This window comes from Magnetococcales bacterium (assembly GCA_015228935.1).
GTDB lineage: Bacteria > Pseudomonadota > Magnetococcia > Magnetococcales > DC0425bin3 > HA3dbin3.
Genome location: JADGCO010000027.1, coordinates 1 through 46005 on the forward strand (window position 1 = coordinate 1; position 46005 = coordinate 46005).

Here is a 46005-nt window from a genome sequence, read left to right on the forward strand (position 1 = left end):
AATTTTGGGTTTTTGTGTGTTGTCCAACCCCAGATGGCGCTTGCGCCAGGAGGTACCATCAGGACAAGGTATCCCCAACAAATCCCGGGCCAGCATGGTGGCCACCAGCTTGAGAAACGTGGTCTTGCCGGAACCCGGTGCCCCCTCGATAAGCAGACGGGCGTGGTGAGGCAGGAGTTGTTGCAGGAGCAGGGATTCATGGCCCCGATCCATTGTTCCGCGTTCGTCACGGCTTTTCAGGGTGGTGTATAAATCTTCGATGGGATAGACGGGTTTGGCCTCTTTGCCGCGCCCTTTGCCGGTGCCAATGCCACTGATTTTAATGTGCTGGGTGCGGTCCAGGAGGGATTGCAGCCAGGGCGTCATATCAGCGTGTTCAATCCGGCCATCTCCGTCACAAACAGAGACCCCTTTTTCATGTTCTTTGGCGCGGGGATCCCAGGCAAAGGCCCAGTTGCCGCCGCCCCGTCTGGTCTGGAGATAAGGCCAGAGACGTACCTCCCCGGTCTGGTCCAGGCTGCCCCACATGAACCCCATGGAACGGCTTTCATGGGCTGTCTGGTATCCCTCCAACCCAAACAGGGAGGGTGCCATGATGGTGCAACGCCCTCGATCACCAAAATGTCGCCTGAACTCGGCATCCCCGGTATGCGCATGACCACACAGGCAAGCGTGAAAACGTCCCGAAGGATAAATTTTTTCATCATGGAGCTGTCGGGTGGCCCGCGAAAACCATGACACCGGATGGTGCATGAGCATCAGGGCGTTTTCTTTGATCCTTTCCAGGGGATTGCCTGACGCATGGTTCGCCAGGGCGTTTGGCAACTGTCCCGCAAGCAATTCCAGTTTCCCAAGGAAGTTTCCCTCTTTCTGGTAATGCATCCAGGCCGAGTTGAGACCCACCAGGGTGAGCGGAAATTTGCCGGGCAGGTCGAGTTGCAGGGAAAAGTCACCTGGAAAAGGGGAGGGGTGGTAGCCCTTGCCCAGACAGGGAGCAATCCTTCTGTCGAACCACTCCAAATAATTCTGGAAAAGGACATGCAATGGACTGGTGCCTGTTTCTTGCCACACCAATTGTTCCAGAATGGGTAATTGCAACGGCCATGCCTCCGTGCCCAAACTTTTTCCGAAAAGTTGCAGCAAAGGATTGTGATCGACCTGTCTCCTGTCCAAATCATGATTGCCCGGCACGGGAATGACGAGAGGTTTGGAATGTTTGCCGTTATCGGTCAACCATGTCAAAAGTTGGTCAAGAAAGCGATCAAATGAGTCATACTCGGCCTTGGCCCCTGACCAGGCAATATCCCCGGTGATCAAAAGCAGATCCGGCGCTCCCTGCCTGGCCACCATCTCCCGGAGAGTGTCGCCGAACTCCTGGTTGGTCTGCCACCAAAGCTCTTTTCCTGGACAACCCATGTGAATATCGGAAATATGCAACCAGCGCAGGGGTTTGGACATGAATGACATCTCCACCAAAAAAGCGGAAGGTTGGCACGAAAATAACCTTATACTGCATGGGTGATCGTAATAATCAGCCAAAAATGATCAAAGCATGTTAAAGGTGGGCCAGGCACCCGCGCAACTTTTCCGCCAGAATTTCGACATGCGGCTGTTGCATCATGGTGAGGTGGTCCCCCGGAATGACATGTAATTCCACCGGCTTGGCACTGTAGGGACTCCAACCCTGAAAAGGATCCAGGCGGATGGCGGGATCCATCTTTTCCGTTGTCAGATTATCTGGTTGCAAATCACGGGAACTGAACAAAACCATTCTGACTGGCAGATGCTCTTGCGGGGGGGTGTATCTGACCTGAAGGTTGGTCTTGTAGACACGAATGAAGCCTTGGAAATGGGCAATATTGGCATCGGCAGGCAGGATATCGTTCTTTTTCAACCGCTCGAACAGATGGCGCAGCGGTTCTTCCGGATTGAGGGTGGTCATCATGGCCCGGGTGATTTCCAATGGGGTACCGTACATGTGTTCGATGATCTCCGCCAATTGCGACAACCATTGGGCCTGACTCCAATCGAGACCAACCGGATGGTAATGGTGTGGTGCCGGAGAGTCGAGAATGGCGAGCAAGGCAACCGGCTCTCCCCGGGCATGAAGCTGGCGGACCATTTCATAGGCCACGGTGCCACCAAAAGAGTGCCCTCCCAGATAATAGGGGCCATGGGGTTGGACACCCTTGATGGTGGCGATGTAATGGGCGGCCAGATCCTCCACACGTTCATGAGGGGCTGTGGCACCATCCAGCCCGGGAGGTTGCAGGGCATAAAAAGGACGGTCCGCCGCCAGGCAACGTCCAAGTTGATGAAAATAAATGACGTATCCCCCGGCTCCGGCAACGCAGAAAAAGGGAGACTGGTTGCCCCGGCCCTGGATGGCGACCAAAGAAGACCAGGGATCCGTCGCGCTCTGCTTGCGGATGATCCGGGCGAGTTGTTCAATGGTGCTGCCTTGAAACAAGACAGACAGCGGCAGACTTTTCTTGAAATGTTGTTCGATCCGGGCCATCAACCGCACCGCGATCAGGGAGTGTCCGCCCAGATCGAAAAAGTTGTCCCGAATGCCAATCGGACGTATCTGCAAAACATCTTCCCAGATCTGGACCAGTTCGAGTTCCAGAATATCCCGGGAAGAGAGGGCGGCCTGGTCCGGGTTGATCCGCTGGCCGGGGCGCGGTTCGGGCAGGGCACGACGGTTGATCTTGCCGTTGGGGGTCAGGGGGAGGGCATCCAGAATGACAAAGTGGTTGGGAAGCATGTAATCTGGCAGACGTCCCTGGAGAAAACGGCGCAATTCAACAGGGTCGGGAACCTTTTGTCCGGCATGGGGAACAAGATAAGCCACCAGGGACCGCTCCTGGGTAGCGGTGTTTTCATGCACATGGGCCACCCCTTCCCGGATCGCCGGATGTTGAACCAGATGGCTTTCGATTTCGCCCAGTTCGATGCGGAAGCCGCGAATCTTGACCTGATTGTCCAGGCGGCGCACATAGTCGAGGGTGCCATCCGCCAGGTAACGGGCCAGGTCTCCGGTTTTGTAGATGCGCTCCCCAGGCCTGAATGGATCGGGAATGAATTTTTCCGCTGTCAGATCGGGTCGGTTGCGATACCCCCGTGCCACACCGGCACCACCGATGCAGAGTTCTCCGGCGACACCGATGGGAACCATGTCGAGGTGGGCATCCAGAATGTAAATCCGGGTGTTGGCAATGGGATGCCCGATGGGTTCCACCGCCCCGGACTGCCCGGACCGGGGCACCACCCGTTGCACCGTTGACCAGATGGTAGTCTCTGTTGGCCCATACATGTTCCAGAGCGTGCCGCACTTTTCCAGCAACGCAACGGCCATGTGACGGGGGAGGGGTTCGCCGCCACACAGGATGGTGAGGTTGGGCATCGGTTCCCAGTCCTGGTCGAGCAGCAGACGCCAGGTCGCCGGGGTGGCCTGCATCAGGGTGATCTGTTCCTGCCGCAAAGCCTGCAACAGAGAGGCACCACTTCGGACCATCTCCGTGTCGGCGATCACGACCCGCCCGCCGACCGTCAGGGGCAGAAACAGTTCCAGAATGGAAATGTCAAAGGAGATGGTGGTGACGGCCAGGAGAGAGTCCCGGGCCGAGAAGCCCGGGGTCTGTTGCATGCTCCACATGAAATTGACCACCGCCCCATGGGAAATCATCACCCCTTTGGGCCGACCCGTCGAACCCGAGGTGTAGATGACATAAGCCAGATGGCCGGCTTCTGTCTCGGAGCGTGGATTGTCGGTCTGTTCCCGGGCAAACCGGCTGGCATCGGTATCCAGGCAGAGGGTGCTGACGCCGGAAGCGGGTATGTGGCCCAAAAGATTGTTTTGGGTCAACAAAATTTTTACCCCCGCATCTTCCAGAATGTAGGCCAGACGGTCCACCGGATAGGCGGGATCCAGAGGCACGTAAGCCCCGCCTGCCTTGAGAATGGCCAACAGGCCAAGCAGCATGTCCAGGGACCGCTCCAGGCAGACGCCTACCAGGGTATCGGGTTTGACCCCCAGCGTCTGCAAATGGTGGGCCAGTTGATTGGCACGGCGATTCAATTCACCATAGGTCCAGGCCTGTCCGGCACACTGCACGGCTATGGCATCCGGGGATTTGGCGCATTGAATTTCCACCATCTGGTGCAGAGTCGGGAGATCGGGCCAGATCCGGGTGGTGTCGTTCCAGACCTCGCGCAGGGTGTGCCGTTCCGTTGCGGTCAACAAGGGCACCTGCTGGATGGGTTGTTGGGGCATGGCGATGCAACCCGCCAACAGGGTCTTGTAGTGGGTTCCCAGGCGTTCCACGGTTTCCCGGGCGAAAAGATCGCTGTTGTATTCCAGGGTTCCGAGCAGACCTTCGCTGGTTTCCTCGATCTGGAGCGTCAGGTCGAACTTGGAAATGACCAGCTCCTGGGGGAGGTTTTCCAGGATCAGGCCCGGCAGGGTCGGTTTGCCCTCGCTCTTGTTCTGAAAAATGAACATGACCTGGAACAGGGGGGAGTGGCTCAGGTTGCGCTCCACCTTCAGCTCGTCCACCAGTTTTTCAAAGGGGAGATCCTGATGGGTATAGGCGGCCAGGGCCGTTTGCCGGGTTTGTTGGAGAAGCTCTTCCACCGTGGGGTTGGCAGAGAGATCCAGCCGCAACACCAGGGTATTGACAAAAAAGCCGATCAACCCCTCCACCTCCCGCACCGTGCGGTTGGCGGTGGGAAAGCCGATCACCAGATCGGTTTGCTGGCTGTAGCGCGACAACAATGCCCCGAAAGCCCCAAACAGGGTCATGAACAGCGATGCCCCCACCCCTTGACCCAATTCCTGAATCTGGGTGGTTTCCTCCCGGGTGAGGGTAAATCGGACCAGATTGCCCTGGAATCGTTGCATGGCCGGACGGGGATAATCGGTGGGCAGTTCCAGCAGGGCCGGGGCACCGGCCAGTTGTCTGGTCCAGTAGGTCAACTGTTCGGTCAGGACATCCCCGCTCAGCCAGGTTCTTTGCCAGGCTGCAAAATCGACATACTGGATGGGCAGGGGGGGGAGAGGCGAGGTTTCCCCCTGGGCCAGGGCCGCATAGAGCTGACCGCACTCCTGCAACAACACCCCGATGGACCAGCCATCCGAAATGATGTGGTGCATGTTGATCAGCATGACATGGCTGTCGGCACGCAGCAGGATCAGGGTGGCACGAAACAGGGGGCCTGTTGCGATGTTGAAGGGGTGTTCCGCATCGGCGGCAGCGACTTTTTGCACCTGGAGGGTTTGCGCGGAGGTATCCAGATGTTGCAGATCGACCTGCTGCATGACGAACGGATCCTGGACCATGCGCACCATGGCCACGCCATCCACGGTCGGATAGCAACTGCGCAGGATTTCGTGGCGCTCAACGATGATTTGCAGACTTTGGTGCAATGCCTGCCGGTTCAACTGGCCGTGCAGATGCCAGGCCACGGGCATGGAGTAGGTGGGGCTGGCCCCTTCCAACTGGTCGAGAAACCACAACCGTTGCTGGGCGAAGGAGAGGGGCAGAACTCCCTGGCGTGCAATGACCTGGATTGGGGCAAGGTAGCATTCTCCCATACTCCGCACCCCGACAACCGTCTGGCCGCCTTTGGTCAAAAATTCATCGGCGGAGAGTTGTTGCAAATGATCCATGAACAGGGCGATGGTCGGGGCCTCGAACAGGGCCACGACATCGATGGGCACATGCAGGAAAGCCTGCAACTTGTTGACGAAAATCACCCCCTTGATGGAATCGCCACCCAGCTCGAAAAAATTGTCATGGATGCCGATCTGGTGGATCTGCAATATTTCCTGCCACAATTGGACCAGATGTTGTTCGATGGATGTTCGGGGGGGAACATAGGCTGTTTCCAGGTCGCGGCGGTTGACATCCGGCTTGGGGAGTGCCTGGCGATTGACCTTGCCGCTTTCGGTCAATGGCATGCGTTCCAGAGGAATGAAAACAGCCGGTATCATGTGTTCCGCCAGTTTTTCCTTGAGATACTGGCGCAAGGCAGGGATGGAGATTGTGTGTCCCGGGGTGGGGACCAGGTAGGCCACGAGGCGTGCCGCCTGTTCGGGTCCGTCATCCTGTCTGGCCATGACCACGGCTTCGGCCACGGTGGCATGTTGCACGAGGAGTGCCTCGATTTCGCCCAACTCGATCCGGAAGCCGCGTATCTTGACCTGAAAGTCGAGTCGTCCCAGATATTCGATGGGACCGTCCGGGCGATAACGCACCAGATCGCCGGTTTTGTAGAGTCTGGCTTGCGGATCCGGGCTGAAGGGATCGGGAATGAATTTTTCCCGGGTCAGTTCCGGTCGATTCAAATATCCGTCCGCCAGTTGGACGCCGGCAATGTGCAACTCTCCGGGCACGCCAACCGGCAGCAGTTGCAGATTGGGATCCAGGATGTAAATCCGGGTATTGGCGATTGGCCGGCCAATGGGCACCTGTGTCAGGGGATGCTGGCGTCGGCAGGGCCAGTGGGTGACATCGATGGCTGCTTCTGTCGGGCCATACAGGTTGTGCAGTTCCACCGTGGCCGGAAGACGGGCAAACAGCATCTCCTGCAATTCATAACGCAAGGCTTCGCCGCCACTGATCACCCGCCGGATGGAGTGGCATGCATCCACGCCCTTTTCCTGCACGAACAACTGCATCATGGAGGGGACAAATTGCAGGGTGGTGATCTGTTGTTCCTGGATGAAACGCACCAGATAGGCGCTCTCCTTGTGACCGCCTGGTTTGGCCAGCACGGTTTGTGCCCCCACCATCAGGGGCCAGAAAAATTCCCATACCGACACGTCGAAACAAACCGTGGTTTTTTGCAGCACGCGATCCGTGGCATCCAGGGGAAAGGCGCTTTGCATCCACATGATCCGGTTGCAGATGGCCCGGTGCGAAATGATCACGCCCTTGGGACGGCCCGTGGACCCCGAGGTATACATGACGTAGGCCGGGTGGGCCGGTGTGGCCAGAATGACCGGGTTGTGGGTTGGCCACTCCCGGGTCGGGTTGGCAATTTCCTGATCCAGACAGATGACCTGAGCCAGCGTGTTGAACTGCCCGACCAGGGTCGATAAATGGGTCTGGGTCAGCAGGACCGGTGCCTGGGCATCGGTCATCATGAAGGCCAGACGTTCCGATGGATAGTCGGGATCCAGGGGTACGTAGGCCCCGCCTGCCTTGAGGATGGCGACCAGGCCGACCACCATTTCCAGGGACCGTTCCAGGCAGAGACCTACCAAGGATCCAACCCCGATACCCAGACTTTGCAGGTGATGCGCCAACCGGTTGGCCTGGATGTTCAGTTCCCGGTAGCTCAGATGCCGGCCCTCGCAAAACACGGCCCGTGCCTCCGGCGTTTTTTCCACCTGGTCTTCGATCCAGGCATGCAGGCACCGATGCAGGGGAAAATCGGTGGCCGTATGGTTCCATTGCTGGAGCTGCGTCTGTTCTTCCGGTGTCAACAAAGGCACTGTTGCCACGGGTTGCCGGGGTTGATCGAGCAGGCCGGTGAGCAGGGTCCGAAAATGTCCGGCCATGCGCTGGATGGTGGCCTGGCTGAACAGGTCGGTGTTGTAGCGAAACCTGGCTTCGAGACCCTGGGGGGTCTCTTCCATGTCCAGCACCAGATCCACCACGGCGGTCATGTCTTCGGTGGGGAGGGGTGTCAGGGTCAATCCTTCCAGTTTGATCTCCTGCAAGGGGGCATTTTGCAGGACGAACATCACCTGGAAGAGGGGGGTGACATTCAGGCTGCGCTCGACCTTCAGCTCGTCCAGGAGTTTTTCAAACGGTAAATCCTTGTGTTCATAGGCCGCCAGCGCCATCTCCTTGATCCGCTTCAACAGATCAATATATCCCGGATTGCCGTGCAGCCGGACACGCAAGATCAGCGTGTTCAAAAACAGGCCGATCAGGGCTTCGGTCTGGCTGTGCGGTCGATTGGCGATGGGCGAGCCGATGACGACATCTTCCTGCCGGGTGTAGCGATACAACAAGGTCGCAAAGGCCCCCAGCAAGGCCATGAACAGGGTCACCTTGGCCTCGACACAAAATTTTTCGAGTCGTTTGGCAAATTCGGGTGAAAAACAGATCTGCTCCGTGCTGCCATGATAGCGTTGGATGCGTGGACGGGGAAAATCCAGGGGCAGTTCCAGCATGGTGGGCACCTGGGCCAACTGCTCGCGCCAATATTTTTTTCTGGTTTCCAGAAATTCGCCTTGCAGCCTTTGCCGCTCCCAATGTGCAAAGTCGGCATACTGGATGGGCAGAGTGGGAAGCTGAGCCGGTTGGCCGGTATCAAAGGCATGATAAAATACCGACAACTCCTGAATGAACAGATTGATCGACCAGCCGTCGGAAATAATGTGATGCATCGTCAAAATGAAAATATTTTCAAATTCATGAATATTGAGCATGACCACCCGGAACAGCAGATTGCCGGAGGCCAGATTGAATGGGGTCTCCGCCTGTTCGCGGGTGATGCGGGCAATATGCGCTTTTTGTGCATCCGGGGTCAGATGGTGCAGATCGATTTGGGTCAGGGTCAGTCTGGCCTGATGCCTGGTCAACTGGACTGGCTGGTCACCCTCGATCCGGAAGGCACTGTGCAACACTTCGTGACGCTGGATAATGGCATTCAAGGCCTGTTCGAGGGCCGTCATGTTCAAGGTGCCGCGGACCCGGATGACGGAAGGTGGGACATTGTAGGTGGCTGATTTGCCGTGTTCCAATTGATCGAGGAACCACAAACGCTGTTGGGCAAACGAGAGGGGCAGTCCCTGCGTGCGCGGCATGACCGGAATGGGTGTCTCGAAATTTCCGGTTTGCCAGGCGCTCTCCTGTTGTTCCAGCCATGAAATAATCTCTGTTTTGCGTGCGGTGAGCTGTTCCAGAAGGTCGGGCGTCATCACGCCTTTGGGGGATCCGTAACGCAGACGCCCCTGATCGATGGTGAATGTGATGCCCATATTCCTGAGTCGGGAAATAAAATTTTCCATATTTTCCATGATGTTACCTTGTCGATCCGTGTTGGTTCAGCAGGAATCGCGATGGGCTTGAGGCCTTTAACGTCTGGAAATTCATGAATTGTCGGGAGTTCGCTGGTCCTGGTCTGCCCAGACATGCGTATTCCAGGCACATGGAGGAAGTTTGCCACATCCCGCACCCTGGCAAAAGTCGTTTTGGCCTGATCTGTGCTGAAGATCAGATGCAAAATCCTTTGGTACAATATGGATATTGGGGGCGCGGACGACTTTCTGAAGTGTAACGAATTGTTTTCGCAAGCTGCTTTCAAAAATCTTTGCGTGTCATATGCTTGACAAAGAAACCACATATTTCCAGTGTGTTGCGCGGAATTTCTGGCTGGCTGGGGCGAAAAAGCCCCGGGATCTGTATTGAATCATCACCACCATCCGAACCCCTTGGCCATCATGCCGACCAGGGTTCCAGAGAGGCTGATCAAAAAGGCAAACATCAGCCACATGGTACGGCGCACATCGCGGAATTCGGTTCGCAAGTCACGGAACTCGGCCTGGGAATCCGTGAATCTTGAGTTTATTTCTCTTCTGAATTCAATAAATTGAGTGTTCATCTCCGCTCGGAGGGCGTTGGATTCTTCCTTGATTTCCTTGCGGAGAGCGTTGGATTCCTCCTTCATTTCCTTGCGTAGGGAGGTGAATTCTGCATCGATTCCCTTGAATTCTGCATCGATTCCCTTGAATTCCGCTTTGATTTCCTTGAACTCGGCGCTGACTTCCTTCCGAAAATCCCGGAATTCGGCCTTCAAGTCCGTCAAATCCGACTGGATGTGTTCGACATTGGCTTCAAGTCTGGCTACACGTGCTTCCATACCGCCGTCTCCTCCTCCAGCACCGCCATGGGGAGCTTGTTTGGGGGGAATCTCGATGTTTTCTGGATGTGCATGCAAGGCGTTGGGCACTCTGGCGATGTTGCTTTTTCTAGTCATTGTCATTCTACCACCATCCGAACCCTTTGGCCATCATACCGACCAGGGTGCCGGAAAGGCTGATCAAAAAGGCAAACATCAGCCACATGGTACGGCGCACATCGCGGAATTCGGTTCGCAAGTCACGGAACTCGGCCTGGGAATCCGTGAATCTTGAGTTGATTTCTCTTCTGAATTCAAGCAATTCCCCTCGGAGTGCGTTGGATTCCTCCTTCATTTCCTTGCGGAGAGTGTTGGATTCCTCCTTCATTTCCTTGCGCAGGGAGGTGAATTCTGCGTCGATTCCCTTGAATTCCGCTTTGATTTCCTTGAACTCGGCGCTGACTTCCTTCCGAAAATCCCGGAATTCGGCCTTCAAGTCCGTCAAATCCGATTGGATGTGTTCGACGTTGGCCTCGAGTCTGGCTACACGTGCTTCCATACCGTCATTTCCTCCTCCTCCAGCACCGCCATGGGGAGCTTTTCTGGGGGGAACCTCAATGTTTTCTGGATGTGCATGATAGGCGTCAGTCACTCTGGCAATGTTGCTTTTTCTGGTCATGGTCATTTACTTGGGAGACAATTGGCGCGTGGGTTCATTCCTGGCAAGGTCATTGATGTAACAAGCCGACTATCACCCGGCCAGACTACCAGAATTACTTATAAAATACCAAAAAAATTCATTTTCAAGCCATTTCCAGCAATCTTCTGGTCAGGTGCAGGCGGACCTGGCTGGAGCGGGTCAGGCGATGGAAGAAGTGGTGGGGGCCGGTGGTATGTTCCAGGAGTTTGGGGAGATCGTCGCAAACTTCAGCATAGAGGGTGGGCAGCCGGGAATCGAATTTTTCCAAGGCCCGACGCAGAGGATCCTTGTGATGCCGCGCCAGAATGGTGGGCAGGGTGTCGTGATGCAGATTTCCCAATGTGTAGTGCATGGCGGCAAACAGGGTGACGGGTCCATGATCATGCAACATCAGGTCGGTATCGAAGCGTTCTTCTGCGGGGGGACCTTCGGTAAGAATGTGTTGCAGGTAGGCCCTTTCGTTGAGAAATTCGCTCGGGTCCAGGCGCTCGGCGCGTCCATAGGCATCGATGGTTGAACTCGTGAATTGAATGAGACGTTGCGGATGGTCGGCGAGAGTCAACAGCACATCGCGAATGACGGAGGCTTTGCGGCCAGGGTCCACCGGGTCGGCTTTCAGGCGGGGGGAAGGGGAACAGGCCCGGACTTCAAGCCGATGCCCATGCCGGGCCAATTCCCGGGCCAGGCGGGCGAAGACGCCACGGCGGAACAGGTCATTGGCAAAATTGCGGCGATTTTGTTTGTGCAGGAGCGTCAACTGGATCTCGGGAAAGTCCAGGGAGGCAACCAGAAGGTGCGCAATACAGGCCATGGGGATGCGCTCGGCCAGGTTGCCATGCCGGTCTGCATGAATTTCCTGATGAAATTCATCAAAACTGATCTGAACCATCACCTGGGCGGGAGCGGCATTTCGTGACCGGTCGGTCAGGGCCTGGCGTATCTGCAAAAAAAATTCCGTTGCCGCAGGCTGTGTTTCGGCAAAATCACCGTTGGTGATCAGGGCAAAGGTGGTGATGCGGTCCATGCTGCGGATGGCGGCAAGCAGCGACTCCATGTGTCTGGCCAGGTCGCCACCCGTAAACAGAATGCGCTCGGTCAGGGTGTTGGCCAGGGCGAAGAGAGATCCGGGTGCCATGACTTTGGATTGAACGGGGGGACGCCAGACAAACATGCAGTGCCGACAGTTGTGCCGACAAGACAAACCCGGTACCAGCCCGGCCTTGGCAAAACGGTGGTTCCCGGGAGCCGGATCCGGCAGGTGATCGAGCAGCGCCAGGCGTTCGCGATCGATGGGGTTGTCGGGGTCGCCGAACTCAACCTTTTGCTCGGCCTGGATGCGGCGATAGGTGGCCTGACGGGACTCACGGAATGGATCCATGCTGGCCCACCGGTCCACAATCCGTTGGGCCAGATCCTCCCTGTCCGGCAGGCCATCCGGCCACCAGTGCGACAAAAAACGGTCCACAAAACCGGGAATGGTGGTGTGTTCGGCATGCCGCAATAAATCGACCAGCCAGAGATGATCGCGATTGCGGGAGATGCTCAAAACGTCCGGGTGATAGCGCGGGTGGACATGCTCCAGCAACCAGCCCCGGGCAAACAATGCCCCGGCAACGCCCTGCGCCGGACCAGGAAAGGCATCCGGCGGCCAGATGTATGCCGGCAGACGATTGACCCGGGCCATGGCTTCCTTGAATGCCAGGCGTTTTTGCTCCAGATAATCGACATGCAGCGGGTTGACGGTGTCAGGAGACATGGAAATATTCTTCCCGAAGGGTGTACCAGATGCGGGCCGACTGCAACCAAAGCCAGACCAGACCCATGGCCAACAGATCGAAGAGAGGAAAACGGGTGCAAGGTTTCCAGAACCGATCATGAAAAGCAAGGCAGGGGCAGGCAGCTTTTTGGGCCATGGGAGCCGGCAAAGCGAGGAGCAGGTCCAGCATGAAAAAAATCTGCCAGGTCTCCTGTCGGGCATAACGACCGATGGCACGCCAGCGTTGCCATGCGACCTGGATGCCGTCCATCCGGTTGAGATGCACCAGCAGCCGGAAAAACGGAGCCAATTGCAGAGGGCGGGTATGATCCTGCTGCCGATAGAGATCCGGTGCCTGTTGCAGAAATGCCTGCCAGCCGGTGTGATGACAGGTCATGATCAGGGCATTCAACAGGGTGCGGCGGCCATATCCTTCCCGTTGAAAACGCCGCGCCGATGTGTTCAGGATGCCGGGCAAGGTGATCCAAACGCCGGCCTGGTGAATGCGGGCCGCCAGGTCCTGATCTTCCATGAAAGCCAATTGCGGGTTGAAGCCGCCCAATTCCTGATAAAAACGCCGACCCAATAAAAATCCCTGATCACCATTGATACACCCTTTCCGGTTCAGGGCACTTTTGGCAGCATGGAAACGCAAGGGGCGGGCCAGAGCGGGTGCCGCATCCTGAAAATGAAGCGAAAAATGGCCTGCAACCCGATCATGTCCGCAATGTTGGCGCATCTGCGCCAATGCTGTCACGGCCAGTGCCAATTGGTTGATGGCGGTCAAGGTCGAATCCGCATGCAAAAACAGCAACTCCCTGCCTGTGGCCACCATGCCACCGGCATGCAGTTGCGCACCCCGACCCCGTGGGGCCGAGATCCAACGGGCATTTTGCATCTGGTGTGTCATTCGGGTATTGTCTTGTGAACCGCCATCGGCCACGATCACCTCCAGGGTGATGTGTTGTTGCCTGCCCAGTTGCAGCAGCAAGCCTGGCAGGGTGTTGGCCTCATTCAAGGTGGGAATGATCACCGACAGCGTGGGTTCGGTCATGTTGGTATTCGATCAACTATGGCATGAAAATTGCTAGATACCAGGTCCGATTGCCAGAGAAAGGAACTCCGGTGCAAAAAATCGTCACAGTGACAGGGAAGCTTTTCATTTTGTTATTGGCCCTGCTCACGGCGCGGGACATACCGGCCCTGGAAACGGAAATTATTGGTCGAGTTGTGGTTTTTGTCAACGACGGGTGCCCTTATTGCCGGACCTTCGAGCAGGAAGTTGGGCAGGCGTACCCGAAAACAGCTCTTGGCCAGAGATTTCCCATGGTCAAGGTGGATACCTTCGATCCACCCAAAGAGTATGCCACCCTGGCCAAGGAGGTCTGCTTTACGCCAACCATCCTGGTATTGGATCGTCAGGGGGTGGAGCAGGCCCGTTTTCGGGGTTATCGGGGCAATGAGTTTTTCTGGGCAGATATGGAAGCCGTGGCACAAAAAATGGGGTTTGTGACTAAAACGCAAAAGCCTTGACAGGGATGGTCGGGAGAAAAGATGGCGTTACTGGATCGTTTGCGGTCGGGATTGAACCGGACCCGTGAAGGGTTTGTCAAAAAGTTGGACGTGTTGCTGGCCAGGGGCCAGGTCAATGCCGAACTCCTGGAGGATTTGGAGGAGTTGCTCATTACGGCTGATTTTGGCGTGGAGACCACCACCCGCATTCTGGAAGAGTCACGTAGCAGGTTAAAGGAAAAGAAACAAAGCGATGGGGCCTCTTTGCGGCTGGTGATGCAGGAGGTGATCCGGGAACGTCTGGAGCAGTACCAGACTCCCCTCGATCTGACCCGGGCCAAGCCACACGTCATCCTGGTGGTCGGGGTCAATGGGGTTGGCAAGACCACGACGATTGGCAAACTGGCGGCCCAGTTTACCCATGCCGGCCAGCGGGTCATGCTGGCGGCGGGGGATACGTTCCGGGCGGCGGCGGTCGATCAGTTGCGCATCTGGGGCGAGCGGGCCGGGGTTCCGGTGATCGCCCAGGGTCAGAATGCCGACAGTGCTTCGGTCATCTTCGATGCCCATGCGGCTGCCGTGGCCCGAGGCATCGACCTGCTGCTCGCCGATACCGCTGGACGCCTCCACACCAAGGCCAATCTCATGGAAGAGTTGAAAAAGGTCAAACGGATTCTGGGACGCAAGGATGCCGCCGCCCCCCACGATGTCTGGCTGGTCATGGATGCGACCACCGGCCAGAATGCCATCAGCCAGGTGGCTCTGTTTCATGAGGCCCTCGGTCTGACCGGTCTGGTGATCACCAAACTGGATGGGACGGCCCGGGGTGGGGTCGTGGTCGGTATTGCGGAAAAATTCAGGCTGCCCATTCGCTTTGTCGGTGTCGGCGAGGGGATCGATGACCTCAAACCCTTCTCTGCCAACGACTTTGTCAACGCCCTGTTTGGCACATGAAAGACGGTGGATCCCGATATGCTTACCTCCAGGTTGTTGACACGTTTGGTATCGTTTCCGGTTTTGATTCTTGTCGTGCTGGTGAGTGGCCTGTTCCCTGTCCAGGTCATGCAGGCCGATGACAATACCGCGCTGGACGATTTTCGGCGGCTGTTTGCCTATCTTGATATGGACAATCCGCTGCCACCCGAGGTGTTTGACCGGTCGCGCTGGCCAAACAACGATCTTCTGACTTCCTATCTGGAACTGGAACTTCTGCAACATCCCAGGGTCGCACGTCCCTTGACCGTCGATTTGCGCAGTTTTGTGCGGCGCTGGCCGGACCACCCGCATGGGGGCAAAATCCAGCGTATGCTCGATGAGCGGATCGCGGATGAGGGAACCGATGCCGAGGTCCTGGCATGGTTTGATCGCCGACCCCTACCGGCAGTCGCCTCTCAGCAAAAACGCTATCTGGAGGTTCTTCTGGCCAATCAGCGGCAGGAGGATGCCTGGCGCATCTGGCGGGACTATTATCGCAATGGGTATGACATTTCCGACGCCCTGGATCTGGCCACCCAGGTCATCTCCCGGCAATTGACTGCCGAGGATCATGAAACCAGGGCCAGAACCGTGATCCAAAAAGGCAAGGCCAATGCCCTTCCTGGTGTCTTGCGCCAGATTCGCAACCTGGATCTGCGGAACTATTTCTTGACATTGGCCGTGGCCAGGAGTGACAGCAGACAATTCGAGACCATGGTGGCCAAACTTCCCCAACAGATGGCGCAAAGTTCGGAGCTGTGGTTTGAACGAGTGGAATATTATCGTCGCCAGGGTGCTTATTCTCAGGCCGCAGCTCTGTTGCAAGGTCCAAAGGGAAAACTGCTCAATCCCGAAGACAGCCAACGCGCCCGCTATCGTCTGGCCAAGGACATGGTCTATCCAGGCAAGGATTACAAAAATGCCTGGCTGGTCCTGCAACCCAGCAGCAAACTCAAAAACCCCAAAATGTCCGACACCTTCTGGTTGGCCGGCTGGTGTGCCTACAAATTGGGTAACAGGCCAGCCGCCCTGGAAATGTTCAAACGTCTGGCCGAGGAGGGGGATGACCTGCGCATGCGCAGCCAGGGGGGCATCTGGGCTGCCGTGTTGATTGGCATTGCCAAGCCTGAAGCGACCCCATGGCTGGAGATAGCCGGTCGTTATCCGGAATCTTTTTATGGTTTCCTGGGCGCGGAAATGACCCATCCCGACTCGATCCTGCCCCGGGAGCCTGCCGAGCAACCCTGTGGTCCCCTTCTGGAACGGCAGGATCTGCAAACCGGCCTGAATCGCATGACAATCCTGAAAACCATTGGTCGCAGTTTTCACAATGGTCTGGAAGTACAGGCTCTGGCTGAAAAATTTGGCCTGAATCCCAGCGAACAGATCTGTCTGGCCACAGCCTATGGAGATCCCAATCATGCCATTCAGGTGGCCTCGCCTCTGTATTATAAACAGGGCATCCGCCTTTGGAACGGACTCTATCCCCTGCCGTCCTGGAAGCCTGATACGGGCTGGATTCTTGATCCGGCCCTGGTTTGGGGAACGAGCCGCCAGGAGAGCCTTTTTTCTCCTGCCGTCGTTTCTCGCAGTGGTGCTTTGGGTCTTTTGCAACTGATGCCAGCCACGGCTCGGGAAGAGGCCCAATTGCTCAAGATGGAAGCCTCCACGCCGCATCGGTTGCGGCAGCCTGGCTACAATCTCTCTTTGGGGCAATCCTACCTTTTTCGCATGTTGAAACGGTTCGATGGTGATCTGGTCCTGGCCTTGATCTCCTACAATGCTGGACCATCCCGGGCGCAAAACTGGCGACCCGAACGCACGCTCAAGGATGCCCTGAATTTTATCGAGGATATTCCAATCCATGAAACCCGGGATTATGTCAAGAAGGTGACGCATGGTTATGCCGTCTATCACCATCTCATGTATGGAAAGGGTTCCGTCCTGAAAGTCATCTCCCCGGGAAAGCCGGGTGTGCAATACTTGGCCGCGCCAGCGACACCCTGAAAGAATTGGGAAATGATTGACCATCCCAGTTTTTTTGTGTATTCTTGGTATAAAAGTCGGATCCGATGAGGAATGCTGATGGGCAAAAGCATGAGCAGCCGGGAGGTGATCGCGATTTTAATAAAAGCTGGATGGCAGTTGGATTCTATCCGTGGTGATCATCATCATTTCAAGCATTCATCTTTGACTGGGAAAGTGACGGTTCCCCATCCTCGAAAAGATGTTCCTCTGGTTATCCTCAAACTCATTGAGAAACAGGCGGGTATGGCGATCAGGTAGGATAAATTAAAAATGGAAACAAGACATTATGCAGCAATCATGTATCGCGGGTCGGAAGGAATCTGGGTCGGCTTTCCGGATATTCCCGGATGTGTCAGTTTTGGCCGATCCGTTCAGGAAGCGGCCATGCAGGCTGAGGAAGCATTATCTGGTCATGTGGCTCTGATGGTACGGGACAATGACCCCCTGCCTGATCAGACTCCTCTGGACCGGTTGGACGAAGTGGCTCCTGATCCGGGAGATTCCGCAGAGGTAGGGCGTTTCCTGGTCAAAGTCGAGATTCCTGCCAGATGGATTCAACTCAATCTTTCCATGGCCGAAAGCTTGGTGATGCGGGTAGACCACGCTGCCAAGGATTTGGGGATGAGCCGCTCCGGTTATCTTGCCGAGGCTGCGCGTCGGATGCTGGAAGCGGGGTAAAGGGAGAGGGGGACGCAAAGGGTCGGCAGCGTGTACGCGGTGTCTTTCAAGACAGATGAATATTATTCAGACGGCGAAGGAGAACTTCGCCGGTGTGGGTGTAGAAAAAAATGCGGCGTCCCAGGGTGCCGCCCACGTTGATGGCAGTCAGAAAGAGTCCGGCAGCGCGAATTTCGTTTTCTGCCATGCGAATATTTTGGCGACCAACCGTATTTTCCGGGTCGTGGGTGGGATACATGTCGGCACCCCCAAACAGTTTGGCAGAGAGTTCCCGGCGGGAAATACCGCGCTGGTCGTAGTATTCCAGCATGTGCCGGATGGCACAGTCCACGAAACGAAAACACTCTTTCTGGCGTTGACGCCGGATGTGGTGGGCGATTGGGGTCGTACCACCGGGTTGCACGCCATGACAGATGGCCCCGGTTCTGGTCTTGGGATGGAACAGGGTCAAGGCCACACAAGAGCCTAGAATTGTGTCCACGACGACCGGTGACTCACTGATATACAATTGCCCCGGTGCCAGCGTGAAGGCATGCGGCATGATTGTGTCGTCATGGGACCGGAAACTCTTGCCTGTGTAGCGCGGACGCATGGTGAGGCCGGGGTCGGGTCGGCAGAAAAGGAGAAAAGGCAGGTTCGGCTGGTTGTTCAACGCCCGCAATGGCGCAGGACTTCCTGGGCAATCTGATGCAACGGCTTGACGACATCGACGCCTTTGTGTTTGATGGCTTCCTTGGGCATGCCGAAGACGACGCAGGAATTTTCATCCTGAGCGATGTTGTAGGCACCGGCATCTTTCATTTCTTTCATGCCGCGGGCACCGTCGTCGCCCATGCCGGTCATGATGACGCCGACGGCATTTTTTCCGGCATAACGTGCCGTTGAGCGAAACAGCACATCCACCGAGGGGCGGTGGCGGCTGACCAGAGGGCCATCCCGGACTTCGACAAAATAGCGGGCACCACTCCGTTTCAGCATCATGTGTTTGCTGCCCGGGGCGATCAACACCCGGCCCCGGACAACGGTGTCATTGTCTTCGGCCTCTTTGACGGTCATCTGGCAGAGGGAGTTGAGACGATTGGAAAAGGCCTTGGTAAAATTTTCCGGCATGTGCTGGACGATGACGATGCCAGGCGAATCGCCGGGCATCTCTTCAAGGAATTCCCGCAGGGCCTCGGTTCCTCCCGTGGAGGCTCCCACGGCGACCACTTTTTCCGTGGTTTGGATCATGGCGCGGTTGGCGGATGGGGGTGGCATCATGGCATCTGCGGTCAATTTGGGTGCCACTTTTCCGGCCTGGGCCAGGCTGGCGGCGCGTGCGGCACGCGAGACGGGGGCGTTCGAGTTGGGAGATGGCAGGCGGTTCAGCCGGCACATGGCCGCAGCCTTGACCGTATCGCAAATGGAGATGCAGGCTTCTTCCAGAAACTGCTTGGTGCCCATTTTGGGTTTGGTGATGATATCGACAGCACCATATTCCAGGGCTTTCAGGGCGGTTTCGGAGCCTTCCACGGTCAGGGTGCTGCACATCACGACCCGTATGGGATGTTGTGTCATGATTTTCCGCAGAAAGGTCAGGCCATCCATGCGGGGCATTTCCACGTCGAGGGTGATGACATCCGGCACCAGCGTTTTGATGCGTTCGGCGGCCACGAAAGGGTCCGGGGCATGCCCGATGACCTCAATCATGGGATCGGATGAGAGTACCTTGTCCATGGTTTGACGGACCACAGCCGAATCGTCCACGATAAGGACACGGATTTTTTTATTCATCTCCCACCAGCTCCCAATTGAATCCAGACTCGTTGACCCATGGCGATAAAAACCCATGCAAAGGCTCTGCTTTTCCAATATCTCGATTTGTCAGCGGTGTCAACACGGGCAGGGGCATTCGACGGGCCATTTTGTGAGGAGCATTGAAATCTGTCAGACATCCTCTCCTTGATCTTCGGCTGAGAGGCTGTCTAATAACATGCTAATTTCAAAAAACGAATGAAAAACTGGGATGGAGGTCCAGGAGGAAGGGCTGCGCCCTTCCTCCTGGCGGGGTTTGGGGCAGCGCCCCAATAAAATTTTTCTTCCCAAATTTTTTCACAAAAACTGCATATCTCAAAGTGGACGCGGTTTAACAGACAGCCTCTGAGATCGGGAGTCCAGAAAAACCAGGTATGGATCCAGAGGAAAACAGGAACATCTTCAATGGACCCTCAATGGACGGCCTGTTGCATGGACGACAACTCTTCATTGGAGAAGATACGATTGATGTCGAGAATCATGATGAATTGATCGTTATGCTTACCCATTCCTTTGAGGAAATCACTGCGCAGTTTGGTACCGATCTTGGGCGGGGGTTCAATTTTGTTATGTTCGAGTTCCATGACTTCCTTGACGGAGTCGGCCAGGGCACCAATTTCGGAGACTTCATCATCCTGGACGATTTCGACGATGATGATACAGGTATTGACGGTTCTTTCCGATTGTTCCATGCTGAATTTGAGGCGCATGTCCACCACGGGAACGACACTTCCCCGCAGGTTGATGATACCGCACATGAATTCCGGAGTACGCGGGACCTTGGTAATGTTGGTGTATTCCAGGACCTCGCGCACCTTGGCGATATCCACGGCAAAGATTTCGCTGTCGAGCATGAAGGTCAGGTATTGGGTCGTTGCCGACGAGGAGGAATCCTGGAGTGAATCCGACCCACTCTCGACCGATGCCTTAACCGTTTCCTCTCTCATATGACCTCTCCTGTTTTGATAAACCTTTTTCTGGCAGAATTGATTTATGCTGTTCAGGGTGTGGTGGTTCCTGATTCGGCCAATTCCAGATCTTCCACGAACCGAACCATTTTTTGCAGGTCGAGGATCAGTGCGACGGTGCCGTCGCCCAGGATGGTCGCTCCGGAAAACTCTTCCGAGTTTTTGAAGGTTTTGCCCAATCCCTTGATGACGGTCTGGTGTTGTCCGATCACATCATCGACGACGAAGCCGACTCGTTTTTCTTCCACTTCGGAGATCACGATTTGTTCCACTTCGGGTGGTTGACCGGTGATTTCGAAGTGATCGCGGATCCGGATGTAGGGGACGATGGTTCCTCGGACGTTGATGACGTGGCGGCCATGGGTGGCGGTGACATCGGCGCGGGTCAGTTCGACGCACTCTTCGACGGCGGCCAGGGGGAGGACAAAATATTCGTTGCTGATTTTGACCAGGAGCCCCTCGATGATGGCCAGGGTCAGGGGAAGTTTCAGGGTGATGGTGGTCCCCTTGCCCAATTCGCTTTGTACATCGATGGAGCCGCGCAGTCCCTCGATGGAGCGGCGCACAACGTCCATGCCGACGCCACGCCCTGAGACGTTGGTCACTTTTTCGGCAGTGGAGAACCCGGCGGCGAAGATGAGCTGGAAGGCTTCTTTTTCGCTCAGCTCGCTGTCAGGGGGGATGACCCCTTTTTCGATGGCTTTGCTGATCAATTTTTCGGTATCCAGACCTTTGCCGTCATCGGTTACCTTGATCAGCACGTTGGCACCCGAGTGTTCTGCGGAGAGGTGGATGCGGCCAACGGGGGATTTTCCGGCTTCGACGCGCCCATCCGGGGATTCGACGCCGTGGTCGATGCTGTTGCGGATGATATGGACCAGGGGGTCGTTGAGCTGGTCGATCACGGTTTTATCCAGCTCGGTTTCGGCACCGGCGGTGGTCAATTCAATTTGCTTGCCGAGTTCGCTGGAGAGGTCCCGGACCAGGCGTTTGAACTTGTCGAAGGTGGTCCCGATGGCCAACATCCGGATGCTCATGGTGTTGTCGCGGAGTTCGCCGGTCAGTCGTTCCACTTCTTCGGAGATCAATTGGAGATCATGATCGTTCAATTTGGCGGAGGTTTGGGTCAGGCGGGCCTGGACGGTGACGAGTTCGCCGACCAGATCGACGAGCTGGTCGAGTTTGTCCGAGGGGACGCGCACGCTCTGGGCGACCACCTGCTGTTTTTTGGCTTCCCGTTTTTGTTTGCCAACCTCTTGTTCCACCAGGGCAGCCTGGACCTTGGCCTTGTTGACCAGGCCGGCATCCACCAGGCGTTCGCCCAGGGGCTGGAGGACTTTGTTGAGGTCATCGCGCTTGATGTCGCCACGTTCCACCAGAATTTCGCCCAGGGGTTTTTCCGGGGGGACTTCGTCGGGGGCGACGGATTCCTCTTCTCCATCGCGGTCCAGCATGCGAATATTCAGTTCGCATTGGTCATCAACGAAGATGAAAATGTCCTGAATGGCATTTTCCCCCTGGTCGGTGGTGAGAAAGATTTCCCAGGAGGTGTAGCATTTTTCCGGATTGATCTCTTCGATTTCGGGAAGGTGTTCGAGGAAGGTGACCACCTTGGTCTCACCGAGCTGGCGGATTTCATCGAGCAGCAGGAGAGGATTGGTCCCGTTTTCGAAAATTTCAGGTTTGGGGCGGAAGCGGATGCGGTAGGTATGGACACTTCCTTCTTCCGAGGCCGGGGCGGAATCTTTTGTGGTTTGGGCGGCATCGGCTGCCTGGGCAGGGGCGGCACCCGGAAGCAGGCCTTTCAGGCCGGCGATGATGCGACTGGCGTTGTTCTGGTCTGGTTCTTCACCACCGGCGGCGGCATCCAGCATGGCCCGAATCTGGTCGCGGGCGGCCAGCGTCAGGTCAATCAATCCTTTGGTGATCGGGATGGTGCCGTTGCGGGCCAGGTCGAAGACGGTTTCCACGTTGTGGGTGAATTCGGCGACCGCATCGAACCCGAACATGGCTCCAGAGCCTTTGATTGTGTGCATGGCTCGGAAGACGCGACCGATGAGATCCTGATCTTTCGGGGACTCCTCCAGTTCGAGGAGGGAATCTTCCAGTTCGGCCAGCAGTTCGTATGCCTCTTCCGTGAACGCACTGGTATCGATTTCCACGGCCATGGTGGTTTCCCCCGTTCCTGCTGATTAGCCTAAAACTTTTTTGATGACCTGCAGCAACTGTGCCGGTTTGAAGGGTTTGACGATCCAGCCGGTGGCACCGGCGTCTTTGCCTTCCGATTTTTTGTTTGCCTGGGACTCGGTGGTCAGCATGACGATGGGGGTGAACTTGAACGCCGGCAGGGCGCGCAGTTCTTTGATCAGCGTGATGCCGTCCATATTGGGCATGTTCAGATCGGTGATGACCATATCGACCGGATTGGCCTTCAATTTATTCAGGGCATCCTTTCCGTCCACACCTTCGACGACGTTGTAGCCTTCGCCTTTCAGTGTCAATGTGACCATTTGCCGGACGCTGGACGAGTCGTCAACGGTCATGATGGTTTTGGCCATTAATTCCCTCCCCTCCAGAGTCCACTGGGGTCATCCTGTTCAATACAACGATCAAATCCAGACGTTCTGATAGCTTCCTTGAATGTATCCGGCACCGGGCTGACGAGGGCCAGGGTTTTTTTTCTTTCAAGGATTGACCGGTGTGCCGAGCATAAAAGCTGGATTCCTGCCAGATCGACGCGATCCACGTCCTTGAAATTGAGATTCAGGTGCATGGTCTGAACGATGGCGTCATGCAGAGCTTCCTTCAATTCCTGTGCATGCTGGATCGTCAAGTCACCGGACAGGGTCAAGGTCCCGGTTCCGGAATCTTCGACGGTCAGTGTATACATTTTCCGTTCTCCAAATGGAAGGAATATGCCGTTTTTTTTGCTCCTTACTCGTCTCTGTAACGCAGAATGATGACCGCTTATGGGTCATGAAAGCAAGGCAAAAAAGTCAATCCTGATTCATTTGAACTGTTTTGCTTGAATTTTAGCCAGAGGAGGGACGCGGGAAGATGAAAAGGAGGAATGGGGGCCGGGTTGCCATGCTGGGCATGGCAGGGCGCATTCGGTCATCATCGTGTTGCCGGTGCGGTGAGAATATTCAACATGAGCCGGGTAGCATGGGCTGGATCCTGTGTCTGAAGAACACCGCGTATGGTTGCCACGCCTGCGGCACCGGTGGTCATGGCCTGGGCGATGTTGTCCGGGGTGATGCCGCCCAGGGCAATGACCGGGCCGGGGATGGCCTGGACCATTTGGGTGAAATGCGGCAGACCCAGAGGAATGGCTCCGGGATGAGAGCAGGTGGCAAAGAGGGGTGAGAGGGTGACATGGTTGGCCCCATCGGCCAGCGCCTGACAGGCCTCGGTCACGGTGTGGCAGGAGCGTCCCAAAAGAGGCGTGTTGCCCAGGATGCGACGGGCCACCCGGGTTGGCAGACCTGTGGCCGGCAGATGCACACCATCGGCGTTCACAGCCAGGGCAATATCGACCCGGTCATGGATCAATAAATGACTGGGGGGAGTGACAAGAGTTCGCATGGTGACGGCCATGGCATGCAACTCCCGGCTGCTCCAGCCCGGCAAACGGACCAGAATGTGACAGGCTCCCCCCCGCAGGGCATGCTCCAGGCGTTTGAGCAGTTCGTCTTTTCCATCGCTGCCAACAGGTTCCGTGATCAGGAGCAGACGGGGCAGGGGGGGAGGACAAAAAGGGTTCATGGCACTCCGACAGGCTGTGCGATCATGGCACTCCGATCCATTTATGGGTCTGAAGAGAGAGTCGCAGGTGTGCCCCGGCTTCCAGGACCAGGCGATAACAGAGTGCCACGGCCTCAGGGTCCGGAATGCCATCCCTGGAACGGGGTTGCACCCAGACCTGGGGGTGTCGGCTGGCTTGCTGAAGAATTTCCCGAATCCAGGCCGGATCCGGATTGGCTCCCACCACGTACTTGATTTCATTGGCGCGGGTAAACCACTCGGCGGACAGAGGGGTTTTCGGGGAGAGGGTGAGCCAGTCCACGCCGTCCGGAGGGGGACCGCCCACGCCGCTGGTCTCCATGGCGATCCAGAGACCGGACTCCTTGAGGGAGGCGATCAGTTCATGCAACCCAGGGGCCGACAAAGGTTCCCCTCCCGTCAGCAGGACGTGGGGTATTCCAGGGGCCAACTCTTGTCGAGCGGCCTGAATGTCCGCTGTGGTCAGCAAGCGGATGGCCTGGGGATCCCGGTGCAGGGGTTCGTCACACCAGGTGCAGTGCAGTGGACAGCCTGAAAAGCGAATGAAAAACATCGCCCGCCCGCTCCAACCAGCCTCGCCCTGCACCGAGGCAAACAAATCACAGATGGCATGGCGGATCATGCTTCAAGTCCAGATGGCATCCTCACGGGTGGCCTCGGCCCAGGATTCGGTTGATTCCCAGACCCGTACCGCCAGCATGCGGGCCTCGCCCAGTTCCGGACGCCCTTCCAGGAAACGCAGACACCATCCCATGATCCAGGCCGCCAGATATTCGGACGATGTGTAAGGAAGATCCGGAATGCTGTCGTTCAGATTGCGGTGATCGAGGTACGGATCGATCAGCTCCTGCTGCACGATCCGGCGCAACACGCCGAAATCGGTCACAAAGCCCGACTGGGCATTGCCCTTTTCGGGGAGACGTGGTGTGCCCGACAGGACCACTTCCAGGCCATACGAATGGCCATGGAGACGGTGACACTTGCCGTCGTGGTGCCCAAGAGCATGGGCGGCATCGAAATGGAAGCGACGCGCAATCCTCATGAAAAAATGCTGCCATGCTTCAATCACGGCGTCAATGCCTGTAACAGTGAGGGCAGGTGGAACCTTTTCCTGTGACTTTCCTCACCATCATCGGAACACATTTAATTCAGGAGACATCCAGAATACATGTTGCTTAAATAAAAAATTTGCTATCCTCCACTGAATCGACAAGGGAGCGTACCATGACACCACGATGTCACGGATGATCTTCCGGGTGCATATTGAACCCCAATTGGAAATGTTCGAACGGAAACGTTCCGGATGTGACGAGCCTGTATCATTCATGAATATTTTCAACGGTGTCTTGTCCCTATTGAAAACCTGGATATGTGTTGTCGTCGGGTCAAGGATGTCTGGAAGGAAAGCAAGATTATCCAGGGTATATTTTAATTAATTTTTCATTCAAAAATAGTTATATGCAATTTTAGAGGCAAGAGTTTCGTATCTGTTCCACGAGGCAGGAATCGCACACATGCTTGGGCGTGCTGCCATTCAGGGGCCGTGCCAGTGACTATCACCGAAACCGACCTGTCCGTCATGAGTGCCCGCATTGCCGAGGTTCTCCACCCGGAGCGGATCATCCTGTTCGGTTCCCGCGCCCGCGGTGAGGCGCAACCCGATTCGGACATCGACTTGCTGATCATCACCCGTGAGACTTACGGCCCCCACAACAGCCGACGACGGGCCATGGCTCGGGTGTGGCGTTTGCTGGCAGATATTCCTGTGGCCAAGGATATCGTTTTGTTCAGCAATGCCGAGGTGGAACAGTGGCGCACGGCCAAGAATCACTTGATCGCCAGGGCCTTGCATGAGGGGAGAGTGCTTTATGAAAGGCATTGATTACGCCCTGGAACTGTTACGTCTGGCACGCGCCGATCATCGTGCCATGACTGGCATGCTGGATCCCGATGTATTCACCGACGCCATTTTTGGTTTCCATGCCCAGCAGGCAGTAGAAAAGGGACTCAAGGCGTGGTTGTCGGCCTTGGAAATCCTGTTTCCTCTGACCCATGACATCAGCCGCTTATTGCCATTACTGGAACAGCAAGGAGCGGAGATGAGGGATCTGTGGGACTGGGTGGAACTCACCCCGTTCGCTGTAGAACACCGCTACGCCTGGAGTGATGACGCTGAAGTCGCACTGGACCGCACCGAACTGATCACCCGGATCCATGGACTGCTTGAACATATTGATGACCAGATCAGACATGTTGGCCCATGAATGTCAATTCATGTCGGACATGAAATCACAAAATACTTCCTTATTGTTTTGAGCAGGTCGGTGTGATGGCAGAAGAGTCTTTTATCAGCGATTTGTTTGGTCCGGCGAGTCGTCTGGCCCGGGAGATTCCGGGATACGAGGTGCGGGCCGTGCAGCGCCGCATGGCCGGACGGGTTGTCGATGCGGTGCGGGAAAACAAATTTTTATTGGTCGAGGCCGGCACCGGCACCGGCAAGACCCTGGCCTATCTGTTGCCTTTGTTGACCCTGGGTGAGCCGGTCGTGGTTTCGACGGCCACCAAGGCGTTGCAGGATCAGATCGTGGCCAAGGATCTGCCCCTGCTGCGCCGGGTGGTGGAGCGGCCATTTCGGGCGGCGGTCCTCAAGGGGCGGGGCAATTATGTCTGCCTGCATCGCTTTCGTCAGGTCGAGCAGGATCCGACCTTGCACATGTCGCGCTCGCATCAGGAGTGGCAACGTATTGTTGCCTGGGTCCACACCACCCGAACCGGGGACAAGGATGAACTGACCGATCTGCCTGAACGTCTCCCTTTCTGGGCCGGCGTGACCTCCACCACCGATAATTGTCTGGGCCAGAACTGCCCCCGGCATGACGACTGTTTCCTGATCCGCGCCCGGGATCAGGCGCGGCGGGCGCATCTGGTGGTGGTCAATCACCATCTTTTTTGTGCCGACCTGGCGGTGCGGGATGGGGGGTTTGGCGAAATTCTTCCCGACTATGACCGGGTGGTGTTCGATGAGGCCCACCAGTTGCCGGATGTGGTGACCCGGTTTTTTGGTTGGGAGATCAGCAATTATCAATTGCGCGAGCTGGTGCGTGATGGCCGGGCCGAGTTTGCCGAGGTGGGCGCGGATGATCCGGATTTGACCCAGGCCTTGCAGGGGTTGGAAGATGTGGCCAATCTGTTGCGGGGAACCTTTCCGACCGAGGATTGCCGGGCCGGTCTCACCCAAGCCGACATGGACCAGGGGGTTGGTCGCTCTCTGGTCACGGTGGAACAAGGGTTGCACCGGCTGGCCGAGGCCCTGGAGCCGCACCGTCCGCGCAGTGCCGGCCTCGCCACCTGTGCGCGCCGCATCACCGAACTCCTCGCCATGGCCGGACGCATCCGTACCCTGGACGATCCCACCAGGGTCTACTGGTTTGAAACCCGTGGCCGGGGGATTTTTCTTCAGGCTTCTCCCCTGGAGGTGGGGCCGCTCCTGAATGAAATTCTGCATCCCCTCCTCAAGGCGGCGGTCTTCACCTCCGCCACCCTGGCCACCGACGCCGGCAGCGACCCTTTCCGCTTCCTGCGCCAGCAGTTGGGTCTGCCTGAGGAGCAGATTATTGTTGAGCAACTTCCTCCGGCCTTTGATTTTTCCCGCCAGGCCTGCCTCTATTTGCCGCTCCATCTGCCCGATCCGGATGCCGCCAATTTTCCGGAGCTGGCCATTCAGGAAATCCTGGCCTTGCTGGAAGCCTCTTCCGGTCGTGCCTTGTGTCTCTTTACAAGTCGCCGCATGCTGGATCGAGTGCATGAAGGCTTGAAAGGCCGCATTCCGTATACCATCCTGGTCCAGGGCGAGGCCCCGAAACGGGCGCTTTTGGAGGCCTTTCAGGCCGAGCGTTCCTCGGTTTTGCTGGGTATGGCCAGTTTTTGGGAAGGGGTCGATGTCCCGGGCGAGGCCCTCTCCATGGTGATCATCGACCGGCTCCCTTTTGCCTCGCCGGGGGATCCCCTGGTGGCGGCCCGCAGCCGGCATCTGGCCAGTCAGGGCGGCAATGCCTTTGCGGATCTGTTTCTGCCCCGGGCCATTCTCTCCTTGAAACAGGGGTTGGGGCGTCTTCTGCGACGTTCCGATGATCGGGGCGTCATGGTGGTTTTGGACATGCGTCTGGTCCGGCGCAGTTATGGGCGGCGTTTCCTGGAGAGCCTGCCCCGCATCCCCATCATTCGCCAAATTTCTGCGGTTCGGGAGTTTTTTGCATGAAAATTCTGGCCATGGACACTTCGGATCGGGAGGGGTCTGCTGCCCTGTTGGAGGACGAGAGTCTGATCGTGCGGCGGTGTTTTCAGGGTCCGGAGGGGCACATGCTTCACCTTCCCAAGGCCGTGGCGGAAATATTGGCCGCTGCCTCCTGGACCCCTGCCAGTCTCGACCTGCTGGTCGTCACCCTGGGTCCTGGTGCCTTTACCGGCCTGCGTATTGCCCTCGGTTTTGCCAAAGGTCTGGCCATGGCCGGACAGATACCCTTGAAGGGCATCTCCACCCTGGAGCTGTTGAAAAATGGCCTTGGAGGTTCTGGAGCGCCCGCATTCATGGCGGCATTTTCCCCACAGACGCATGTCAGTCCCATCCTGGTCGCCATGGATGCCCGGCGCGGCGATGTGTTCGCAGCTCTCTATCATACCGATGGTCGCTGCCTCTGGCCGCCCGGACGTTGGACACCTGAACAACTGACCGCCCGGATTGCCCAGGTTCCGGAAGGGGTGCGCGTGGTGTGGGAGGGGGATCGGGATGCCGTGATCCTGGGTCGCCTGGGTCTGCACCGGTTCAACGTGGAAGGTACCGATGATCCCCTGACTTTGGAACCCCTCTATCTGCGGCGTGCCGATGCCGAACAAGCCGCGCAGGCAGAACCGGTTGGCGCATGATTCAATCCCGGGCCATGACGCCGGAGGATTTACAGGCCGTGGCCGCCTGCGCAGCCGATCTGATGCCCCATCCCTGGAGCCTGGCCATGCTGACCGAAGAACTTCAGTTTGGTTCTTTGGGACGGGTTCTGGTCGCGGATGCTGGTCAGGTCGTTGGGTATCTATTATTGCGCCCCTTGCTGGACGAGTGGCATCTCATGACCATCGGTGTCAGTCATTCCTGTCAGCGAAGCGGCCTGGGGCGCCGCTTGTTGACCGAGGCCATCCAGCATGCCACCACCCACCAGGGCCGCGTCCTGCTCCTGGAGGTGCGGGTTTCCAACCTTCCCGCTTGTCGTCTCTATGAATCCATGGGTTTCCGTACCCTGCATCGCCGCCGCAACTACTATCCAGCTCCTCCCGTTGCCGAAGATGCCCTGGTCATGGAGCTTTTATTATAGTCGGAAATTTCCTGGTCATGGTTTTGCTCGGCAAGGGCCAGATCACGCGCCAACGGTGCCATCATGTTCAAGTGTTTTTCCCTGAAATGACGGCCACGCGCCCGTCCAGGGGAGTTGGCCCAGGGGGATTTTGCAATGAATGGCAAGCGGATTTCGTTGGAATTTTTGGGGTGTCGATGATAGCCTGACGGAAGATGTGGGTGCCCCCTGTCTTTTCCAAAAACGACGCGCACGCAAAATGCCATCCAGGTAGGTGACCATGGCCAGAAAAAGTAATGTCGCGAGGGTTGCCGATGTTTATCTACCCCCTCCAATTGGGGACAATTTTTCTCCCGGTGGTAACGACAGGAGACAACTCGGACGCTTTCAAAATCATTATTCAGCTTCCGATGACCGCAAATTTTCCAGAGAATACTGTGATATTAAAATTGAGATCCACTCATTGCGATGGACTCTCTGGTTTATTTTTATAATCATTGTTTGTTGTAAAATCTGTTTGGCCGGTATGCTGGCCAAAGGGTTTGGATGGTTGTGATTTGTCAGTGGATTGAAAAATAACATGAACCGCGAACAGGCCTTGACCACTCTGGCACATCTCAAAGCAACCCTCGTCGAACAATTCGGCGTGACACGCTTGGCCTTATGCGGTTCAACCGCAAGAAACGAAGCGCTTGCAGGCAGTGATGTGGACATTCTCGTTGCCTTTGACGGTCCCGCCACATCAAAACGCTATTTTGGCGTCCAGTTTCTTCTGGAAGATACCCTGGGCTGCCAAGTCGATCTCATCACCGAAAAAGCCCTGCGTCCCGAGTTGCGCTCCTTCATCGAACACGATGCTGTCAATGTCTGATTCGCCAAAAAAACGACCTGAACGTGAGTGGCGTTTATACTTGCATGATATGATTCACTATATTGAAAAGGCAATGTCTTATACCAAAGGAATGAGCCGTGATGAATTTGAAACTAACGAGTTAATTTATGATGCAACTGTTCGAAATTTAGAATTGATTGGTGAAGCAGCTACAAATATTCCCCAGTTTGTGCGAGATCAAGTTCCTCACGTTCCTTGGCGACAAATTATTGCTACTCGCAATAAATTAATTCATGGATATGCTGGGATCGACAATGATATTTTATGGAGTATAATTAAAAATGACATGTCCGATTTGCTCGGTAAATTAAATGAGTTGAAAAATATGATTCCACGATGAAAATAATGTTTGCTGAGTTGCATGACGTACAAATTCATTAAAATTTACGTAGTTTAATTTGCATATTGGAGGTCGATTCATGTCCCATCACGTTGATATTGTCATCGAAGACCAGATTTGGAATCTCATGGAACAAGTGCCCCGTGAATCCCGAAGTGATGTGGTCAATCAGGCCTTGATGCATTGGTTTCAATTGCAAAAACGACACGAAGCTGTCAGACAATTGAACATCCTGCGATCTCAGATTGTTCCTGTTTCCTCGCATGAAATTGTTTCTTGGATTCGGGATGATCGGGATCGTTATTCAACCTCGAATTGCAATAAGATCACCGATACCCCGCTTTTCCCAAATTCATGATTTCCTTTCTTATCGATACGGATATATTCGCCGGCTCCGATTTCGCGCATTAGACCAAGACTAACTTGATGGCCAAATGTATTAAGCACTTCACCGAATGCGTATACCGGTTCACCAATACTGATGTGAGTGATGTCACGAACAAAATCGTGAATGTTTCTTGAAAATCTTTTACAGCCTAAAAAGCCATTTTCTCCTATGATGTGCCACGGACTTAACCTTCCACCAAATGCGATCTCTCTTAAATAATATTCACTATCGACAGAATGCGCTGGATGTGAACACGATGCACATGGAACACTGATGTTCTCTACAGATAATTTGGCTTTCCCCTTTCTTGACTCTTCGACTAAAGATGCAGACATGAGAAGCATATCACCTGGAGACTGAAACAAGCCATAAGCTCCGAGGCAACCAGACCTGTTCGCAAGCACAATCTCAGGCATTCCAGAAAAAATTCCCTGTCCAGTAAACTTTGGGAAATTTTTTAAAAAATACAATTGCTCAAGTTCGATTGACCACACACCATCGTCCGTTCTGTCTCGTTTATTCTGGATAATGCATAATTTACTAAAAATTATTTCTCTTTTTTTGGTAATCGCTTGAATTACAACTGTGTCCCCTGCTTCCCTGGTTACTTTTCTTCCATAATAATCAAACGTCACTAAAGATGTGCTGCCATGAATTCGATTAGTAATCAACCTTATGTTCTTATATTTTTTTCCATTCAAGGAGCCAACCATGGCATCGACCATTTTTAATTCATTTCCGTTTTCTTTATAGCATCCAACAAGACCATTATAGAAAGAATCGGCAACATCTTTCTGAAATTTTGCAAAATCCTCGTCACGGTCCAGTTCAATAAATTGCTCAATCAAATCGAACACGATAAGCCTCCTGACAACAAGGTTAGCATCGCGTTAAGTTTATGCAAGCAAATCGGTTTGTCAAATAAAATTTTCTTCAGACATAGAATAAATATTGCTTTAATTCAATATTGTACTTAGTTGGGTAAGTTTTTAACTGAAATGAAACGAACGTATTCAATTCAAATTTTTATCGTAAATGGTGTGCGGAATAAGATTGATTTTATTGATAAATTTAAACATTATACAAGCGGTGACAATATTGTCATAATCGCCTTTATTGCAGTAGAAAAAAACAAAAATTTCTTTCATTTTGTCGAGAGTTAGGCCAAAATTATCATTAAATTTTACATCATCTTAAATTTCATGGATTGTTTGAAGCTTGACTTTTTTCCAGAAGCTGGATTTCTCGAAACGAGGTAAGGGACGATATAAGCCGGCAACTTTGATGATGTAGCTGGATGCGAACGAGTCACTCTCACCAAATATAGTGTGTCTGGAATCATCAGCAACCTCCTGATCCACAGCTTGAACAGAAGATGCAAACCATGATCCATCATGAATCAAGAATGGCGAGCCTTGAACATGGCTTTATAAAAAACCAGGCAGGAGTCCAACCGGGCCAGGGTTTCTTTTTGTCCCAGGAGGGCGAGGATTTCGAAGACGCTGGGGGAGACATCCCCGCCGGTGATGGCGATGCGGACGGGTTGGGCGAGTTGGCCCATTTTGAGTCCGTGGTCGGCAATGATCTGTTTGAAGGTGGCTTCGATGGTGGTGGCCTGCCAATCGGACAACGTGGTCAAGGTGTGGACCAGGGCGGTGAAGGGAGCCAGAATTGCCTCCTGAAGATGCTTTTGGACCGCCTTCGGGTCGTAGGCCTGGGGTGCCCGAAAATAAAAAAGAGATTTATCGGCCATTTCGAGCATGGTTTTGGCGCGTTCGCGCACGGTCGGCAGAATGGCTTGCACAAATGCCGGCTCCGGGTTGACGACTCCCAGACGCTCCAGATGGTTGGTCAATTCGGGCAGCAGGGCCTCGGGCGACGCAGCACGTATGTGCTGGCCATTGAGCCAGTCAAGCTTGGAAAGATTGAAAATGGCCGCCGAACGTCCCACCTCCCGTACCTCGAACAAGCGTTCCATTTCGGCCATGGTGAAAATTTCCTGGTCCCCATGCGACCAGCCCAGGCGGACCAGATAATTGTTGACCGCAGCCGGCAGGTAGCCCTGATCCCGGTATTGCAAAACCGACACCGCGCCATGCCGCTTGGAGAGTTTCGATCCATCGGTGCCATGCAGAAGGGGCATGTGGGCATAGGCGGGCAGGGACCAGCCAAGGGCCTCGAAAATATGAATCTGCCGGGGCGTGTTGTTGATATGATCCTCGCCCCGGATGACGTGGGTGATCCCCATGTGGTGATCATCGACCACGACCGCAAGATTGTAGGTCGGGGAACCATCCGAGCGCAAAAGGATCAAATCGTCCAGCTCTGTATTGCTGACGCGGATCTCTCCCTGGATCATGTCATTCCAGACCACATCCCCCTGCCGGGGTGTTTTCAGGCGGATTACGAAGGGGCGATCCGTTGGTTCCGGACCGGTCCGTTCCCGGCAACGCCCGTCATAACGGGGTTTTTCCTGGCGCAGGCGTTGTTCTTCGCGCATGGCATCGAGTTCTTCCTTGGTGCAGTAACAACGATATCCCTTGCCCAGCTCGACCAGTTGCCGGGCCGTCTGGCGATGCTGTTCGGTGGTGTCGGATTGAAAAAATGGCCCTTCATCCGGCTTGAGACCCAGCCAGTCCAACCCCTGGAGAATGACTTCCACGGCCTCGTGCGTCGAACGTTCCCGGTCTGTATCCTCCACCCGCAAAATGTAGGTGCCGCCCGTGTGCCGGGCAAAGAGATAACAAAACAAGGCAGTGCGGGCACCGCCAATGTGCAAGAATCCGGTGGGCGACGGCGCGAAACGGGTACGGGTGGTCATGCAGGACTCCTCTTCCGCAAGAAAGCGGGTTGTGATGGGACAGAAGACTTTATAACGATCTTCGCCAACAGGCCAATATTTTCCGACACTGGTCAGGGACCGGGCATGTCGTTTATCATGCATATTTCACATTGTTTCCGGATGGCAGGCACACCGTGAAGTTTGCCGGCAGACGCACCATGAAGTCTGGATCCCTTGGAATTGGAATGTCGGGAAAAAGGAGCTTTCGTCGTGGGTTCCCAAAAAAATCTTAACGAACCACAAGTCTATGCCGAGGCGTTGGTCCATGCGGTCCTGGAACCCGATACCACACGGCTGGCCGCCTGGTTGGCCAATGAAGAAAATGTTGACCAGAATCCTTTTTATAAATGGTATCTGTATCTTGCCGAGCGTTTGAAGGATCTGGCCCCGCGTCCGGAACTTGGTTTTTTGGCCCGACCTCAGCATACCGTTCCCCTGCCCAAGATTGGTCGCAACGATCCGTGCCCCTGTGGTTCCGGAAAAAAATTCAAGCAGTGCCACCTGGGCCAGGAGGAGTCGGTCAACTGGAAATTGGGATCGCCGACACCGGTCATCCGCAACATGGCCATCGTATCCCTGATCCAGGCCATGAGTGTCGATGCCCTGGACAGGGTTCCCGCCGCCAAGGCCTCGGATCTGGCCCGCAGTGAAATGGCGTCGGCCTACTATCGGGCCGGTCAGTTGGAACAGGCCATCCGCTTGTTGAAGACCGTTCTCGATGGCGACCGGGACGAACCCTTCATGCTTTTCGACTACTGGATTGCCCGCTATGCCGAGTGGCTCGTGGAGTACGGTGAACCCAAACAGGCCGAAGAGTTTCTCCTGGATGAGCATGACCACTGTCGCGGTGTGACCGCCTGGCAGGTGGCCCAAAAGCTGGCCGCCTTCTATATGGACCAGGGCGATCCCGATAACGCCGAAACCTGGGTGGAGTCTTCCCTGGAAGGGGAACCCGACAATCCTTTCAGCCATTACCTGAAAGGCCTGTTGCAGCATGGTCTGGATCATTGGGATGAAGCCGTTGTCTCCTACGAAAGAGCTTTGGAACTCAGCCATCAGTTCCGGCCCCAGGAAAAAGCGTACATGACGCACATGGTCAATGAATCGCTGGCCCGTGCCCGGAATCACCAACCTGTGGAAGAGCTTCCCCTGGACATTTCCCCATCCCAGGAAGCAGACCCGGATGATGTGGCAACGCAGAGTGCCCCGGACGGTGAACCTCCTGTCGCGGCCAAACCGGATTGAGGAACCGGTTGTCAGGTCGTCAGGAGCGTGGCATGAGCAACCAAACCGGATTGCTGAACCGGTTGCCGGGTCGTCAGATCGCCAGGAAAAATGGCATGAGCAGCCAAACCGGATTGCTGAACCGGTCATCAAGTCGTCAGGTCGCAAGGAGAGTGGCATGAAACGCAGTCATTACTGCAACACAGTTCGGGAAGATTTGATCGGCAGTCGCGTGCAATTGTGTGGTTGGGTCAACCGGCGCCGTGATCATGGCGGGGTGATTTTTGTCGATTTGCGGGATCGGACCGGCATCATCCAGGTGGTGTTCAGCCCCGAACGCGGGGATCAAATACACGACCGTGCCCATGTGTTGCGGAGCGAATTCGTCATTCGGGTGGAAGGGGTCGTGGCCCATCGCCCCAAAGAGACCGAAAATCCCAATCTGGATACCGGCATGGTCGAAGTGAATGTCGATACCCTGGAGATTCTCAATACTTCCCAGGCCCTGCCGTTTCAATTGGATGACCCCGACATTGGCGAAAGTACCCGCCTGACCTGGCGGTTTCTCGATCTGCGCCGTCCGGCGATTCAACACAACCTGATGTTTCGACATCGGGTAATGCAGACCATTCGCACCTTTCTCGATCAGGCCGGTTTTCTGGAGATTGAAACCCCCATGCTCACCCGCAGCACCCCGGAAGGGGCGCGGGACTATCTGGTGCCGTCAAGGGTCAATCCCGGGCAGTTTTATGCCCTGCCGCAATCGCCGCAGCTTTTCAAGCAGTTGTTGATGATTTCCGGCTATGATCGCTATTTCCAGATCGTGCGGTGTTTCCGGGACGAAGATTTGCGGGCCGACCGGCAGCCCGAATTCACCCAGGTCGATCTGGAAATGTCCTTTGTGGAAGCCGATGACGTGATCGCCAACGTTGAAGGGATGGTGGCACGGCTCTTCAAGGAGGCGTTGGGTCTGGATCTGGAACTGCCCATACCCCGGATCACCTACGCCGAGGCCTTGCAAAAATATGGTCTGGATGCCCCGGACATGCGGATCCCGATGGAACTGGCCGACATTACCGATGCCATGCGCCAGACCGGATTCAAGGTGTTTGCCGAAACCGCCAATCTGGCCGGTGCCCGCGGCCTGAATGGGGTCATCAAAATATTGCGGGTGCCGGGCGGTGGGCGTTTGACCCGCAAACAGATCGATGACTATGGCGCTTTTGTCGCGGTCTATGGTGCCAAGGGATTGGCCTGGATCAAGGTCAATGGTCCCTGGCAGGAGGATGGCTGGCAATCCCCCATCGTGAAATTTTTTTCCGACAGTGAAAAGGCGGCCATTCAGGCTGCCTCGGGTGCCATGCCCGGGGACTTGATCTTTTTCGGGGCGGATCGGTCGGCCATTGTCAACGAAGCCCTGGGACGGTTGCGGGTCAAGGTGGCCCATGATCTGGGCCTGCTCGAAAAACGCCGTTTTGCCTTTGTCTGGGTGACCGATTTTCCGCTCCTGGATTGGGACGGCGAGGCCAAACGGTACACGGCGGTTCACCACCCCTTTACGGCTCCGCGTCCCGAAGAACTCGCTGTTTTTCAACAGGCAACCGGCCAGCAACTCACCGGAGGCGTCGCCGATCCGGCCCTGATGAACATGCGTGCCCAGGCCTATGATCTGGTTCTCAACGGCACCGAAGTGGGCGGCGGTTCCATTCGTATCCACAATCCGGATGTCCAATTGCGCATGCTCGAACTTTTGCACATTGGCAAGGAGGAGGCCGAAGCCAAATTCGGTTTCCTGCTCAAAGCCTTGGATTATGGCGCTCCCCCGCATGGCGGTCTGGCTTTGGGGTTGGATCGTCTGGTGACCCTCATGCTCGGGCTGGACTCCATCCGCGAAGTGATCGCCTTCCCGAAGACCCAAAAAGCAGGCTGTCCTCTGACCCAGGCCCCTTCGACCGTGGCCTTCGAACAATTGCGGGATCTCTATCTGCGCTCCACTTTCCGGCCCAAGGAGAGTGAACCGAACCCGGCATCCGCAAAAGCAGCGGCAAGTGAATGATACATTCCGGGGAAAGTGGCTTGAACCCTGTGCCGGCAAAAGCATCGGAAATTGCAACAGCGATGGAAACTGGTTGATACCTCATGAATATCCCTGGTTCGTCATCGGATGATTGGCCAGAACCCCATTCGAATCCGTCGCCCGGTCGGGTTGAGGATGATGATGATGTGGGCGATGCCAGGCCTTTTGATCCGCGCAAGGTCAAGATTGAAACCAAACCCATGACCTTGGCTCCCCTCATCCAGCGCATGCGGGAGGGGAGAATCAATCTTGCGCCCGAATTCCAGCGGCAGGAGGTCTGGAAACTGACCGCCAAAAGTCGCCTGATCGAGTCCCTGCTGATTCGCATCCCGCTGCCGGCTTTTTACATGGATGCATCGGACGAGAACAGTTGGGTCGTCGTGGATGGGTTGCAAAGGCTTTGCACTTTGCGGGATTTTGTCGTTCCGCACGATGAAGGCCGGCGTCTGATTCTGCAAGACCTGGAATATCTCAAGGATTTGGAAGGCAAAAGCTTCCATGATCTGCACCGTCCCCTGCAACGACGGATCGAAGAGACCGAAATCATTGTCTTTTTGATCGAAAAGGGGACCCCTTGCGACCTGAAATTCAACCTTTTCAAGCGGATCAATACCGGGGGTCTGCCCCTGTCTTCCCAGGAGATCCGGCATGCCTTGCATCAGGGGCCAGCCACACGCTTCCTGAAGGAGTTGGCCAGAACGGATGAGTTTTTGCGGGCCACGGGGGGGGACGTTGCCGATGATCGCATGCAGGCCAGGGAGTATATTCTGCACGCGCTTGCCTTTTTGCTGACTCCCTATACCGCCTATGCCGGTGATTTCAATGCGTTCCTGGGTGAAACCATGGTGCGCATGAACAACATGTCCGACCAGGAGTTGGCATCTCTGCGAAATAGATTCATGCGCGCCATGGTTCATGCCGAAAAAATATTTGGCGAGCAGGCCTTCCGCAAGCCCACCAAACCCGGTGACAGGGTTCTACCCATCAGCAGAGCCTTGTTTGAGGTCTGGTCGGTTGGTCTGGATTCCCTCAGCGATGACGAGCTGGCCTCCCTGGTCGCCAGGAAGGATGTTGTGGTCAATCTGTTTGCCGAGTCTATGCATGCGCATGTTTGTGTGCATGATTTTTCAAACTCAGCGAGTCATTCGGAGCGGGTGAAGAGACGTTTCCAGGATGTGGAAAAAATGATTTGGCGGGTACTGTCAGCGTGATTTCGTTGAATGTTTACAATACAATGTTCTGACCAGATATTATATGAGAGGTTTTTTTGAATGCACATGGCCATATTTTAGTAGAATCCAACATGCCTACAGAGAAGTTTCATGCAAAAACCCAAAAAAAAGATTCCCGACCCACTGTTGTTTCGCTCCCAGACCCCTGAACATTCCAGACTGGTCAAGGAACTTTTCCAGGGGCGGCAACAAGAACTGGATGATGGGGTCGCCATCTTGCAGGCCGGGTTGGATTGGGCTGGCAAACGTGGGCAGGCAGGATTGGATAAAATTCCATGGGTGATCCATGGCGAAACCCGTTCTGGCAAGTCGCATCTGGCGCGGCGCATCCTGACTGAATTGGCTGAGGTGTCTGACGCATCCGACGCAAAGGACGCTTGGCAAATCATTGTCCAGGCGCGTGACAGGCTGGATGCGGTCCAGGTCATGCAGAAAATTTTTGATGGATTGCTGGGTTTCTATCATGCTTGCCTGGTGGATGCGCGTTTTCCTGAATTATCCCCGGACGATAAAAATTTTGTTCAATCGACGACGGAATTGATGGATGAAGTCGTCAAGTTTTCCGGTGGTGCGAGCAGTCTGGTCTGGAAGTTTTCCCATAATACAACCGCTTCTTTGACAGGGGGAATTCAGGCTGGCCCGAAAATTTTCAAGGTTCTTGCCAACCTGGGCATGGGGGGAGGCAGTGGTGAGGAGGTCAGCCTCACACTGGCACCGCCTACGCCGGAACGTTATGCGCTTTATTGTGGCACCATGGTGGATACCTTGTTGCGAGTGGGGCGTTTGCGGCATCTGCTGGTGTTGGTTGATGATGCCGATCTGCTGGAAGTGGAAATAAGAAGGCCAGTCTCGCAAGAGGACAAGGATCGCAACCAACAACGGGCCAGACTGACCGAGGCCCTGGTCGTCTTGCATCGGGAAGCGGGCATTGATGTTCTGGTTACCGCCCGGTCGCGTTTTGCCCGGTCCAGCAAGGATTTTCATGATTTATTGGATTTGAACGAGTACCCCATGTCGGCAGAGGCATTGGCACAGATTTATGCGGTGCAAATGCGCACGTTTGCTGCCCAGGTGGAACAGCCCGAAGATTTTTTGCTCCCGGAAACGGTTCTTGACGCAGCCAAACTGTCCGGGTTTTTACCCGGTATTTTTTTGGGTCACCTGAAAATTGCCTATGCGGTTCATCGGCGGGAACCAGAAAATCGTCCGCGTGATCTGAATTGGTATATGGGTGTTTTTCGGAATTATTTTGAACAAAAACGAAATCTTTGTTCTGAGGGGGCAGAGCAACTGATCCAGGCCATCAGTGAAAATTGCCTTGAGTGTGCCGTCGTTGATCGGGATCTTTTTTATGGAACGGATCTCGATAATGTTTTGGTTGTGCAGAGTTATGTGACTCCATATCGCTACCGAATTGTTCCCATGATGGCCGAAATCATGAAATCACCATCCATTTAAGGTGTGCGGAGCAAATCATGGCACTGGCGACTCCCCTTATGCGTGATGCTCGGATTTTGTTGGCGGGATCCTTGCCACGGGTGGCCGTGGAATCAGAACGGATTATTGCCTGGCTGGATGGGATTGCGGCGGATCATCCTTTTTCCCTGACGGAACTGGCCGCTCTTCCCGCTGGTGAGGGTCTGGCCGCCTTGGCCGCTCTTGATTTGGAGCGACGACAACCGATTCTCGACCAAATGGCTTTGTCAGGGGAAAAACGTCGCCGGATTGAGACCGTTTTGGAACACATGCCAGGACAAAAAGAGTCCGCCATTCTCGTGCAGGCATTTTCCTATGCGGCCCAATGTGGGCGTTTGCTCAGTCAACCAGACCTGTTGCAAAGAGAGGATGCGACTATTTCCCCGGCAGAGGTATCTGACGACTCCAGGATCACAGGAATCGAAGAAATTCCTGAAGAAATTCGCAAGATCCTTGACTCGGGTCAGCTTGATGATATCGAGCAACTGCGTATAAGACATCCAGATCCAGAACACATGGCGTCGCTCGCTGTTGCAGCTGTATGGAAATACAAACACCATTGGCAAAAAAAAGAATTGTCTCAGGCCATGGAATGGATGCGCAAGGCGGAAGCCATTTTTTCAGCAGTGGGAGTTGAAAAAGAACTGGCGGAAATCAGAGATTCGATGGTTTGGCTGTTGCATGTGCGCGGGGACTTGCATGAAGCCATACGCATTCTTCGTGAAAAACAATTGCCTGCATATGAACGCCTGGGTGACGAACGTTCACGGGCAGTCACCTTGGGAAATATTGCTTATTTTATTTGGAAGCTTGGAGAATTGGATGAAGCATTGCGCATTTGCCGCGAAGAACAATTACCTGTAGTCGAATGCCTGGGTGATATGCAATTACGGGCACTTGCTCTGGGACAAGTTGCCGATATTCTCCGGGCACGTGGTGAATTGGATGAGGCTCTGCGTATTCATCGTGAAGAACAATTGCCTGTATTCGAACGTCTGGGCGATCTGTTCAATCTGGCGCATACCCGTTATTCCATTGCCATTTTGTTGTATGAACAAAATGGCCTGACTCCGGAGTCCACTCCGTTAATCCTGGATCACTTGAACACGGCATTTGCTCTGAGTGTTCAGCAACAACGTCCCGAGGCTGTTTCGGCAATCGGTTTCCTGCTGGGCCAGGTATTGAAAGCCACGGAAAACAAGCAGGAGGCCATTGCCGTCCTGGAACAGGTTGCCACCGCAGCACGCCAGATTGGGTTGCAGGTGGCCATCGAAAATTGCGATACTTTGCTCGGTCAATTGAAAAACACGGAAAAAATTCCGGCTTGACTGTTTTGTTTATTTATTATTGAAGCATCCGGTTGGGAAGCGGGACATAAACCATGATCGAGGCACCGCGCAAGACTCCATTGATTCTGCTGGTGGATGACGACCAGGAGACGAGCCTCTGGCTGAGGAGGCTGTTGCAGCAGGAAGGGTATGACCTGTGCGAGGCCCACGCCGGGGAACAGGCTGTGGCATTGTTTCTGGAGACCTCCCCGGATCTGGTTCTCATGGATGCCGACATGTCCGGCATGTGTGCCTTCGATGCCTGCGCCCGGATCAAACATCTCCAGGGTGAACACAACGTGCCGGTGGTGTTCATGGCGGATTATCCGTGCGAAGGGGAAGTTTTGCAGAGGGTCTACCGGGTGGGGGCGGAAGAGTTTGTCTACAAACCGGTCAATCCAGATATATTGCGCCATCGGCTGGCCCGCCTGATTACCGGCAATCAGGAAAAACGCATTCTCCAGGAAAAAGAGACCCGCCTGCGCCAGATCCTGGAATCAACCGTGGATGGCATCATCACCATCGATGCAACGGGGACGATTCAATCCTGTAATCCCGGTGCCCAACGTATTTTTGGCTATGATCCTGATGAAATTTTGGGAAAAAACGTCCGGATGCTCATGCCGCAGCCCTATCGGGATGAACATGATGGTTATCTGCGCCGATATTTGGCAACGGGTGAGTCCAGGGTGGTGGGGCAGGGTCGTGAGCTGAAAGGACAACGCAAAAACGGCGCAATCTTTCCGCTCTATGTGGCCATCAACAGCATGCGCGTGGGAGGACGGATCTATTTTACCGGCATTCTTCGGGATATGACCCACGCCAAGGCCGCCGAAGAGGAGATTCAAAAGCTGGCCAGGGTGGTGGAAGAAAGCCCCAGCATGATCATGATGACCGATCCTGATGGCCATATTGAATACGTCAATAAAAAGTTTCAGATGGTGACTGGGTATGACATCCGCGATCTGCTGGGCTGCCATGCCGATACCCTGCAAAGCGCTGCCCAACCCTCCGTCATTCTTGATCAGATGTGGGCCACCATTCGCCAGGGGCAGGTCTGGCGCGGCGAACTGCTGAATCGTCGCCAGGATGCAACCCAATTCTGGTCCGGCGTGACCGTTGCCCCCATTTTTGGTCTCTCCCAGGAAATCACCCATTTTGTCGCCACCTCCTCGGACATCACCAAACGCAAAATCGCCGAAGAAAAAGTTCTCTGGAGTCAGAAGTCGCAGAAGGTCATCAATGCCCTGCTGAAAACAGCCGTGGATGCCCTGCCCCTGAAACGGCAACTGGATCGGGTCTTGGAAATCCTGTTGTCGGCTCCCACCCTGACCACCATGTACCAGGGAGCCGTGTTGTTGATGGATGATCGGACCGGAGAGCTGGTCCTCGAAGTCCAACGGGGACTCGATCCCTTCCTGACCCAAACCTGTCAGCGCGTGCCGGTGGGCAGTTGCCTGTGTGGACGGGCCGTGGTGTCCCAGGAGATTGTGTTTTCGGAAAGCTCACTGGATGGGCACCATGAGTTTCAGGTCGAGGGGAAAAAACCCCATGGCCATTATTGCGTGCCCATCATCGGAGAGACCAAAGTCCTGGGCGTGATCAGTATTTCCATCCAGGAAGGGCACCGGCGTCTGCCCGAGGAGGAGGCTTTTCTGACCTCGGTGGGGCAAACCCTGGCGAGCATGATCCAGCGCAAACGGTTTGAAATGGCCCTGCAACGCATTGCCGCCGAGCAGGATGTCATTCTGGCCAATACGGCGGTAGGGATTGCCTATTTGCAGGAGGGGCGCTTTATCCGGGTCAATACCCGGACTGAAGAACTGTTCGGATGGACGGAATCGGAGTTGCGCAACCAGACCGCCGAAATGCTGTTTTCATCCCGGATTGAATTTCGCGAGTTGGCCCGGGCCGCCTTGCGGGTGTTGTCCAAGGGGCGGACCTTCCGGGCTGAACGCTTGATGCGCCGCAAGGATGGGGGACGTTTCTGGTGTCGGTTGGTGGGCAACTCCGTGGAGGATGACAGCCTGCGCAACAAGGCCATCTGGATTCTGGACGACATCACCCAGGAAAAAGAGGTCGAAGAGGCCCTGCGCCGGGCCAAGGATGCCGCCGAACGGGCCAGTCGAACCAAATCCACCTTCCTGGCCAACATGAGTCATGAAATTCGTACCCCGATGAATGGCGTGATTGGCATGCTCGAATTGTTGGGCAAGACCGGCTTGAACCCCCTGCAACGCCGCTATCTCGATGTGGCCGTCAGTTCTGCCGACATGCAGCTCAACATCATCAATGATCTGCTCGATTTTTCCAAGATCGAGGCCGGCAAGCTCGATCTGGAACGGGTTCCCTACTCCCTGGCCGAGGCCGTGGATACCGTCACCCGGATCCTGTCGGGGCGGGCACATCGCAAAGGGTTGGAGTTCAATTGTTTTGTGGCCCCGGATCTGCCGCATCGGGTGGTGGGGGATCCCATGCGCCTGCGTCAGGTCCTGATCAACCTGATCGGCAATGCCATCAAGTTTACCGCCAAGGGGGAAGTTTCCGTGCGTGTGGAAGCGGAGTGGCGGGGACGGGACCTGATCCAGGTGCGGTTTCAGGTCCTCGATTCCGGAATCGGCATCGATCACGAGACGCAACATCGACTCTTCAATCCTTTTACCCAGGCCGACAGTTCCACCACCCGCGAATACGGCGGCACCGGTCTCGGTCTGGTCATTTCCAAGCAGCTTGTGGAGGCCATGGGGGGGCGTATCGGCCTGAGCAGTCAATTGGGGCGGGGATCGACGTTCTGGTTTTCGCTCCCGTTCGAAATCCGCGAAGGAACCGAAGCGGGCAATCTGGAAGCCGTCAAAGAGCTGCGTGCCCTGGTGGTCGATGACAATGAAACCAACCGCATCATCATGGGAGAGTATCTCGCCTCCTGGGGAACCCACTTCGAGAGCGCCTCGGGAGCGGAACGTGCCCTGGATTTGATCCAGAAAAATCGCAACTCCGGTGAATTTTACAATTTGATCATTCTCGACATGCATATGCCGGGCCTGGATGGTCTGGGTCTGGCCCGGCGCATTCGCAGCACATGTGGGCAGGGTTCGCCGCCCATGTTGATGTTGACCTCCGGAGAACAACCCGACGAATGGTCCCTCCAGGAAGCGGGGATTCGCCTGAGTCTGGCCAAACCGGTTGGTCAATCGAGGCTGCTCGACGCCATTTCCATGGTCGTTGCCGGGCAAAGGAAGGAGATGGCCCAAACCCAGGTGGGAAGTGACATGCCCCATTTCAAGGGTCGGGTACTCCTCGTCGAGGATGTGTTTGTCAATCGGGAGGTGGCGCTGGGCATGCTTTCCCGCATGGGTCTCGAAACGTATGTCGCCAACAATGGGCGGGAAGCGGTCGAGCAGATATTTGCGGTTCCTTTCGATCTGGTGTTGATGGATGTGCAGATGCCGGAAATGGATGGGATCGAGGCCACCCGCCGGATTCGCAAGAGCATGACCGACCGGCGCGTGCCCATTGTGGCGATGACGGCCCATGCCCTGACCGGAGACCGGGAACGGTGTCTGGATGCGGGTATGGATGATTATCTGGCCAAACCGGTGCGCTGGAATGACCTGGCCGGTGTCCTGAGCAAATGGCTCCCCATGATCACCATTCCGGCCACCATGCCCCCCCTGCCTCAAGATGGGGAGCCTGTTGAAATCATCTCCTCGACTGCCAGCCTGGCCGCCAGTTCGACCAAAACCACGCCGACGGCACCCGCACCGGCACGCAAAAAGACCGGAGGTCTGGATATGGGGACCTTGAAAACCCTGCGTGATGTCCTGGCAGGTGCCCCGGGACGTTTTTCCCTGGTCCTGGAAAAGTATCTCGAAGGGGTGCCCCAATATCTCAATGACATGGGCGAGGGTTTCAAAAAAGGGGATGTCGAGGCGGTCTACCGGGCCGCTCACACCCTGAAATCCCAGAGTCTCTCCGTGGGGGCCGTCGAACTGTCTCGTCTCTGCCGGGAGTTGGAAGTTGTCAGGCAGGGAAAAAACCTGCTCGAACTGGCCGGATATTATCAAACAATCCTGACCGAGTTTTCCCGGGTTCGCCCGGCCCTGGAAGAAGAGATCAAGAACATGTCCGACAACCAGGGCGTGTTGCCTTGATACAACAACGATAAGACCGAAATCAAGAAACCCGTCTCTCCATCCGGGACCGGGATTGGCCATGGGAGAGGGCGCGGGGAACCAGCAAAAATTTATGTTCTTCGATCAATTGTTTCATGCGCCGGCGATGGGCAACGCTCAGGAGACCTTTTTCTGCCATGAGGGCCAACTGCTCAACCTCTTCGTCGCTCAGACGGGAAAATATTTTTTTGTAGGAATTGTAATCCGTGGTATTGCCGAGCAGGTCCAGGTTAGAAAGCACCAGGGTTTGTGACTGTTTCATGAACATGGCTGACTCTCCTCGTTGGCGTTGTCCGGATCCCTCACCGTACTGTTCGGATTGGAGACGGGAACGATGGAAGTAATATCAACCGGCGTGCCACGTGATTCATCTGGAGCCTCGTTTTTCAACATATTGAAAATAAATTGAATTATTTTTCGGTTCCCGGACCGGAACCGGTGCCCGGCAAAACTTGCCGGGGAAAAACTCTTGCCGAACCCGGCAAATTTTGCCGCTTCGGCAGGGATTGCCGACCTGACAGGGATTGCCGGGGTGACAGTTACCGTGGATTCGGTGCATATTGGCGTGTTCCGTCAGGCGGGGCTCTGCCCCGAACCCCGCCAGGGGGAAGGGCGCAGCCCTTCCCCCTGGACCCCCATC

General features: G+C 55.4%; 37 protein-coding genes. 19 read left to right on the top strand and 18 right to left on the bottom strand.

Features of this window, described 5'->3' with window-relative positions; translation table 11 throughout:
- From HQL65_08470 to HQL65_08495, 6 genes are all read right to left on the bottom strand, one after another.
- Window positions 1-1458 (bottom strand): metallophosphoesterase (locus HQL65_08470; GenBank protein MBF0136261.1); only part of this gene is annotated, 1458 nt, incomplete at its 3' end.
- A gap of 97 nt (window positions 1459-1555) precedes the next feature.
- A complete protein-coding gene (locus tag HQL65_08475) occupies window positions 1556-9037 on the bottom strand; it encodes an amino acid adenylation domain-containing protein (protein ID MBF0136262.1) in 7482 nt (2493 codons plus the stop codon).
- Between the two features lie 395 nt (window positions 9038-9432).
- Window positions 9433-9996, bottom strand: a complete 564-nt coding sequence (locus HQL65_08480) for a DUF1640 domain-containing protein (protein ID MBF0136263.1) — start codon at window positions 9994-9996, stop codon at window positions 9433-9435.
- A 7-nt stretch (window positions 9997-10003) separates the two neighbouring features.
- A complete protein-coding gene (locus HQL65_08485) occupies window positions 10004-10417 on the bottom strand; it encodes a hypothetical protein (GenBank protein ID MBF0136264.1) in 414 nt (137 codons plus the stop codon).
- Window positions 10418-10661: 244 nt separating this feature from the next.
- A complete protein-coding gene (locus tag HQL65_08490) occupies window positions 10662-12314 on the bottom strand; it encodes a hypothetical protein (protein MBF0136265.1) in 1653 nt (550 codons plus the stop codon).
- Window positions 12304-13368 (bottom strand): TIGR04283 family arsenosugar biosynthesis glycosyltransferase, encoded by a 1065-nt coding sequence (locus HQL65_08495; GenBank protein ID MBF0136266.1) that lies wholly within the window; start codon window positions 13366-13368, stop codon window positions 12304-12306. Before HQL65_08495 ends, HQL65_08490 begins: the two co-directional genes overlap by 11 nt.
- 71 nt (window positions 13369-13439) lie before the next feature.
- Between HQL65_08495 and HQL65_08500 the strand changes: the two genes are divergently transcribed.
- The 5 genes from HQL65_08500 (at window position 13440) to HQL65_08520 (ending at window position 17507) form a co-directional block, all read left to right on the top strand.
- Window positions 13440-13847, top strand: coding sequence for a thioredoxin fold domain-containing protein (locus HQL65_08500; protein ID MBF0136267.1), 408 nt, complete (start codon window positions 13440-13442; stop codon window positions 13845-13847).
- Between the two features lie 21 nt (window positions 13848-13868).
- Complete coding sequence (gene ftsY, locus HQL65_08505; protein MBF0136268.1) at window positions 13869-14780, top strand: signal recognition particle-docking protein FtsY; 912 nt, start codon at window positions 13869-13871, stop codon at window positions 14778-14780.
- An 18-nt stretch (window positions 14781-14798) separates the two neighbouring features.
- A complete protein-coding gene (locus HQL65_08510) occupies window positions 14799-16808 on the top strand; it encodes a lytic transglycosylase domain-containing protein (GenBank protein ID MBF0136269.1) in 2010 nt (669 codons plus the stop codon).
- Window positions 16809-16898: 90 nt separating this feature from the next.
- Window positions 16899-17087: a type II toxin-antitoxin system HicA family toxin gene (locus HQL65_08515; protein ID MBF0136270.1), complete on the top strand. Its 189-nt coding sequence runs from the start codon at window positions 16899-16901 to the stop codon at window positions 17085-17087.
- Between the two features lie 12 nt (window positions 17088-17099).
- Window positions 17100-17507: a type II toxin-antitoxin system HicB family antitoxin gene (locus tag HQL65_08520; GenBank protein ID MBF0136271.1), complete on the top strand. Its 408-nt coding sequence runs from the start codon at window positions 17100-17102 to the stop codon at window positions 17505-17507.
- Between the two features lie 46 nt (window positions 17508-17553).
- On the opposite strand, the gene HQL65_08525 is transcribed toward HQL65_08520, so the two are convergent.
- From HQL65_08525 to HQL65_08565, 9 genes are all read right to left on the bottom strand, one after another.
- Complete coding sequence (locus tag HQL65_08525) at window positions 17554-18099, bottom strand: chemotaxis protein CheD (protein MBF0136272.1); 546 nt, start codon at window positions 18097-18099, stop codon at window positions 17554-17556.
- Window positions 18100-18155: 56 nt separating this feature from the next.
- Window positions 18156-19280: a chemotaxis response regulator protein-glutamate methylesterase gene (locus HQL65_08530; GenBank protein ID MBF0136273.1), complete on the bottom strand. Its 1125-nt coding sequence runs from the start codon at window positions 19278-19280 to the stop codon at window positions 18156-18158.
- A 434-nt stretch (window positions 19281-19714) separates the two neighbouring features.
- Window positions 19715-20248 (bottom strand): chemotaxis protein CheW, encoded by a 534-nt coding sequence (locus HQL65_08535; GenBank protein MBF0136274.1) that lies wholly within the window; start codon window positions 20246-20248, stop codon window positions 19715-19717.
- Between the two features lie 53 nt (window positions 20249-20301).
- The gene (locus HQL65_08540; protein ID MBF0136275.1) at window positions 20302-22437 is read right to left on the bottom strand and encodes a chemotaxis protein CheA; all 2136 of its coding nucleotides are present in this window, start codon (window positions 22435-22437) and stop codon (window positions 20302-20304) included.
- A 24-nt stretch (window positions 22438-22461) separates the two neighbouring features.
- Window positions 22462-22827, bottom strand: a complete 366-nt coding sequence (locus HQL65_08545) for a response regulator (GenBank protein MBF0136276.1) — start codon at window positions 22825-22827, stop codon at window positions 22462-22464.
- A complete protein-coding gene (locus HQL65_08550; protein MBF0136277.1) occupies window positions 22827-23159 on the bottom strand; it encodes an STAS domain-containing protein in 333 nt (110 codons plus the stop codon). Before HQL65_08550 ends, HQL65_08545 begins: the two co-directional genes overlap by 1 nt.
- Before the next feature lie 227 nt (window positions 23160-23386).
- Entirely contained in the window at window positions 23387-24034 is a 648-nt protein-coding gene (locus tag HQL65_08555; protein ID MBF0136278.1) for a thiamine phosphate synthase, read from the bottom strand.
- Between the two features lie 22 nt (window positions 24035-24056).
- Complete coding sequence (locus tag HQL65_08560; protein MBF0136279.1) at window positions 24057-24674, bottom strand: 7-carboxy-7-deazaguanine synthase QueE; 618 nt, start codon at window positions 24672-24674, stop codon at window positions 24057-24059.
- 3 nt (window positions 24675-24677) lie between these two features.
- Window positions 24678-25094, bottom strand: a complete 417-nt coding sequence (locus HQL65_08565) for a 6-carboxytetrahydropterin synthase (GenBank protein MBF0136280.1) — start codon at window positions 25092-25094, stop codon at window positions 24678-24680.
- 537 nt (window positions 25095-25631) lie between these two features.
- Between HQL65_08565 and HQL65_08570 the strand changes: the two genes are divergently transcribed.
- From HQL65_08570 to HQL65_08605, 8 genes are all read left to right on the top strand, one after another.
- On the top strand, window positions 25632-25934 hold the full coding sequence (locus tag HQL65_08570; protein ID MBF0136281.1) for a nucleotidyltransferase domain-containing protein: 303 nt from the start codon (window positions 25632-25634) through the stop codon (window positions 25932-25934).
- On the top strand, window positions 25921-26316 hold the full coding sequence (locus HQL65_08575; protein MBF0136282.1) for a HEPN domain-containing protein: 396 nt from the start codon (window positions 25921-25923) through the stop codon (window positions 26314-26316). The genes HQL65_08570 and HQL65_08575 overlap by 14 nt, the downstream gene beginning before the upstream one ends.
- A gap of 65 nt (window positions 26317-26381) precedes the next feature.
- Window positions 26382-28310: an ATP-dependent DNA helicase gene (locus HQL65_08580; GenBank protein MBF0136283.1), complete on the top strand. Its 1929-nt coding sequence runs from the start codon at window positions 26382-26384 to the stop codon at window positions 28308-28310.
- Window positions 28307-28975: a tRNA (adenosine(37)-N6)-threonylcarbamoyltransferase complex dimerization subunit type 1 TsaB gene (tsaB, locus tag HQL65_08585; GenBank protein ID MBF0136284.1), complete on the top strand. Its 669-nt coding sequence runs from the start codon at window positions 28307-28309 to the stop codon at window positions 28973-28975. The genes HQL65_08580 and tsaB overlap by 4 nt, the downstream gene beginning before the upstream one ends.
- Window positions 28972-29415 (top strand): ribosomal protein S18-alanine N-acetyltransferase, encoded by a 444-nt coding sequence (gene rimI, locus HQL65_08590; protein MBF0136285.1) that lies wholly within the window; start codon window positions 28972-28974, stop codon window positions 29413-29415. The genes tsaB and rimI overlap by 4 nt, the downstream gene beginning before the upstream one ends.
- Before the next feature lie 259 nt (window positions 29416-29674).
- Window positions 29675-29950 carry a hypothetical protein gene (locus HQL65_08595; GenBank protein MBF0136286.1) on the top strand — a complete coding sequence of 92 codons (276 nt, stop codon included), beginning with the start codon at window positions 29675-29677 and terminating at the stop codon, window positions 29948-29950.
- Window positions 29951-29974: 24 nt separating this feature from the next.
- Window positions 29975-30265, top strand: coding sequence for a nucleotidyltransferase family protein (locus HQL65_08600; GenBank protein ID MBF0136287.1), 291 nt, complete (start codon window positions 29975-29977; stop codon window positions 30263-30265).
- A complete protein-coding gene (locus HQL65_08605; protein ID MBF0136288.1) occupies window positions 30258-30626 on the top strand; it encodes a DUF86 domain-containing protein in 369 nt (122 codons plus the stop codon). Before HQL65_08600 ends, HQL65_08605 begins: the two co-directional genes overlap by 8 nt.
- 300 nt (window positions 30627-30926) lie before the next feature.
- Here HQL65_08605 and HQL65_08610 read toward each other — a convergent pair whose 3' ends face one another.
- Window positions 30927-31871, bottom strand: a complete 945-nt coding sequence (locus HQL65_08610) for a hypothetical protein (GenBank protein MBF0136289.1) — start codon at window positions 31869-31871, stop codon at window positions 30927-30929.
- Window positions 31872-32413: 542 nt separating this feature from the next.
- Window positions 32414-33835 carry a glutamate--tRNA ligase gene (gene gltX, locus HQL65_08615; protein ID MBF0136290.1) on the bottom strand — a complete coding sequence of 474 codons (1422 nt, stop codon included), beginning with the start codon at window positions 33833-33835 and terminating at the stop codon, window positions 32414-32416.
- A 231-nt stretch (window positions 33836-34066) separates the two neighbouring features.
- Here gltX and HQL65_08620 point away from each other — a divergent pair, with 231 nt between their 5' ends.
- The 6 genes from HQL65_08620 to HQL65_08645 all read left to right on the top strand — a co-directional run bounded on the left by HQL65_08620 (window position 34067) and on the right by HQL65_08645 (window position 45344).
- Window positions 34067-35101: an SEC-C domain-containing protein gene (locus tag HQL65_08620; protein ID MBF0136291.1), complete on the top strand. Its 1035-nt coding sequence runs from the start codon at window positions 34067-34069 to the stop codon at window positions 35099-35101.
- A 157-nt stretch (window positions 35102-35258) separates the two neighbouring features.
- Entirely contained in the window at window positions 35259-37136 is a 1878-nt protein-coding gene (gene aspS / locus HQL65_08625; protein ID MBF0136292.1) for an aspartate--tRNA ligase, read from the top strand.
- 83 nt (window positions 37137-37219) lie between these two features.
- Window positions 37220-38368 (top strand): DUF262 domain-containing protein, encoded by a 1149-nt coding sequence (locus HQL65_08630; protein MBF0136293.1) that lies wholly within the window; start codon window positions 37220-37222, stop codon window positions 38366-38368.
- Between the two features lie 111 nt (window positions 38369-38479).
- Entirely contained in the window at window positions 38480-39847 is a 1368-nt protein-coding gene (locus tag HQL65_08635) for a hypothetical protein (protein ID MBF0136294.1), read from the top strand.
- Between the two features lie 17 nt (window positions 39848-39864).
- A complete protein-coding gene (locus tag HQL65_08640) occupies window positions 39865-41193 on the top strand; it encodes a hypothetical protein (protein MBF0136295.1) in 1329 nt (442 codons plus the stop codon).
- A 53-nt stretch (window positions 41194-41246) separates the two neighbouring features.
- Window positions 41247-45344 carry a PAS domain S-box protein gene (locus tag HQL65_08645; protein ID MBF0136296.1) on the top strand — a complete coding sequence of 1366 codons (4098 nt, stop codon included), beginning with the start codon at window positions 41247-41249 and terminating at the stop codon, window positions 45342-45344.
- Between the two features lie 22 nt (window positions 45345-45366).
- On the opposite strand, the gene HQL65_08650 is transcribed toward HQL65_08645, so the two are convergent.
- Window positions 45367-45633: a hypothetical protein gene (locus HQL65_08650; protein ID MBF0136297.1), complete on the bottom strand. Its 267-nt coding sequence runs from the start codon at window positions 45631-45633 to the stop codon at window positions 45367-45369.
- Between the last annotated feature and the right edge of the window lie 372 nt (window positions 45634-46005).

Coding starts and splice junctions, on each gene's coding strand:
- HQL65_08645 (MBF0136296.1), top strand. CDS start 41,247: ATGATCGAGGCACCGCGCAAGACTCCATTGATTCTGCTGGTGGATGAC.
- HQL65_08495 (MBF0136266.1), bottom strand. CDS start 13,368: ATGACCGAACCCACGCTGTCGGTGATCATTCCCACCTTGAATGAGGCC.
- HQL65_08520 (MBF0136271.1), top strand. CDS start 17,100: ATGGAAACAAGACATTATGCAGCAATCATGTATCGCGGGTCGGAAGGA.
- HQL65_08555 (MBF0136278.1), bottom strand. CDS start 24,034: ATGAACCCTTTTTGTCCTCCCCCCCTGCCCCGTCTGCTCCTGATCACG.
- HQL65_08640 (MBF0136295.1), top strand. CDS start 39,865: ATGGCACTGGCGACTCCCCTTATGCGTGATGCTCGGATTTTGTTGGCG.
- HQL65_08570 (MBF0136281.1), top strand. CDS start 25,632: ATGAGTGCCCGCATTGCCGAGGTTCTCCACCCGGAGCGGATCATCCTG.
- HQL65_08530 (MBF0136273.1), bottom strand. CDS start 19,280: ATGAATAAAAAAATCCGTGTCCTTATCGTGGACGATTCGGCTGTGGTC.
- HQL65_08580 (MBF0136283.1), top strand. CDS start 26,382: ATGGCAGAAGAGTCTTTTATCAGCGATTTGTTTGGTCCGGCGAGTCGT.
- HQL65_08630 (MBF0136293.1), top strand. CDS start 37,220: ATGAATATCCCTGGTTCGTCATCGGATGATTGGCCAGAACCCCATTCG.
- HQL65_08525 (MBF0136272.1), bottom strand. CDS start 18,099: ATGCGTCCGCGCTACACAGGCAAGAGTTTCCGGTCCCATGACGACACA.
- HQL65_08535 (MBF0136274.1), bottom strand. CDS start 20,248: ATGAGAGAGGAAACGGTTAAGGCATCGGTCGAGAGTGGGTCGGATTCA.
- HQL65_08480 (MBF0136263.1), bottom strand. CDS start 9,996: ATGACTAGAAAAAGCAACATCGCCAGAGTGCCCAACGCCTTGCATGCA.
- HQL65_08475 (MBF0136262.1), bottom strand. CDS start 9,037: ATGGAAAATATGGAAAATTTTATTTCCCGACTCAGGAATATGGGCATC.
- HQL65_08485 (MBF0136264.1), bottom strand. CDS start 10,417: ATGGAAGCACGTGTAGCCAGACTCGAGGCCAACGTCGAACACATCCAA.
- rimI (MBF0136285.1), top strand. CDS start 28,972: ATGATTCAATCCCGGGCCATGACGCCGGAGGATTTACAGGCCGTGGCC.
- aspS (MBF0136292.1), top strand. CDS start 35,259: ATGAAACGCAGTCATTACTGCAACACAGTTCGGGAAGATTTGATCGGC.
- ftsY (MBF0136268.1), top strand. CDS start 13,869: ATGGCGTTACTGGATCGTTTGCGGTCGGGATTGAACCGGACCCGTGAA.
- HQL65_08595 (MBF0136286.1), top strand. CDS start 29,675: ATGGCCAGAAAAAGTAATGTCGCGAGGGTTGCCGATGTTTATCTACCC.
- HQL65_08560 (MBF0136279.1), bottom strand. CDS start 24,674: ATGATCCGCCATGCCATCTGTGATTTGTTTGCCTCGGTGCAGGGCGAG.
- HQL65_08490 (MBF0136265.1), bottom strand. CDS start 12,314: ATGTCTCCTGACACCGTCAACCCGCTGCATGTCGATTATCTGGAGCAA.
- tsaB (MBF0136284.1), top strand. CDS start 28,307: ATGAAAATTCTGGCCATGGACACTTCGGATCGGGAGGGGTCTGCTGCC.
- HQL65_08540 (MBF0136275.1), bottom strand. CDS start 22,437: ATGGCCGTGGAAATCGATACCAGTGCGTTCACGGAAGAGGCATACGAA.
- HQL65_08565 (MBF0136280.1), bottom strand. CDS start 25,094: ATGAGGATTGCGCGTCGCTTCCATTTCGATGCCGCCCATGCTCTTGGG.
- HQL65_08515 (MBF0136270.1), top strand. CDS start 16,899: ATGAGCAGCCGGGAGGTGATCGCGATTTTAATAAAAGCTGGATGGCAG.
- HQL65_08545 (MBF0136276.1), bottom strand. CDS start 22,827: ATGGCCAAAACCATCATGACCGTTGACGACTCGTCCAGCGTCCGGCAA.
- HQL65_08575 (MBF0136282.1), top strand. CDS start 25,921: ATGAAAGGCATTGATTACGCCCTGGAACTGTTACGTCTGGCACGCGCC.
- HQL65_08550 (MBF0136277.1), bottom strand. CDS start 23,159: ATGTATACACTGACCGTCGAAGATTCCGGAACCGGGACCTTGACCCTG.
- gltX (MBF0136290.1), bottom strand. CDS start 33,835: ATGACCACCCGTACCCGTTTCGCGCCGTCGCCCACCGGATTCTTGCAC.
- HQL65_08510 (MBF0136269.1), top strand. CDS start 14,799: ATGCTTACCTCCAGGTTGTTGACACGTTTGGTATCGTTTCCGGTTTTG.
- HQL65_08635 (MBF0136294.1), top strand. CDS start 38,480: ATGCAAAAACCCAAAAAAAAGATTCCCGACCCACTGTTGTTTCGCTCC.
- HQL65_08650 (MBF0136297.1), bottom strand. CDS start 45,633: ATGTTCATGAAACAGTCACAAACCCTGGTGCTTTCTAACCTGGACCTG.
- HQL65_08605 (MBF0136288.1), top strand. CDS start 30,258: ATGTCTGATTCGCCAAAAAAACGACCTGAACGTGAGTGGCGTTTATAC.
- HQL65_08600 (MBF0136287.1), top strand. CDS start 29,975: ATGAACCGCGAACAGGCCTTGACCACTCTGGCACATCTCAAAGCAACC.